This window comes from Bacteroidota bacterium, assembly GCA_038746285.1.
Classification (GTDB): Bacteria; Bacteroidota; Rhodothermia; order Rhodothermales; family JANQRZ01; genus JANQRZ01.
The window spans coordinates 1-53227 of record JBCDKT010000027.1; the positions used below are offsets into that span (position 1 = coordinate 1).

Here is a 53227-nt window from a genome sequence, read left to right on the forward strand (position 1 = left end):
CGGAGGCCGGCACGCACGTCAGTGTGGTGGGCGTCGGCGGGGCCGGGAAATCGACGCTCTCGCGCACGCTCGTCCGCCTCCACACGCCTGAGGGCGGCCACATCACGTTCGACGGCCACGACATCCGCCGCCTCGACCTGAAGGCCTACCGCCAGGACATCGGCATGGCGCTTTCCGCTGACGAGCTGTTCAAGGGCACGCTGGAGGACAACATCACGATGGGCCGCCCCTTCACCTATCCCGAGATGCAACAGGCCCTCTACATGGCTGATCTGGAGGACGATGTCCTGGGGCTGCGCGACGGCCTCAACGCGGCGGTCACCTCGGCGGGGCTAGAGTTCGCCCAGGGCTTCGTGCGCCGCATCATGATCGCCCGTGCCATCATCGGGGAGCCGCGCGTGCTCATCCTCGACGAGGCGTTCAACGGCATCGAGGAGCCGGTTAGGCTAAAGCTGATGGACCGCCTCTATGCCCACGACGCCTGGACGCTGATCACCGTCACCGACGACGACCCCGAGACGGTCGAGCGCGCCGACCATGTGATCGTGCTCGACCGCGGCTCGGTGGTTTGGTCCGGGGAGCCGCGCGCGCTCGCGCGCGAGCCCGACGCGTTCCTCTGCGAGCACTTCCCGCAGCTCGTCGCGTCCCTGCGCACCAGCCAGCCTGCTCCAGCCTGACCGCACCGCCCTGCACGCCGCGCCCCCATGTCTACACCTCCCACGTCCCCCTCGTCTGAGGACGCTAGCCGCCCGCTCTGGAGCTGGCGTGAGGCCCGCCCTCCGGCGGAGCGGCTAGCGGGGTCCACCTCCTCGCACGAGTCGCCCTACGGCCTGCACTCGAGCGCGTTGCAGGCTGCGGAGACGCCCAAGATGGCACTCCGGGTCATGCTCGGGTCGTTCGTGACCCTGGCGCTGCTGGCCGTCGCCCTGACGGTGACGCCGTGGCAGCAGACCGTGTCGGGATCGGGGGCGGTGACGGCGTTCTCGCCGGACGCCCGCCCGCAGCCGGTCGAGGCGCAGATCTCCGCGCGCATCCAACGGTGGTACGTGGACGAGGGCGACGCCGTCGCGACCGGGGACACCATCGCGGTGCTTGCAGACATCAGCACGTCGTTTATGGACAGCCGCTTCGTGGAGCGCATCGCCGCGTCGCGGACCAGCGAGCTGCGCGTGCTCCAGCTGGAGACGGAGCGCGCGCGCCAGACGCAGTCCCAGGCCGAGCAGCAGCTGCGCGCTGCGCGCGCGCGCTTGGAGAACGCCTCGCTGGAGACGGCCACCGCCCGCGAGCGTTTCCGGCGCGCCGAAGCGCTCTACGCCGACGGGCTCACCTCACTGCGCGCGTTCGAAAGCGAGCAGCTCACCCTCCAGAAAACGCGTGCCGACTCCATCGCCGCCGCCGCCGAGCAGGAAGCCGCCCGGCAGGAGGTGCAGTCGGCCCGCCTCGACGTGGACGGCAAGACGAATGCGCTCGACGCCCGCCGCGCCGAGCTCGACCTGCGGCTCGACAACGCCCAGGAGCGGCGGTCGGCCGCCGTTGTCCGAGCGCCTATCGACGGCATCATTGCTCGTGTGAGTGAGGCTGGCCCCGGCCAGACGGTCTCCGAGGGCGACCAGCTCGCGCTCGTCGTACCCGAGACAGACGACCAGGCCGCCGAGTTGTTCGTGAGCGGCATGGACGCCGCCATCGTCGAGCCCGGGAGCCGCGTGCAGTTGCAGTTCGCGGGCTTCCCGGCGCTGCAGTACGCGGGCTTCCCCGGCGTCTCGATCGGCATCTTCACGGGTACGGTGCGCGTGGTCGACCCGGTAGACGACGGCCTGGGCCGCTACCGTCTCCTCGTGGTCCCTGACACGACGGGCGCGCATCCGCCGTGGCCGAGCCGGAGCTACCTCCGCCAGGGCTCCTCGGTCACGGGCTGGGTGATGCTGTCCGACGTCTCGCTCGGCTACGAGATCTGGCGCCGCATGAACGGCCTGCCGCCGGAGATTCCCGTCCGGACCTAGACTCTTGCATGTCCTCCTACCGCCCCCGATGATCCGACGCCTCTGCGCGGTGTGCCTCGCGCTCTGCCTGTTCGGTACGCCGTCGGGGCTGGCTCAGGACGAGACGCCCGCCGCGCGCTGCGAGCCCGGTCGCACCTGCCCGGTGCTCACGCTCGAGGCGTTCCTCGGCCAGGTGCTGCGGGCCAACCCGGCAGCACGGTCGCTGCGTCTGGAAACGGACCGGGCCCTCGCCGACCTGCTCGACGCGCGCGGCGGCTTCGACCCTACCCTCACCTCGGGCTACGAGTACAAGACCGAGGACGCCGACGACAAGCTGAACGTCCTGCGCAGCGGCGTCGCGCTCCCGTTGGACCTGCCGATGAGCCCGAGCCTGCTGGTCGACTACCGGCGCGGGCTGGGGTCGAGCATCGATCCGTCGGTGAGCACGTCGCCCGCCGGCGAGACGCGCTTCGGCCTCTCGTTCTCGCCGCTGCAGGGGTTCGGCACCAACAAGCGGCGAGCCGCGCTCGAAGCGGCTCGTCTCGGACCGCGCCTGGCCGAGGCGTTCGAGGCGCGCGGGCAGAACCGCCTGCTGCTGGACGCGGCCCAGGTCTTCTGGGCGTGGGCCGAGGCGCAGGAGGTCTTGCAGGTCAACCGAGAGTTGCTGGTGCTGGCCACCGAGCGTCGCGACTTCGTCGTGCGGCAGGCCCGCGCCGGGGAGACGGCTGCCGTGGACAGCGTGGAGGCCGAGCTCGCCGTGGCCAGCCGCGAGGGGAAAGTGGCCGAGGCGCGCCGCAAGGCCGAGCAGGCGAGCGTCAAGCTCGCCGTCTTCCTGTGGAACGAGGACGGCACGCCCGGGACGTCCCGCTACAGCGCACCCACCCTCCCGACGCTCCGCGCCGAGCCGGACTCGGCGCAGGCCGTGGCGACGGCACTGGCACAGCGCCCGGAACTGCGGGAGGTGGCGCTGGCGCAGCGGCAGGCGGAGGTGGAGCAGCGCCTCGCCCGCGAGCAGCTGCGCCCCGACCTCAAGCTGGAGGCGCAGGTCGTGTCCTACGACGACAACCCGCTCGGCGTGACCGACGTGAAGCTCGGCTTCCGCATCGACCAGCCGCTCCTCTTCCGTGCCGGGCGCAGCGAGGCGGCGCGGGCCGAGATCGAGATTCAGGCGCTGCGCTTCGAGCAGGACCTCGCCCGGCGCGCCATCCGCGCCGACGTGGACGCGGTGCTCGTCGCGCTGCGCCAGTCGTTGCGCCGCGTGTCGGCCGCCGAGCGCCGCGTCGAGCTAGCCCAGCGCCTGCAGGAGGCTGAGCAGCGGCGCTTCGAGCTCGGCGAGAGCACGCTCTTTCTGGTCAACCAGCGCGAGCAGGCGTTCGCCGAGGCCCGCGAGGAGCGCGTCGCGGCCCAGGTCGACGCGCTGCAGGCGGACGCTACCTTCCGGTGGGCCACCGGGACCATCGGCGATGGCCTGAGCGCTTCCGGCCGCTGATACTCTCGCTCGATGACGCTCCCGTCCGAGAACGCTTCCGTGCGCGCTGCCTGTGTCCGCGCAGCCTCACCATCCTCGCCGCTGCGCGCGGGCTACAATCTTAGCGAACCGGTACTACCAAAGACCCACAGCCTGATACTAGCTCTGATCGCGTAGGGGGTTGTATGGGTCCCCGCCTGCGCGGGGACGACCTCGCCTAGGTGAGACACTATCCTGAAGAACTGGTATGAGCAGCGGATCAAAAACGCCGAACACTACCACCTCGCTTTTTGTCGCCTGCAGCGCCTAGTTACACCACCACCCACACCGCGTGCGAACCTGACCCTGCAATTGGCCACACGACCTAGCCTGAACGGGCCAGGAAACGCTGACCTAACGGCTGGATCTGATTCGAGTGCGCGAGCGACTCTTCTAACGCAGCGAAGGCCTCCCCTACCTTCGCCCTCTGAGCCGCAGTACTGACCGCTCGACTGATGTAGCGGAAAAAGTAGGCACACCCTACCCGCTCCACCTCCTCGAAAACCTCCCCGAGTACACCGTCGATCTCGTCGGCCGTGTGGAGGTCGTGACCATGATTGGCCCGCCAGACCGGAACCGGATCTCCGGCCTGTGACAGGCTCGTGAGCCACTCGTCTCTCCGATCTAGTACGCCCGTTGCCAGCAGCAGACGCGTCGTTCCGGCAAACCAGGCGATCGTCCGCCCGTCCAGGTCACTGTATCGGAAGTCCTCGACCATGACTGATCCCCCGGGATTCAGCGCGGACCGGGCTCGATCAAGAGCGTGGCGCAAGGCGTGAATATGGTGGAGCGACCTCGTGAAGAGGATGGCGTCGAAGCCGGACACGTTGAGGTCGGGCCACTGGGCGTGGTGGGCGGTCACCCCGCGTTGCCGAGCCGATGCAACGGCGTCGTGGTCTTCATCGACGGCGACGACGTCATACCCTAAGTCGAGCAGGGCGCGGGCGAGTTGGCCTTGCCCGCACCCGACTTCGAGGAGGCGTTGCCCCTGCGGAGGGAGGTGATGGGTGACGTAGTCGAGAGTGTAAGCAGTGGTGAAAGCGTCTGGGCTCATGGTTCCTGGAGGCGTAGCAGCAGCTGTGTTGGAAGTCAAGCTACGGCAGCGAAGTCGTTCTGCCACCCCCGCTCGTCACGCACGACCGCGTTGCAGGTGACCAGCAGCTTCCGCATGCATGCCACCAAGGCGACCTTCTTCGGCTTCCCCCGCTCGACGAGCCGCTCGTAGAACGCCCGGATCGGAGGGTTCGAACGCACCGCCGCCAGCGCCCCCATGTAGAGCGCCGCGCGGACCGTTGCCCGACCGCCCCACACGGACCGTTGGCCTCGGAACGCGTTTCGTCACTTGCACCGCTGGTTAGCACGCGCAGCACGACGGATGCGACGACGACAATCAATCTTGAGTATCTGGAGGAGCTTTTTAGGCTCGCCGATAGCCTTTGCGAGCAGTTTGGTCATTTCTCCTGGCTATTTGTTGAACGTAGTTATTGGGGCGTTCATTTTGACGAATCTGTTCCTTGGCTCTTTCTTCAGCAGCATAACGAATCGCGAATACGCCACCGGTCCCGCGTTGCATACTCAGAAGTAACGGACCCAAGTCTTGTCGGTCCTGCGCTTGTACCGACCGAACGCACGAGTCGGGAAATACAGCGCAAATGCGAGAAGCGCGCTCAGCAACCAGATCTGCCAAACGTAGTCGATGTGATATAGGTCACCCGCGTTTGGGCCGATGGTCACGAGAACGATCTTGTAGCAGATCAGCAGCACGTAGAGGTGCAACGCGTAGATAAACATCGGTGCCTGGCCGAACGTCTGGAGGATCCGCGTCGCGGGGTTGTCCGTCGTGTCGAGCCACGCCATCAGCAGGAGGGCGACGCCGAGCGCCAGCAGGAGAAAGGCGAGCGAGGGCGGGTACTTGGTGTAGTTGAGCATCGACATCAGCGTGTCGAGGGGCGTGGCGCCAGCAGTCCACGGCTGGGGCTCCGCGTAGACGTTGAGGCCACGGAGCAGCGCCAGGATGGCCAGACAGGCGCCGCCGATCTGTACGAGGCGCTTCTTGCGGTCGGCAGACGTGACCGTCGAGCCGTAGAGGGGCCCGAGCGCGTAGCCGCACAGGATCACCCCGATCCACGGCAGCACCGGGTAGGAAGCCCAGATGGAGATCAGGTCACTCGAAAGCAGAGAGCCCCGGTCGTGCAGAATGGTCCACAGCGAATAGCCGAGGTCCCCCGGGGCGACGGTGATCGGGTCGAGCGCGTTGTGGCCGAAGACGATGACGAGGCCTAGGGTCGCGATCCCCCAATGCGGCAGGCGGACCAACAGCGACAGGGCGATCATGCTGATCCCGATGGCCCAGATGACCTGGAGGTAGATCGTCTCCGGCGGGAAGCCCCAGAACCACGACTGGTTAATTAGGACCACCTCAAGCACCAGCAGGAATACTCCGCGTGTGAACAGGAAATAGCTGGGCGAACGTGTCACGCCGGACCTAGGGTTCGCGTACAGCCACGCGCCCAACCCGGCGAGGAACACGAAGACCGGCGCACAGAGATGCGCTGATAGGCGCGTGAAGAACAGACTCGTGTTGACGATCTCCAGGTTGACCGGGTCGCCGATCTGGATGTGATAAAAGAAACGCTCACGAACGTGGTCGACCATCATCAGGACGATGACGAGACCCCGCATGACGTCGATAGATGTGATGCGTACGCGCCGCATGGCTGGCGCACGGCCCTGCGATTCCGCGATCTCAACTGCCACAGTTGCTGTAGTATTCATAGGACCTTTCACGTCGGGGCGCGTTTCTGGATTTTGTGATCGTCACCGATTCCACTTTTGAACATGCGCTTTCAGTAAATGAACTGGGGTGGAATTTAGCATGATGCACTTTTTTAGTCAGAGCGTGCTAACAGATTGCGGCTCACCCGCGAAGGGTAGCGACCGCTGGCGGTGGTTCGGAGCGCAGGGTACGCCAGAGGCCAGACAGCGTGAGGACGGTAGAGCCCTTCGTCGGCGTGCAGCCGTGGGTTATGCCGCGCTTGCGTTAGATGTATGTCCAGAGAGTCTACAAGCCTCGGTCATACGCTGCGAGCCCGTTCGTAATGATACCGTCCAACCAAGTCTCGAAGCGCCGCTGGAGGTTTGTGAGGTCACTAGTGTAGAGAATCTGGAAGGCGTCGTCGGTTAGAGGCTCAACCGAGGTAATGGTCGTCGTCCCATCGCCAGACTCTGCTCGTGTGTAGAAAGTAGCCGAGACATTGACCACTCCCGGAAACTCGCGCCCCACAGCATGAAAGGATACAAGGATCTCAGACCTGTTTGTGGCGTCGATCACGAGGCGCACCCATTTCGAGAATGACCGAAGGTCAGCAAAATAGCCTATCGATTTGGCTGACTCGATAACCGGGTATCGGTGCCAACTCTGACGAATAACATCTTCGTTGTCTTCGTCAGCGAAGAAGCGAAAGGTTTCGCCTGGAGGCGCATGAGGGCCTAACTCCTCGCCTAGATCCCGGGCGAGAGCCTTGAGTCTATTATAGGCTTGAGTGTGCAGATCTTGAGCGTACGATTTAGCTTTATCGTACTCCTCGCTCAGCGTTTTGGACTGCTGGATGAATTTGTTCTTGAGTGCATTAATTCGAGCGCCAACATGTCGTTCCTGGTCTCGAACCTCTTTGGCGGTACTAATAGCACTCTGGAATGCTTGACGCTGGGCCTTCGCAAATAGTGAAACGAGAGGCTCAAGATCACCTCGGTCTGCCGCCTCCAACGTCCGGATGTAGACTGCACGTTGGTCGTTGGTGATGAGGAGCGGGAACCATCCCTCACGAAGAAACACGAGCGAAGCCAGCGCCCGCGCAACTCTGCCGTTTCCATCTTGGAATGGATGAATCTGAGTAAAACGATGATGGAGCCAAGCAGAAGAGACTTCGGGTGCTACTCCCTGAGCTTCGTGGGCTCGGTGTAGCTCAACGAGCCGGTCCATCTCTGATGCGACATGATCCGGTGGTGCATACTCGTGAACTGTTCCGTCTACACGGCGGGGGTTGTTGGGATGCTTCTTGTACTCGCCTTTCAGAAGGGGAACCTCAATGATGTTTCCATCTGGCGTGACGGCTTCAGTTGATGACTGATTGAAGGTCAGTGTTTGGTGAAGCTCCTTGATGTACGAAGTTGAAAGCTGGCGATCCTGCTTGACGAACGTGAACAGTCCCTCAACAGCGCTATGCTGATCGCGGATCAGTTCGACGACGTGTTGAGCTCCCTGATTGCTCGCATCATGAGGAATCAAGCTGGCATCAAGACCTTGCTCAACAAGAAGCTGAGTGATTCCGTGGTCGAAAGTGTACAGGCGCTCTATGAGTCCGGTCTCAATAGCCTGTCGCCGCAAGAGCCTTTTGTTGAACTCCTGAACTGATTCCGATGCAGCGAGTCCTTCACGTTGTTCTTCCCAAAGCGGGGCAAGCTGCCGCAGGCCATCATCTTCCAGGTCTGCCCTGTCAACAGGGAGATCGGTAATAGGTCGCCACACGTACGGGGAAGTAGTATCCATCGACTTTGAGAATGGTTTAACAGGGATCCGGAGTCAGTTTACGTCTCAATGGTCTGGGGCGCGGCATAACAGACGGCCGCTCAGCCGCACAGGGCAGCGACCGCGACGGTTGGACGAAGCGAAAGTAGCGCCGACGCCGGAACGAGCCGAGGACGCTGGAGCCCTGGGTCGGCCTGCAGCCGCGGGTTATATGGCCGTGGCTAGGATTGGTACATACGACGTTCAACTTTTGCCCCAATGTCTCTGAATGCCTTGTACGGCTCGCGTTTCAGGCCACGAGTCCTGAACCACCCATCTAAGAACTCGAAGTACGATGCGACCCCCAAGTCCTGATACGCTACGATGTACTCGTAGGCTATGATATCGAGGTCTTTGAGTTTGAGCACTCCCATCTCGACTTGGCGCGCGAGTGAGTCGAAGCGGCCGAGCAACTTGTCTAAGTGCTGCTCTTCCTCGGAACCGTGGAAGCTGTCACCGTACTCGAACTGCCCGTATTCGAGTTGATAGTAGATGCCTCTGAGTTCTGGGTCGTCGAATATGTCCTTGGCGAACTCGCTCACGCGCTCGACCCGTTGCTGACGCGAGGCGCGGGCAATTTGGATTGCCGTAAGCAGCAGGCCGATTCCAGCGAAAACGGCGGCGGCTACCGAGGCCCACTCAACGTAGTCGTTCTCCATCGTGGGAAGGCCATATAACCAGTACTTCAGGAGCGTGAGGCTGCATAATACGCGCCGACAGGGGATTCGGAGCGCGCACGCCGCACGAAGCGCACAATCCCGCTCCTTATGCGGCACCGCGCTGCATAAAAGTACGAGGGGTTACGAAAAGGCGGCAGCGCGGTCTAAAGGAACAGACCTCCCCTCTCTTCCATCCTTCCGCCATCTATGCCGACTACCGCGCCCCGCCTCCTCGGCCGTGTCCGCCAAGCCATCCGGGTGCGCCACCTCAGCTACCGCACCGAAGAGTCGTACGTCGGCTGGATCAAGCGCTACGTTCGCTTCCATCGCGACGAGACGGGGCGCCCCCGACACCCAAGCGAGTTGGGCTCGGCCCACGTCGCAGCGTTCCTCAACCACCTCGCCAACGAGCGCGACGTGGCGGCGAGCACGCAAACCCAGGCCCTCTCTGCGCTCCTCTTCCTCTACGACGCTGTGCTCGACCAGCCGCTCGGACAGATGAACGATCTCGTCCGGGCGCGCAAACCTCGCCGCCTGCCCGTCGTCCTAACCCCGTCCGAGGTCGAGGCCGTGCTGGGCCGGCTCAGCGGGACAAGCCACCTTGTCGCCAGCTTGCTCTACGGGGCCGGGCTTCGGCTCAGCGGATGCCTCCGCCTCCGCGTCAAAGACCTAGACTTCGAGCGGCATACGATTACCGTCCGCGAGGGAAAAGGCAACCGGGACCGAGTCACACTGCTCCCGGCGACGCTCGGCAGCACGCTTCAGCGGCAAGTGGCGTTCGCTCGTGCCCGTCACGAGGACGACCTCGCCGAGGGGTTCGGTGAGGCTAAGCTTCCGCATGCCCTCGCCCGCAAATACCCGAGTGCGGCGCGCGAGATCGGGTGGCAGTTCGTCTTCCCCTCTGCCCGGCGTTCGGCGGACCCCCGGACGGGCCGAATCCACCGGCATCACCTCTCGCCATCGACCGTGCAGCGAGCCGTTCGCCGCGCCGCACAGCAGGCGGGCCTCGCAAAGCCGGTCACGCCCCACGTCTTTCGCCACTCCTTCGCCACCCACCTCCTCGAAAACGGCTACGACATCCGCACGGTGCAGGAACTGCTCGGCCACAAAAAGGTGCAGACGACGCAAATCTACACACACGTTCTGAACCGCCCTGGCCTCGGCGTGCTCAGCCCGCTCGACCGACTGCCCGGTTGAAAAAGCAGGGGCGGCCCCAGCGCGTGGAGCCGCCCCCGTCGGTGGTGGGAACCAGGCCGCGTCTACGCGTCGGCTGGCACCGCCTGCACCTCGAGGATGATGTCCACGTTGTCGCTGACTACGTTGACGCCCTCCACGACGGGACCCCACTCGAGGCCGTAGTCCTTCCGGTTGATCTCGGTCGAGGCGGTGAACGCGACACGGGGCTTGCCCTGCGGACCCGTCACCGGGCCGGCCATCTCAGCCTCGAACGCGACGGGCAGCGTGACCCCCCGAATCGTGAGGTTGCCGAGCAGCTCGAACTCGTTGCCGTCGACGTTCTGGACGCCGGTGCTCTCGAACGCCATCGTCGGGTGGGCGTCGGCGTGGAAGAAGTCCTCCGAGCGGAGGTGCCCGTCGCGGCGCTCGTTGCCGGTGTCGACGGACGCGATCTGGACGGTTGCGCTCGTCTGGAGCGAGGCGACGTCGGCCGGGTCGAGGTTGAGGTCCACGTCGAAGTCGTGGAAGGTGCCGGTGACGGTCGTGATGCCGAGGTGCTTGACCTTGAACTGGACCTGGCTGTGGGTCTTGTCGACGTCGTAGGGCGCGGACTGGATGTAGGTGAAGGCCGTCAGGGTCCCGGCGAACAGGACCAGCACGGCGAGGAGGCGGAGCGGGCGAACGGACATGACAGGAGGGGTCTTGTGACGTAGGGACGCCGGAGGTGCCCGGCGCGTGACGCCCCATAGTACGCCAGCGGCTTTGCTTGTTCCAACAAGTAAATAACAAAAGCGTCACGCACACTCGCTTTAGCTCCCGGGCCGGCTCAGACGTTGAACCGGAACAGCAGCACGTCGCCGTCGGCGACGACGTACTCCTTGCCCTCGCTGCGCATCGCCCCGGCTTCGCGCGCGGCGGCCTCGCTCCCGAGCCGGTCGTAGTCGGCGAACTTGATGGTCTCGGCGCGGATGAAGCCGCGCTCGAAGTCGGTGTGGATGACGCCGGCGGCCTGCGGGGCCTTCGTGCCCTTGGTGATCGTCCACGCCCGCGCCTCCTTCGGCCCGGCGGTGAAGTAGGTGGCGAGGCCGAGGAGGTCGTAGGCCTCGCGGATCAGCCGGTGCAGGCCCGGCTCCGCCTGCCCGGCCTCGGCGAGAAACTCGGCCCGGTCGTCGGCGTCCAGCTCGGCGAGCTGGGCCTCGAACTCGGCCGAGACGAGCACGACGCCGGCCCCCTCGCGCGCAGCGATCTCGCGGACCTGCTCGGCGTAGGCGTTGCCGCTGGCGAGGTCGCCCTCGCTGACGTTGGCGACGTAGAGCACCGGCTTGGCCGTGAGCAGGAAGACGTCGCGCAGGAGCCGCGCCTCCTCGCCGCTCGCCACCGGGAAGGTGCGAGCCGGGTGGCCGTCGCCGATGTGGGCCTGGAGGCGCTCGTAGAACGCAAGCTCGGTCTTGGCCGCCTTGTCGCCTGTCTTCGATCCCTTCTGCGCCCGCTCGGCGCGCCGCTCGGCCGTGTCGAGGTCTTTGAGCAGAAGCTCGGTCTCGATCACCTCGATGTCGCGCGCGGGGTCGACCGAGCCCTCGACGTGGACCACGTTCTCGTCCTCGAAGCAGCGGACGACGTGCGCGACGGCGTCGACTTCGCGGATGTGGGCCAGGAACTGGTTGCCAAGCCCTTCGCCCTTCGACGCGCCCGCGACGAGGCCCGCGATGTCGACGAACTCGATCGTCGCCGGGACGGTCTGGGCCGACTGCGCGAGGTCCGAGAGCCGGTCGAGCCGCGGGTCCGGCACGCCGACCACGCCGACGTTCGGCTCGATCGTGCAGAAGGGGTAGTTCGCGGCCTCCGCGCCCGCCTCGCTGAGCGCGTTGAACAGGGTGGACTTGCCCACGTTGGGGAGGCCGACGATGCCGACGCGAAGAGCCATGTCGAGGGTCGAGTTACGAGAGGCGAATGGCGAGTGATCGTTCGACAATCGTCGCTCGCCACTCGTCGTTGGCGGGAGTCTACGGCACGGCGCTCGTCCGTGTCCCGGCGCGGACTATCTTCAAGCATTCCTCAGACGCCGTCTGGGTGTGGGAGTGAGGGTGGATGGATGTGCGAGAGCAGGCCTGCGACCGAACCTAGACCGCGCCCGTGCGCCCACCCCTCCAACTCCTCCACCACTCCGTGCTCGCTCGCGTCTCCGTCCTCACCGCCCTCCTCCTCGCGCTGTGGCTTCCGGCGCAGGCGCAGTTCGCCACGCCGACGCTGCCGTTCGTGCAGGTCGGGGCGGCGGGCGTGCCGGGCGTCGGCGTGCAGGTCGGGTTCGGGACGCCTGCGTTTACGGTCCTCACGCGCGAGGGGGCGCTCTACACCGAGTACCGCTTCAACTCCGAGGCCAACGACGGGCGCGACGGGTTCCTCGTCGGGCTCGGCATCGGGGGGAGCCTCCGCGTGCTCCGGGCGCTCACCGTGCTGGCCGACCTCCGCACGGGCCCGTTCGACCTCGACCTCGGGCTGCGCCTCGGGCCGAGCTTTTTCTTCTCGGAGGGGGAGTCGGCCCGAAACAAGGCCCGCTCGTTCAACCTCTTCGCGGAGCCGTTCGTGCGCGGCTCGGCGCGGCTCGGCCGGCGGGTGGTCTACGCCGAGGCCGGGACGCAGCGCGCGCACCTCCGGTTCGGTCTCCTCCTCGGCCTTTAGCCTGAGTACTCGACCGAGACGAAGGTGCGCTCGGGGAGTTGGACGGCGGTGAGCGTGCCGTACTCCAGGTGCGTGTGGTAGACGCAGCCGGTGTCGATGCAGAGGAGGTCGGGCTGGTCGACGGGCTCGGGCTGCGGCGTGTGGCCGCAGACGACGGGCTTCTCCCACTCGCGCTGCGGCATCGAGAGGTGCTCGCGCGTCCAGAGGAACGTCTCGGCGGTCTCGTACTGGAGGTTGTAGGCGACGGGGTAGTACGGCTTCAGCCCGGCATGGACGAAGCAGAAGTCCGGCGTGTCGAGGTAGAGCCGGGTGCGGCGCAGGAAGGCGTGGTGCGCCTCGGGGATCCGCCCCTCGGCGGCGTAGCTCTCCAGGGTCTCGATCCCGCCGTTGACGCGCCACAGCTCCATCTCGCCGCGCTCGATGTAGTCGAGCATCATCTGGTCGTGGTTGCCGCGGATGAAGACGCAGCGCGGCCCGGTCCGGTCCTCGCTCGCGGCCTCCATCTCGACGAGCCGGTCGATGACGCCTTTCGAGTCCGGCCCCCGGTCGGTGTAGTCGCCGACGAAGACCACGCGGTCCTCGGGCGTCAGCGCGAGCTTCGCCAGGAGGGCGTCGAGCGAGCGGGCGCAGCCGTGGACGTCACCGATGGCGAAGAGGCGCATGCGAGGGGGTCGGGAGAAGCCGGGCTGCAGGCAGCGAAGGGTTAGGAGCGCACGGTCGGCAGCGAAGCTTCGAGCAGGCCGCGCCCGGTCTTGCGGAGGCGCCCCTCGGCCCGGAGGGTGCGCAGCACGGCGTCGAGGATGCCGTTGAGGAAGGTCCCGCTCTGCGGCGTGCTGAAGCGCTTGGCGACCTCGATAGCTTCGTTGATCGAGACCTTCGGCGGGATGTCCTCGAAGTGGAGCATCTCGGTGATCGCGATCTGCAGCATGAGCCGGTCCACGAGCGCGATGCGGCCCAGCTCCCAGTTCCGCGCGTGCGCCTCGATGAGCGCGTTGGCCTCCTCCGCGCGGTCGAGCGTGGCGAGGAAGAGGCGCTCGGCGAAGCGCAGGGCCGACCCCTCGAACTTCGGGGCCAGGAGGTGGTGGACGATGTGCTCGACCTCGTCGCCGCTCAGTTCGCGGGCGTAGAGGGCTTGCATGACACGGGCTCGGACGTCGCGGCGGCTGCTCATGGGGACGGGAAAGAACGGGCGGGGAGTAGCGGGTTCATGCTACGACCGGTCCCCCGGGCAGTGCCGACGGCAGATCGGATTCGCGCAAGCTCCACACGGTGGTTATGCCTCGCCGAGCCCCGTGTCTAACGTGTCGGGTGTCGAAAGCAAGACCGCCAAAATTACCCGAGTCGCTCGCGCCACCCGTCCTCCGTCCCACCGTCCTCCGTCCCACCGTCCTCCGTCCCCATGCCCTCACCGCCGAGCCATCCCATCCGCTGGCGCTCGCGCCCCGCGCTCGGGATAGCGGTGTGCTTCGCCGCCGGGATCGCCGCTGCGGACCTCGCGCCGGGCGTCGGGCTCTGGACTTGGGCAGGGATTGCAGTAGGAGCAGCGCTCGTGACCGTCGCGGCCGTCGGGTGGGCGCGGCGGCGGCTCGTCTCGCTCGGCGCGCTCGCGGCGACGCTCGGGCTGGGCGTTGCTCTCACGGCCCTCGGGGGGGCGTGGCTGAGCGCGTGGCAGGACCTCCCGGCCGACCACCTCGCCCACCTCGCGGCGCGCGCCACGTTCCCGGTCGAACTGGCAGGCCGCGTCGCCGACCACCCGGTCGAGACCGAGCGCGGGGTCCGGTTCACGCTCGCGGCCGACTCGGCGGCTCCGGCCGAGGCCTTCGTGCCGGTCCGGGGCCGGGTGCAGGTCGCGCTCTGGCAGCCCCGCGACGCCTACGCGCCGCGCATCGACTTCTCCGGTTTGCAGGCCGGGGACCGGGTGCGGGTCGCCGGGACGCTCCGGCCGCTCGCGCCGCGCCGCAACCCGGCCGACTTCGACTACGGGACCTACCTCGCTCGGCGCGGTATCCACGCAACAATCACGGGCTACGACAGCACGGCGCTCACCGTCATCGGGACGGAGGCGGGCGTGCGCGACCGCGTGGCGAACAGTGTCCGCGCCCACGCCCGCGCCGCGCTCCAAGCGCACGTCCGGGCGGAGGAGCCGCGCGCTGTCCTCTCGGCGCTCCTCCTCGCCGACCGCAGCCGGATCGACCGCGCCACGCGCGCCGCCTTCGCCGCGACCGGGCTGATGCACCTGCTCGCGATCTCGGGGCTGCACGTCCTCCTCGTCGGCCTGTCGCTCCACGGCCTCCTCAAGCCGGTGCTCCACCGCCTCGGGTGGCGGTGGCGGACCGTCGAGGTCGTGCGGGCGGCGGTGACGCTCGCGGTGCTCGGGCTGTACGTCGTCGCTACGGGTGCCCCGCCCTCGGCCGTGCGGGCGCTCGTGATGGCGGCGCTCCTGATCGTCGGCGCGGCGACGGAGCGCCCGCCGAACACGCTCAACGCCCTCGGCGTGGCGGCGCTCGTTCTGCTCCTCGCCCGCCCGACGTTCCTGTTCGATGTCGGCTTCCAGCTTTCGTTCGCGGCTGTCGGGGCGATTGTGGCGCTCGTCCCGGTCTTCGAGCGCGGCGTGCCGGCATGGTGGACCGCCGGGCGCGCCAGGCGGTGGGTGACGGGGATGACGCTCGTCTCGCTCGCGGCCACGCTCGGGACGATGCCGGTCCTCCTGTTCCATTTCGGGCGCGTCCCCCTTGCCGGCCTCGTGCTCAACCTCGCCGCGATCCCCGCCACGACGGTCACGCTCGCGGGCGGCCTCTTCGCGGTCGCCTTCGCGGGCTGGGCCGCGCCGCTGGCCGACCTCGCCGGGGCCTCGGCCGAAGCCGCCGCGCACGCCCTGCTCTGGATCAGCCGCACCGGGGCCGAGTGGCTGCCCTGGTCCGACGTTGGCGGTTACGTCCAGAGCGGGTGGACTCTGGGTGCGATCACGCTCGGCCTGTTCGCGCTCGCCTTCTGGCCGCGCCCTCGCGTCCGCTGGCGGCTCGTCGCAGCCGCCGGGCTGTGCGCCGCTGTCGGAGCGTGGCAGCCGGTCTGGACCGGCGCCGCCCGGCCCGACCTGGAGGTCGTGTTCTTCGATGTCGGCCAGGGCGACGCCGCTCTCCTGAGCCTGCCCAACGGGCGGCACGTCCTCGTCGACGCCGGCGTGCGCGACCCCTACACCGACCAGGGCGAACGGACGCTCCTCCCGCACCTCCGCCGCTACGGCGTCGACCGGCTCGACGCGGTCGTGGTGACGCACCCGCACGCGGACCACCTCGGCGGGCTGCCGGCGCTCCTGCGGTCGGTCGAGGTCGGGCAGGTGGTCCACAACGGGCAGCCGTACGCCTCGCGCCTCTACGCCGAGACGTTCTGGCTGATGGATTCGCTCGGGGTGCGCAGCCGCGCGGTCGTCGGGGGCGACTCGCTCGCACTCGACCCGGCGGTGCATCTGCAAGTCCTCGCCCCGGACCTCGCGCCGCAGCCGGGGGCCGGGGCCAACAACGGCTCGGTCGTGCTGAAGGTGACCTACGGCGAGACGGCCCTCCTGCTCACCGGCGACGTCGAGCACGAGGCGGAGTCCTCGCTCGTGGCCCACTACGGCGACCTCTTGCGGAGCGACGTGGTCAAAGTCGGCCACCACGGGAGCCGGACGAGCAGCACGCCGGCCCTCGTCGGGCGCGTGGTCGGAGACGACCCGCCGCTGGCCGTCGTGTCGGTGGCGGAGCGCAACGTCCACCGGCTGCCGAACCCCGAGGTGCTGGAGCGCTGGCAGGCCGTCGGGGCGACGGTCCTCCAGACCTGGGCCGAGGGCGCGGTCTGGCTCCGCTCCGACGGGCAGCGCGTCGAGCGCGTGGCGTGGCGGTGAGACAAGCGCTGGAGAATGGCCTACGTGTCCGGGCCGATGGGCAGCGTGCGCCATCGGACACGGCCTTCGGTCACGCTGAGGATAGCACCCGCTCGCAGAACGTCGCGGTACGTGCTCAGAACCTCCTGCAGGTAGCGGTTCACGTTCGCAGGCCGCATGTCCCGCAGACGGAAGATGACGACGCTCGGCAGTTGTGCGCCGCTGGCAGCCATCAGGTCGCTAAAATCGAGGTCGTGGGCGAGTAGAATGCGCTCCTCCGCTCGCGCTTTCCACAGGATGTCAGGATCAGCCATCCGGTCCAGCCCCTGATGCTGCAAATGGGTAGCATCGTGACCCAACTCGCTCAGAAGCGAAGTGGTCGCCGGGGAGATGCCCATGTCGGCCAGGAACCTCACGCCGACAGCGGGCCGAGCGGCTGCACGTTCTCCTCGGTCAGCCACGCGGCGTACCGGAGCGCCTGCCGAACGTCTTCCGGCTCGACGTAAGGATAGGCTTCCTCGATCTCGTCCACTGTCATACCGTTCGCCACGAGGTTGACGAGAAGCGACACGCTCACGCGCAGGCCGCGAATGCAGGCCCGTCCGCCGAGCACGGCGGGGTCGAAGGTGATGCGGTCGAAGGCGTTCATGGGAAAGAAAAAGCAGGGAGTGATCGTAGACCCGCTGGAGGTTGACCCTGGAGTCTGCGAGTTGGCCGCAGTGACCACCCTGTCACAGCCACATGCGTCGGCAAAATACGGTCCGCTCCGACGGGCAGCGCGTCGAGCGCGTCGCTTGGCGGTGACGGGCAGCCGCCGCTCAGCCGCCTGAGGCGTCGGCTAGAGTCTCCTCGGCGATGTCGGGAGAGGCGTAGACGCGCACGTAGTCCACCTCCATCCGCACGGGGAAGATGCGGTCGTCGATCGGGCCGCCCGCCCGGCCCCACGCCCCGCCGATGGCGAGGTTCAGGATCAGGTTGTAGGGGTGGTCGTAGGGCCACGCGCGCCAGCCCGTCCCCTGGTTGACGTAGGTGAAGTAGCGCGTCCCGTCGAAGAACAGGTCGATCCGCTCGGGGGTCCACTCGACCGCGTAGACGTGGAAGTCTGCCTCGGCGTCGCCGGTCTCGATGCTGCCTTTGCGCTGCTCCCAGTTGATCCAGTAGTAGGCCTTGTTGTGGACCGTGCCGTGGACGTTGTTCATGTCGTAGCCCACATGCTCCAGGATGTCGATCTCGCCGGAGTTGGGCCAGGCGTCGCAGGTGGCGCTGCCCTGCCACTCGTCCGGCTCGGCGCAGGTCGTCGCGTAGCGGTATGGGTCGCTCGGGAGCATCCAGGCAGCGGCCCAGGTGCCCTGCCCGGCCGGCACCCTGGCGCTGACCTCGACGCGGCCGTAGAGGATGTCGCCCTTGCCTGCGGTGTGGACGCGGCCCGAGGTGTACTCGGCGTTGCCGTAGGTCTCCTTGTGGGCCTCGATGACGAGGCGGCCGTCTTCCACGCGGACGTTCTTCAGCCGGTCGGTGTAGGCCTGGTCCTCGTCGTTGACCTTCCGGGCGGGCCAGACGTTGTGGGACCACTTCGACGAGTCGGGTGCCCCCTCACCGTCGAAGGTGTCTTCCCAGACGAGGGTCCAGGTACGCGCGTCCTCGACCTTCCGGCGGACCACGAGGGCGCTCAGCACCGGCTCCCCGGCCGAGGCCTCGAAGGTCACGTCGAGCCGCCCGCCGGTGACCTCCACGTTGGGGACGGTCCGGGTAAGAGCCGAGACGTGCTTCTCGTCGCGCGCCCCGCGCACGTCGAGGTCGGGAATCACCGGACGGCCCTCGGCGAACACGGTGAACACGCGGCTCCCGACCGGCTCGTCGAAGGGTTCGGCGAAGTGGAAGGTGAGGTCGTACCGGCCGTCGGGCAGCGGCGTCTGGATCGCAACGTCGCCGGACCGGTAGGTGCGGTAGAGCGGGCTGTCCTGGCTGCCGAGGACCGTGTCCATCTGTGCGACGGTGCCGCCGGTAATGCCCTCGTCGGCCCGGTACGCCACGCCGTCGACCCCGACGTACGCCTCGCCTCCGGCGTTGACCGCCCACGCGACGACGTCGGCGTAGCGCAGTTCGGAGGCTGTGCCCGCTGCCGCGTCGTCGCCCCGCGCGGCTCCCGGTTCGTTCTGGGCGCAGCCCGCGAGCAGGCTCAGGGCGAGCAGCGAGAGGCCCGGCAGAAAGAGGAGGTAGGCGAGGTTCATCGGATCCGGGGAACGGGCGAGCAAAAGACTGGTGGGCCTGCTGGGATTTGAACCCAGAGTCTGCCGATTATGAGTCGGATGCATTAACCATTATGCTACAGGCCCGCACGGCGGCAAAATACGATCTGCTCCGACACGGCAGCCGTCGGCGGGGCACTAATCGGCGACCGAGGCCGTAGACCATACGACCCGGCACGGCGCTGGCGTTACCTCACCGCCACCGGCTCCGGCGTAGGCTCCACACGACCCCTGGCTCGATGCACCTCCGACGCGCGCTTTTCCTCTCCGTCCTCACGCTCGCCGCGTCCAGCGGCTACGGGCAGATCCGCACGATCGCCCACGCCGACACGACCGTCGGCAACCACTTCGGCGCGGCGGTCGCCCTCGACGCCGAGCGCGGCCGGGCCGTCATCGGCGCGACGGGCGAGGCGCGGTGCGGGGCGAACGCGGGCGCGGCCTACGTCTTCGAGCGCGACGCCGCCGGTGCCCTCGCCGAAGCGGCCCGGCTGGAGCCCGCGGACTGCGCCTCGGGCGATCTCTTCGGCCGGGCCGTCGCCCTCAGCGGCGACCGGGCGCTCGTCGCCGCCGGCGGCGAGTTCGTCGACCCCGGCCGTCCGAACCGGGCGTACCTCTTCGAGCGCGACGCCTCGGGCGCGTGGCAGCAGGCAGCGACTCTCACCGCCGAGCCGGGCCACAACGAGGGCGTCTTCGCCGCCGCCATCGATCTGGAAGGCGACCGGGCGCTCGTCACGACGGCTGGCGATCCGGCGCAGCGAGCCTACGGTGGCGCAGCTTACGTTTTCGAGCGCAACGCCTCGGGCGCGTGGCAGCAGACGGCGCGGCTCGTCGGGAGCGCGGGCACGCGGGCCGGCATCTTCGGCAGCCACGCCCGCCTCGACGGCGACCGGGCGCTCGTGACGGCCTCGCCCTACGACAACGAAGGCACGGGCTCGGTCTACATCTTCGAGCGCGACGGCACGGCCTCCGGGCGGGGGGCTTGGCGCGAGACAGCGCGCATCGGCAGCGTCCGGGGCTTCACCGTCCGCGCCGACCTCGACGGCGACCGGCTCCTCGTCGGCCACAGCGCCGCCGGGCCAGACCGCTCCGGCAGGACCCTGTTCTACCACCGCACCAACGACGGTGCGTGGCGGCGCGTCTCGACGCTCGTCCCCAGCACGTCCTGCGAGGACTGCTCCTTCGGCGAGGCCGTCTCGCTCGACGGCGACCGGGCGCTTGTCGTCGGGTACGGCGAGCAGATCGGGCTGGGCTACAACGTGGACCGCGTGGTCTACAGCTTTGCCTACACGCCCGAGGCGGGGTGGGTGCAGCAGCAGGTGATGGACCTCGGCCGGTGGGCCTTCGGCGCGGCGCTCGACCAGGCCGGGCGCACCGCGATCATCGGCCAGGCCTCGGACGCGCAGCCCGGCGTGGCCTACCTCGTGGAGCTGCTCTGAGCGTAGGAGGAGTGGAAAGAAAAGCCTAGAAAATTACCGAGGCCATCGCGCCCTGTGCGAACGCACGTTCCGCCCTTTCCTCCCCCTCACTCCCATCCCGCGCCGCAGGCGCACCCTCCCCGCTCGCAGGTTATATTCCCGCGCCTGCTTTGTCTGTGTGAGGAAACCAGCCTGCGCTCCCGTGACCTACCGCTGGACCCTGCGTCCGATTGACAACGAAGCCTCGGTCGGGACCATCGCCCGCCAGCTCAACGACCTGCCGGACGCGCTCGCCCGTTCGCTCGTCCTGCGCGGGGTGGACTCGCTCGGCGCGGCGAAGGACTTCTTCCGGCCCTCGCTGGACGCCGTCCACGACCCGTTTCTGATGCGCGACATGGACGCCGCCGCCGACCGGCTCGCCGAGGCCGTGGCGCGCAAGGAGCGTGTGATGGTCTACGGCGACTACGACGTCGACGGCACCACCTCGGCGGCGATGATGACGCTCTTCCTACGCGGCCTCAGCGTCGAGGCGACGTACTTCGTCCCGAACCGGTTCGAGCACGGCTACGGGCTGTGCACGGCCGGGCTCGACGAGGCCGTCGAGCGCGGGGCCTCGCTCGTCGTCGCCATCGACTGCGGCATCACGGCCCACGACGAGGCGGCCTACGCCAAAGACGTGCTCGGCCTCGACCTCATTATCTGCGACCACCACACGGCGCTCGACACCGTCCCGGACGCCGTCGCCGTCCTCGACCCGAAGCGGCCGGACTGCCCCTACCCCTTCACCGGCCTCTCCGGCTGCGGCGTCGGCTACAAGCTGATCCAGGCGACGCTCGGCCGGCTGAACCTGGAGCCCGAGCGCGCCCACGCGTACCTCGACCTCCTCGCCGTCTCGATCGCGGCCGACATCGTGCCCATCGTTGGCGAGAACCGGCTGCTGATGCACGCCGGGCTGGCGCGCCTCGCGGCGGAGCCGAGGCTCGGCCTGCGCGCGCTCGCCGAGGCGACGGGCGTGGACCTCGCCGACTGCTCGACCTCGCGGATCGTCTTCTCCATGGGGCCGCGCATCAACGCAGCCGGCCGCCTCGGCGACGCGGGCCGCGCCGTGGACCTCCTCATGGCCGACGACCCGGCCCTCGCCCGCCGCCTCGCCGGCGACCTCGACCTCCTCAACCGGCAGCGCCAGGAACTCGACCGCCACACCCTCGCCGAGGCCCTTGCCGAGGCCGAGGCGCACGTCGAGGCCCACGACCCGTTCGCGCTCGTGCTCCACCAGCCGCACTGGCACAGCGGCGTCATCGGGATCGTTGCCAGCCGCATCGTCGAGCGCTTCCACCGCCCGACGCTCATGCTCACCGGCGACAGCGGCGTCGCCCGCGGCTCGGCCCGCTCCATCGATGGCGTCTCGATCTACGACGCCCTCGCCGCGTGCAGCGACCTCCTGATCGGCTTCGGCGGCCACCACGCGGCCGCCGGCGTCTCGCTCGACGTGGAGAACCTCCCCGCCTTCCGCGAGGCGCTCAGCGAGGCCGTCGGCGCGCGCATCACGCCGGAGCAGCGCGAGCCCGAGATCCAGCTCGACGCCCCGCTCGACCTCTGCCAGATCACCGGCGGCGTTGGCGGGCGCTTCTGGCAGGTCCTCCGGCAGTTCGGCCCGTTCGGGCCGGAGAACCAGCGCCCGGTGTTCTGGGGCCGCGACCTCCGCCCGGTCGGCGAGGCGAAGGCGGTGGGCAAGGACAAGACCCACCTCAAGCTCCGCGTCGCCCAGCGGCAGAACGGCGGCGCGGCCTACTCCGTCATCGGCTTCGGCCTCGCCGACCGACTGGACGCGGTGAAGGAGAGCGCACGCACAGGTGCGCCGCTGGAGCTCGCGTTCAGCGTCGAGGAAAACACCTGGAACGGCCACACCGAGCTGCAGCTCAAGGCGAAGGACGTGCGCGTGGAGCGCTGAGGTAGGGAGGATGGGAATGTGGGGGTATGGGCGCTGTAGTGTGGGCGAACATGCTCAATTCAGCGATGAGAGGAGACGCGATGGTCACACATTTCAGAGAACTCAGAGTCTATCGGCGAGGGATGGACGTAGCCATGCAACTCTTCGAGCTGTCGAAAGGGTGGCCGAAGGAAGAGCGCTACGCCCTGACTGATCAGGCGCGGAGATCGTCACGGGCCGTCTGCGCGAACGTGGCCGAGGCGTGGGGAAAGCGGCGGTATCCACGGCATTTCGTCAGCAAGTTGACGGATGCTGACGCGGAGGCCAGGGAGACGCAGGCGTGGATCGAGATCGCGGTGCGGTGTGGATATATCGAGCGGGATGCGTTCTACGAGCTAGATGATGCCTGCGAGGTTGTCATCGGTAGCCTCGTAAAGATGATGCAACAACCCGACCCCTGGTGCGGTCCCTCTGCTCTCACCCGCGAACCCGAGAGGCCGTACTACATCTGCGACCCCGGCCAATAAGCCTTCTTCTCCCACCCCTCCAGCCTCCCATCCTCACTTTCATTCCCGTCGAAGAGGCGAAGCGCATCGTGACCGGAGCCGTCTCGCAGCCCCTCGGCACCGAGCGCGTCCCGCTCGCCGAGGCCCTCGGGCGTACTCTGGCCGAGCCGGTCGTCAGCCGCGACGCCATTCCGCCGTTCGACAACTCGGCGATGGACGGGTTCGCGGTCCGCACCGGAGACTTCGCCGGCGGCACGGCCACGCTGGACATCACCGGCGACGTGGCGGCCGGGAGCGTGCCGAGCGAGGCTGTGCGGCCGGGCACCTGCGTCCGCATCATGACCGGTGCGCCCATCCCTGACGGTGCCGACGCCGTCGCCCCGGTCGAGTGGACGGAGGTCAATGGCAGACATGTCCACGCCTGCCGGGCACCGACGCCGGGACAGTACATACGCCCTGCCGGACAAGACGTGCAGCCCGGCGACGAGATGGTGCCAGCCGGCACCGTCGTCACGCCGCCGGTCGTCGGGATGGCGGCGACGCTCGGATACCCGACGCTCGCCCTCCGCGTCCCGCCGCGCGTGGCGGTCGTGGCGACGGGCGACGAACTCGTGGAGGCCGGAGTCGAGCCGAAGCCGGGTCAGATCCGCGACGCAAACGGCCCGGCCCTCGCCGCTCAGGTCGCGCATGCCGGAGGCACCGTGCGCGGACCCTTTCATGCCCGCGACGACGAGGCCGACGCACGGGCCGTGCTGGAAACCGCGCTCGACGCCGATGTGCTCGTCGTCTCCGGCGGCGTCTCGATGGGGGACCGCGACGTCGTCAGAGAGGTGCTGGACGGGCTCGGGGTGGCGTGGCGCTTCTGGAAGGTCCGGCAGCGGCCGGGCAAGCCGCTCGCTTTCGGCACGCGGGGCGGCACGCTCGTCTTCGGGCTGCCCGGCAACCCGGTGTCCTCGGCGGTGTGCTTCGAGCAGTACGTCCGGCCGGCGCTCGCCGCGCTCCTCGGCCGGCGCGCCGTGCATCGCCCGCGCCTCCCCGCCGTCCTTGCAGAGGACATCGTGAAGGGCGCCGGGCTGCACCACGTCGTCCGGGGCACCACCGAGACGCGCGGCGACGGATCGCTCCGGGTGCGGCCTACCGGCGCGCAAGCGTCGAACCTCTACTCGTCCGTGCTCCGCGCTGACTGCCTGATCCACCTGCCCGAGAACATGGAGCATCCAGCCGCGGGCACGCTGGTCGAAGTCGAGTGGTTGCGGTGGTAAATTTCCTGCGCGTCAGGTGGCCCGCCTGCGCCAGAGGCGAGGTGCCAGACCCTCTCGAACAGTGGATGGGAAGTCTTCCTGGTTCGAGCGGTCTGGCTGAACATAAAGTGGACACATTTTAGCCTTGCCAGGGGAGCCGCCCGCAGCGAGCTTAGGTCGAATCGAGGTGCTGGGGGCCCTTCGGCACATTGTCCCTCTTGTTTCTTACCTTCAGTGGTACCTTTGTCGGGCTGTCGATTCCGAGGGGCTACCCTCCGCAGATGCCAGGTCGGCACCGAACGCTCCGGTGCCCGTGACCACACCACTCCCATCCATCAGCAATCCGGACCTATGTCTGAACCCACCTTCTCGCACGATGAGCTCCGAAGCGACCGGCGCTCCTTCCTCAAGATGGCCGGCATCGGCGGGGCCGTCCTCGTAGCCGCCGGCTGCGACTCTGCGGACACGCCCGACCCCATCGACCCCGGCACCTTCGCCGGGCTCATGGGCACCGTCACGACCGAAGACGGCGTCCCGCTCGCCGACGTGGTGGTCACGGTCGATGAGACCTCGCGCACGGCGACGACCGACGCGAACGGGAACTACGCCATCGAGAACCTGCCGACGGGCACCTACACGGTGCGTGCCAACGGGGACAACTTCGCCGAAGGAGAAGCCGAGAACGTGGTGATCGCCGACGGCAGCGCCGGCACCGCCGACCTCTCGCTGAGCCCAGGCGGAAACATCGTCTTCGACTTCGCCGACGACTTCGGACCGCTCAACTACGCCTACGCGCTCGAGCAGCTCGAGGCCGCGTTCTACGAAACCGTCGTGGCCGCCCCCGATTTCGCGACCATCTTCAGCGCCGAGGAGCAGGCCATCATGCTGGACCTCGCGGCGCACGAGGGCATCCACCGCGACCTCTTCTTCGCCGCCATCAGCGGGATCGGGGGGACTCCGGCCAACCGCGACCTCATCCCCATGCTCGTCCCAAACTTCGACCGCCCAGAGCTCGGCACGGCGCAGGTCGACTTCAGCAGCCGGGAGAGTGTACTCGCCACCGCGCAGGTCTTTGAGGATCTCGGCGTGGGAGCGTACAACGGAGCAGGCCGCTCCTTCAGCGACACACCGGGCGGCGCGGCGTTCCTCACGCTCGCCGGCAAGATCGTCTCGGTCGAGGCGCGTCACGCGTCGGTGGTCGCGCAGTTGCTCAGCGACGATGGCAGCATTCCGCTCGCCGCCGACGATGTCATCGATGCCAGCGGTCTCGACCAGGCGCTCGCCCCCATCGACGTCCTCGCGGCGGCCGCACCGTACCTCGTCTACCCGGACGAAGGCGGCGTCGTGACCGGGCTCCAAGCCATCAACGCCTAGCCGGCCTCCCACCTCCCCTCCCTGCGCTCTCTTAGCACCACACGACGCTATGACTCACGACTTCCTGAAAACCCTCGACGCGTTCGACAACGCGACCTCCTCCCGGCGCGACGCCATCCGCAAGGCGGGCCGCCTCGGGGCCAACGCCGCGCTCGCCGCGCTCCCGCTCTTCGCCTCGTCAAAGTCTGCGGTGGCGAGGAGCTCCGGCCCCGACGGGGATGCCGAAATCCTCAACTATGCCCTCACGCTCGGGTATCTCAAGCGCTTCTTTTACGAAGCAGCCCTCAAAAACAGCGCGCTCGGTATTCCGGACAGTGACCGGCCTCTTTTCGAGGAGATCAGCGCCAATGAGAATGCTCAGGTAGAGTTTCTCTCTGAGGTGATCACAGACCTAGAACGCACACCGGTCGTGTTCGAGGCTAACGATTTCGACTTCACCGCCGGCGGCACGTACGACCTGGACGACTACGACACGTTCCTGACGCTGTCGCAGTCGTTCGAAGACTTGGGGCAGCGAGCCTACAAGGGGCAAGCCGCGCGCATCGAGACAGCGGCTATCCTGACGGCAGCGCTCCAGATCCACTCCGTCATGGCTCGCCAAGCAGCAGCAGTACGTCGCCTTCGGGGCAACCAGGGGTGGATACCGAACAACCAACCCGGTGCTGCAGTGCCAGCTATCTATGCCGGCGAAGAGAACGTTATCCAGGGCAACGTCGATCTCTCTACGAGCCTTCCCGGCGTCGGCACGCTGTACACGGTCGAGCAGATCACCGAGGCGTTCGACGAGCCCCTCTCGATGGAGGACGTGACCAACGAGGATGGAACGGGTATCGCCGATCCGTTCTTCGCGTAGGATTGCCGAGCATCGCACCTGGGCAAAGCGCCCGGCTTCCACTGCGGAAGCCGGGCGCTTTTGCGTGCTCTAGGCCGGAGGGACACCTACATCCCGGTCAGTTCGGAGGTCATCGTGCCGCCGCCCATCTGCGCAGGCAGCGTCGACATAGACTTGACCAGCATCCCCGTCTCCTGGTCGAGGAAGAGCGTCGAATCCTCGTTCGAGTCCGCCTTGTCCACCTCGACGACCCACGCCTGGTACGTCCCAGCAGGGACCGTGACCTCCTCCGTGCCGGTGACCGCGAGGGTATAGGTCGAGACGCCCTGCTGGCCGGGAACCGGGTTGTAGGCGGCGAACGAGGCGGCGTAGCCCTCCGCGAGCGGGAGCGTACTCAGGCCCACTTCGAGCACATGGCCGCCCGCGACGATCGGCAGGTCGAGTGCCGCCGTGAACGGCATCGACTGGCCGCCCTGCGACATCTGGCCCTGGACCTCGTCCTCGTCGTAGGTGATCTCGATCACGCCTGGCCCCTGCTGCATCTTCCGGAAGAGCGGGGTGAGGTCGGCCTGCGCGACGACGAACGAGTCCAACACCGTCACGCTACCCATCATCGGCGGGAGCGTGGCGCGGTCCACGATGGCGAGGGCCGGCTTCCCGTCGTGCTCAACAGCCGCCACAGTCCGGGTCGGGTCTTCGAGGGTGATCTCCTGGCCCTGCACGCTCATCGCGATGTCGTAGCGCATCGTGGTGACCTCGACAGCGTTGCCGTCGAACGGCAGGTCGGTCATGTCACTCGACCCCACCGGGTCGGTCACGACGACCGTGGCGGGGTCTACCATGATCGCGCCTAGCCGGTCGCTGATGTCGTCAGGCATGTCGTCCTGATGGCGGCCGCCGACGTGCTCGGCGAGGAAGCCCTCGATCTTCGCCATCATGGCCGTGCGGTTCTCGCGGCCGCGGAAGCCGTGGCCCTCGTCCGGCGCGACCATGTACTCGACCGGGAAGCCGCGGTCGCGGAGGGCGACGACGATCTGGTCGCTCTCGCGCTGCTTCACGCGCGGGTCGTTGGCCCCCTGGACGACCAGCAGCGGCGAGGTGATCCGCTCGGCGCTGTTCAGCGGCGACTGCGCCTCCAGCATGGCGCGCTCCGCGGGGTCGTTCATGTCCCCGACGCGCTCGGCGAACATCTTGCGGCCGGCCTCCCAGTAGGGCGGGATCGACTCCAGAAGCGTGATGATGTTGCTCGGGCCGACGATCGAGACGCCGGCAGCGTAGAGGTCGGGCGTGAAGGCGACGCCGGCGAGCGTGGCGAAGCCGCCGTAGGAGCCGCCCATGATGGCGACGCGCTCGGGGTCGGCGATGCCCTCGTCGACGAGGTGCTGCACGCCGTCGGTGAGGTCGTGCTGCATCGCGCCGGTGCCCCACTCCTTGTTGCCCGCGTTCAGGAACGCCTTGCCGTAGCCCGTGGAGCCGCGGAAGTTGGGCTGGAGGACCGCGTAGCCGCGGTTGGCGAGGAACTGCGCGAAGGAGTCGTAGCCGTAGGAGTCGCGCGCCCACGGCCCGCCGTGCGGCAGCAGGACGACGGGCAGGTTCGTCGGCGCGACGCCCTGAGGCAGCGTGAGGTAGGCCGGGATCTGCATCCCGTCGCGGGCCTCGTAGCGGACGACCTGCATCGGGGCCATGTGCTCGACCGGCAGTTCGGGCCGCGACGTGTAGAGCTTCTCAACAGTCCGCGCCTCGCGGTCGAAGAGGTAGCGCGAGCCGGGGTCCACGTCGCGCGTGAGCGTGACCACCATGTAGCGCTCGCTGCGGTCGGCGGAGCCGGGATAGATCTCGCCGTCAGGCAGCGTCTCGCGGAGGAAGGCGAGGTCGGCCTCGACGACGTCGGTCTGCGGGTAGAGCCGGACGCGGTCGCCGTTGTAGTAGGTCATCAGCAGCTCATCGGTGACGTCCGAGAACTGCGCGCCCGCCATGTCAGCCTGGCCCTCGGGGTCGCGCTCGACGAGCGTCTCCTCCTGCGTCTCCAGGTCGAACAGGACGAGCTCGGTGAGGTCGCGGTCGCCCTGGTTGGTGATCATGTAGACCTTGTCGCCGTCCGGGTGGAAGCGGAGCGGGCGGCAGGACTCGGCCACGGTGCAGGCGTAGATCGTCTCGCCAATCGTGCCGTCGGCGGCGACGGGCCGGACCTCGCTCGTGCCCGTGGCCGGGTCCGAGCGAATGGCGAGGCGAACGTCGCCGTCGAGGTCCGTGGCCCAGCCTGCGATCTGCTCGGTGTTCTCGATCAGCAGCGTCCGCTCGCCCGTCTCGATGTCAACGCGGTAGACGTCGTGCCACGCCGGGTCGCGGTCGTTGAGGCCGACCAGCATCGAGGTGGGGTCGCTCTCGGGCACGTCGAGAATGAGCGCGCGGACGCCGTCAAGGTCCGTGAGGTTGCGCGCGGGCGGGACGCCGGTCTTCGCCTCCGGCGCAGCGCTGAGGTCTACGGCGTAGACGTGGAAATCCTCGTCGCCGCCCTTGTCCTGGACATAGAGGAGGCGCTGGCTGTCCTGGCTAAAGAAGAAGCCGGCGACCGGGCGGTCGTCGGCCGTCAGCGGCCGGGCCGCGTCGAACGGCTCGTCGAGGCCTTTGACCCAGACGTTCATCACCTCGCCGCCGTCGGCGGTCTCGTAGGGCTTCCGGAAGGCGATCATCGAGCCGTCCGGCGAGAGTGTGCCACCGGCGATCTCGGGGTCGCCGAAGAACACGTCGCGGTCGATGAGGGGCGGAAGCTGGGCGGTGGCCGGGAGGACGGGGAGGAGGAAGGCGGCGAGGAGCGCCGCACGGAGCACCGTGTGCATGGCAGGACGGGGGTTGGCGGTCAGAAACGAAGCAAGATAGGCCGTGCCTTACGGCTGCTTGCCCGCTCCGGTTGCGTCGGACGAGTTCAGGACCGTGTGCGAAGGAGGGAGCTGTAACTTGCACCGGTCCCGGTAAGCCTCAACGCTCAATGTCTGGAGATCCGCGAACCATCATCGTCGCCGGGCCGAACGGGGCCGGGAAGACGACCTTTGCGTTGGAGTACCTGCGCGCCGACCCGCTGCCGTTCCTCAGCGCCGACGCTGTCGCCGCAGACCTCGCGCCTGACGATCCTGCCCGGGCGCGCGTCGAAGCGGGGAAAGTCTTCCTGCGTCGTCTTGGCACCTACATCGAGGCGGAGGAGTCGTTCGCGGTCGAGACCACGCTGGCCGGGCTAGGGTTCGAGCGTCTGCTGGACCGGATGCAGCCTCGCTATGACACAACGCTCGTCTTCCTCTTCCTCGACAGGCCGGAGACCTGCCTAGCGCGCGTCCGCGAGCGCGTCGCGAAAGGCGGGCACCACGTCCCCGAGGCCGATGTCGTCCGCCGCTACTACCGCAGCAAGCGCAACTTCTGGAACGTCTACCGATTCAAAGCAAATCGATGGCAACTCTACTTCAACGCTACGGAAGGAGTCGAGGGCGTTGCCACCGGTGACAGCAACGGCTACAGCGTCAGCAACGACACCCTGTTTCAACTCTTTCTGAGCGACCTGGACGACTATGCAGGCTCCTGATCTCGACAAAGCCACACTCGAACAGTTTGTCGAGTTTGAGCGCATCGGCAACCGGGCGGTGCGGCGGGCGCAGGAGGAAAGCCGCCGCCTCGGGGTGCCCAACGTTTACTCCATCGGCGGCGTCCTCCACTACGAACGCCCCGACGGCTCCCTCACGACGGAGGACCTGACAGCCGAGCCGCACACACCGAACTCGACCGACAGGCCCTCCTGATTTTGCGGCGTGCCGGGCTACGCTTTCTGCAGCTCGCTCTCGGACTTCAGCACGCGGTCGCCGTCGTCCTGCTCGATGAGGTAGGCTGGGTTGTCCTCGTCGGCGTCGCGCGTGACCTCGTTGCCTTTGATGGTCCGCGTGACGTGCTCGGTGAAGGATTCCTGGACGGTACCGGTGGCCGTGCCGTCGCCCCAGTTCCACTGGACGTTGTCGCCCTGGTTGTATGTCGGCATCGAAGAGAGGTGCTCGGTGAGAGATGTGTGCGAGATGAGGAGTAGCCCGTACCGGGCGACCCCGGGGTGCGGTTCCGGTTTCGCGGTGCGGAGCGGTTAGGCAATCTCGCAACCGCGCCGCCCGTTCGTGCGTCTGACTGTCCGCTCCTCAAGAGACTGTCGAGGATTCACGCTCGCGGGCTACGCACGGCTGCAAACCGCCCCGTCGTCGTTGCGCTCGTCACCCGGTGCCCTGCATCGGGCTCCTCTCGCGCCTCGACGGGTTCGGTTTTCGCTCGCGCTCGCCTTCACCTTCGAAATCTCAACAGTCTCTAAGACCCCGCACCTGCATGTCCCGACGCATCCTCTGGGCCGACGACGAGATCGACCTCCTCCGCCCGCACATCCTCTTCCTCGAAGCCAAAGGGTTCGACGTGACGAGTGTCACGAACGGGGCCGACGCCGTCGACAAGATGCGCGGCGCGCGCTTCGACGTGGTCTTCCTCGACGAGCAGATGCCGGGCATGGGCGGGATCGAGACGCTCGGCGAGCTGAAGGGGATGGCTCCCGAGACGCCGGTCGTGATGATCACGAAGAGCGAGGAAGAGCACCTGATGGAGGACGCGATTGGGCGGCAGATCGCGGACTACCTCATCAAGCCGGTCAACCCGAAGCAGATCCTGCTCACCTGCAAGCGCCTCCTCGAAGGCTCGCGCCTCCGCGATGAGACCGTCTCGCAGAACTATCTCCAGTCGTTCGGCCAGATCGCGGCCGACATAAGCAGGGGGCTGGACCACGAGGGCTGGGCCGAGGTCTACGCCGACCTCGTCCGCTACGGCCTCGAACTCGACGCCGACGACGGCGCGCGCCAGATCCTGGACGACCAGGCCCGCGACGCCAACCGCGCCTTCGGGCGCTTCGTCGAGCGCCACTACCCGGCCTGGATCGAGGAGGCGCAGGCGGGCGAGACCGCCGACCGGCCCGCGCTCAGCCACGAGGTCCTGCCCCGCTGGGTGCTCCCCCACCTCGACGGCGGAGGCTCGGGGACGAGCCGGCCGGTCCTCTTCTTCCTGATCGACTGCATGCGCTTCGACCAGTGGCTGGAGTTCGAGCGCCTGCTCTACCCGCTGTTCGACATCGAGAAGGACTGGCACTACGGGCTGCTCCCGACCGCGACGCCGTACGCGCGCAACGCCATCTTCAGCGGCCTCCTGCCGATCGACATCGCCGCGCGCTACCCGCAGTTCTGGCAGCACGACAACGGCGACGAGCACTCGCTCAACCAGTTCGAGTCCGAGCTCCTCGGCGAGCTCCTCAGGCGCAAGCACAAGCGCGACACCCGCTACCGCTACGAGAAGATCATCTCGACCGACGACGGCGTCGCCCTCGCTGACCGCGTCTCGGACCTCGCCCAGCACGACCTCGCAGCCGTCGTCGTCAACTTCGTCGACATCCTCGCCCACAGCCGGTCGGACTCGAACGTGCTCAAGGAGATCGCCCCGGACGAGCGAGCGTACCGGGCGCTCACGCGGACCTGGTTCGAGCACTCGTGGCTCTTCCGCGCCTTCGAAGATCTCGCCCGGCAGGACGTGACCGTTGTCATCTCGACCGACCACGGCGCGATCCGCAGCCTCCACGCCACGAAGGTCATCGGCGACCGCGAGACCTCGACCAGCCTCCGCTACAAGCACGGGCGCAACCTCAAGTGCGACGAGCGCCACGCCATCTTTGTCAAGGAGCCCGAGACCTACGGCCTGCCGCGCACGGGGCTGAACGAGAACTACATCTTTGCGAAGGAGGATTACTACTTCGTCTACCCGACGAACTACCACCGCTACCTCAACCGCTACAACGACACGTTCCAGCACGGCGGCGTCTCGCTCGAAGAGGTGGTCCTCCCGGTCGTGACGATGCGGCCTCGGTGAGCGTGGGGAGTGCTTCGCACGCGGGTTGTCCAGGCGTGGGGGGAATGGAGAGAACGGAAGGAGGGATGACGACAGGGGGTACGGACTATGCCTGACTTCGCCGACTTGCTGCCTGCCGAGACGGCCTCGCCGGAAGAGACCGTCGCCCTCGGCCGCCGCTTGGCCGAGCGCCTCCGGCCGGGCGACGTGCTTGCGCTCGCGGGCGACCTCGGCGCAGGCAAGACGCACCTCGCCAAGGGCCTCTGCTCAGGGCTGGGCGTGCCGCTCGAAAGCGTCACGTCGCCGACGTTCACGATCGCCAACGAGTATGCGGGGACCGTGCGTGGTGACGCCGTGCCGGTCTACCACCTCGACGCCTACCGGATCGAGCGCCCGGAGGAGTTCTTCGAGCTGGGCTACGAGACCTACTTCTTCGGCGACGGCGTCTGCCTCGTCGAGTGGCCCGAGCGCGTGGCGGGCCTCATTCCCGAGGACGCCGTCGTGCTCCGGCTGACGCACCGCGCGGGCGACCGGCGGCGGGTGGAGCGAGTGACGAACGACGAGTGACGAACGACGAGTGACGAACGACGAGTGACGAACGACGAGTGACGAACGACGAGTTCTCAGCTCCAGAACCCATTCGTAGCTCGTCATTCGTACTTCGTAACTGACATGACCTACGCTGACGCCGAAGCAACGCTCCTAGCTCTGCCGCGCTTCGCGGACCAGGGGGTGCTGGCCTACGAGCCGGGGCTGGAGCGGATCGAGGCGCTGCTGGGCGCGATGGGGCGTCCTCACGAGCGCTTCCGCAGCGTCCACGTCGCGGGTACCAACGGCAAGGGCTCGACGGCGTCGATGGTCGCGGCCATCGGGACGGCGGCCGGGCTGCGCGTGGGGCTCCACACCTCGCCGCACCTGTCCGAACTCACGGAGCGGATGCGGCTCGGCGGCGTCCCCGCGCCGCACGAATGGGTCGCCGACGCCGTCACGCGCTTCCGCCCGACGTTCGACGCTGTTGCGCCGAGCTTTTTCGAGGCGACCGTCGCGCTCAGCTTTCTCTACTTCGCCGAGGAGGCGGTGGACCTCGCGGTCGTCGAGGTCGGCCTCGGAGGTCGGCTCGACGCGACGAACGTCCTCCGGCCCGAGGCGGCACTCGTCACCCACATCGGGCTCGACCACACCGACCTGCTCGGGGACACGCGCGAAGCCATCGCCCGCGAGAAGGCCGGCATCGCCAAGCCGGGCACGCCGCTTCTCAGCGCCGCCGAAGGCGAGAGCGTGGTCGCGGCGCTGCGCGAGACGACGGAGGCGCGGGGCGGGCAGTTCGTGAACGTCCGCGACGAGGTGACAGTGGACATCGCGGACGACGCTGCCGACGGGCTCGTGCTCAACATCGGGACGCCGGTGCGGACGTACGCCGGGCTGCGCACCGGGCTGGCCGGGCAGCATCAGGCGTGGAACGCCGCGCTCGCCGTGCGGGCCGCGGAGACGGCTCTTCCAGAAGTAACACATAACCTAGACCATGTGCAAAATGGCCTCGCGGATGTCAGGAAACTTAGTGGCCTCGGCGGCCGTTGTGAAACCTACCAATCGTCCCCTCTCATCCTAGCCGACGTAGCGCACAACGCGGACGGGCTCGCGGCTGCACTCGCGGTCACACGAGCCAAACTTTCCTCAGCGGGGGTGCTCCACGTACTTTTCGGTGCGATGCAAGACAAGAGCCTCGACGCGCTGGCCGAGGTGCTCGCCCGCTACGAGACCGTCGTGCTGCCCGTCGGGTTGTCCGTGCCTCGCGCCGCGTCTGCGGACACGCTGGCAGCGATCTTCCGCGCGCGCGGCCTGCGCGTCGTAGACACGGCAGGCGTGCCGGAGGGCATCGACTGGTTCCGCCGCCGCGCGGGGACTGCCGACGGACTGCTTATCACTGGATCCCATCTCACCGTAGCACGCGCTCACGTTCTGACCCGCGGCTCCTCAGCGACGTGACATAACCACGCGACGCACCGCAGCACGGGCGACGCACCATCTCCCGTCTCTCCTCTTCCAGGCATCCGCTCGCGGAGGCCAGCCCCTTCCTTATGACTATCGCCTCTCTCCAGGACAAAAAGCTCGCTGAGCTGCAGCGCATCGCACGGGACCTCCGCGTTCAGGAGTACTCGCACCTGCGCCGCGAGGACCTGATCTACCAGATTCTGGAGGCCCACGCCCGGCGCCATGCGGAGCGCCCGGAGCCCAGGCCGAGCGTCACGGAGTCCGTCGAGCCTCTGGTGCGGAAGGAAGCGCCCGCCCGCCCGGCCGAGCGCGAGCAGCGCCCCCGGCGGACCGAGCGGCGCGGCCGGCACGCTCGCCCCCGGCAGCCGCTCTCCGACGACTACCCGGACTACATGCGGTCGTTCGACCCGTCGATGACGTCGCTCATCGGGATGATCCGCAAGGTGGGCGTGCTCGAGATCCTGCCGGACGGCTACGGCTTCCTCCGCTCGGCGGAGTTCAACTACCTCCCCTCGGCCGACGACATCTACGTCTCGCCGAGCCAGATCAAGCGCTTCAACCTCCAGAAGGGCGACACCGTCGACGGCGAGATCCGGCCGCCGAAGGAGGGGCAGCGCTTCTTCGCGCTCATCCGCGTCAACTCGATCAACGGCAGCACGCCCGAGGGCATGGGCGAGCGCGTCGACTTCGACCACCTGACGCCGCTCTTCGCCCAGGAGGCGCTGAGCCTGGAGACCGAGCCCGACGAGGCGTCGACGCGGGTGATGGACCTCTTCTGCCCCATCGGCAAGGGGCAGCGCGGGCTGATCGTGGCGCAGCCCAAGACGGGCAAGACGATGCTGCTCCAGAAGATCGCCAACGCCGTCACGACCAACTACCCCGACGTCCACCTCCTCATCCTGCTCGTCGACGAGCGGCCCGAGGAGGTCACCGACTTCGAGCGCAACGTCGAGGGCGAGGTCATCGCCTCGACCTTCGACGAGGAGCCGGCGCGGCACGTCGAGGTGGCCGAGGTCGTGCTCGCCAAAGCCAAGCGCTACGTCGAGGGCGGGCAGGACGTGGTCGTGCTCCTCGACTCGATCACGCGCCTCGCGCGGGCGCACAACGCCATCTTCGCCGGGCAGAGCCGGACCATGTCGGGCGGCCTCGAAGCCGGCGCGCTGCGCGGGCCGAAGCGCTTCTTCGGCAGCGCCCGCGCCGTCGAGGAGGGCGGCTCGCTGACGATCATCGGCACGGCGCTCGTCAACACCGGCTCCAAGATGGACGACGTGATCTTCGAGGAGTTCAAGGGCACCGGCAACATGGAGATGGTGCTCAGCCGCGACCTCGCCAACCGCCGCATCTACCCAGCGATCGACCTGCTGGCGAGCGGGACGCGCCGCGAGGAACTGCTCGTCCCCGAGGAGCGGCTCCAGCGCATCCACATCCTCCGCCGCTTCCTGGCCGACATGGACCCCGTCGAGGCCATGCCCTTCCTCCTCGACCGGATGCGCGGCACCGAGAGCAACACGGCCTTCCTGGAAGGGATGAACAGTTAGGAGCGGAGGACGGGAAGAGCGGAAGCGGGAAAGACGAGCGCGACGCTAAATCCTAGACGCTTCCGCTCGTCCGCTCTTCCGTGCCTACCCAACCTCCGCCACTTCGGCGGCGACGGCGGCCTGCGCTTCCTCGGCGTCCGGCGTGCCCGGCTCGGGGAGAAAGCGCCACACGAGCGCGGCCATGAGCAGGATCACGACGGCCGAGAGCAAGGTCGTCGAGCGGTAGCCCATCCCGGCGTAGGTCGCGCCCGCTAGGCTCGCGCCGAGGCCGGTCCCGATCTGCCCGATGGCGATCGTCAGCGAGAGGAGCGTGCCGCGCAGCTTGTCCGGCACGAGCGCCGTCAGGAGCGCCTGCAGCGGCGACATCCGCATCGAGAAGAGCCCCATGATGGCGACGTAGAACGGGTAGGCCACCCACCGGTCCTCCACGGCGTAGGTCAGCGCCGCGATCACCACCGACAGGCCGAGGCACGACGCCAGGATCAGCGGCTTCCGCCCGATCCGGTCCGAGAGCGTCCCGGCCCACGGACCGACGAGCACGCTCACCGTGCCCCCGACGAGGAAGAGCGTCGCGATGAAGTCGATGGGCACGCTGCCGACGGCGAACGGCTTGCCGAAGAGCGTGACGTCGAGCGAGAAGTTTGCCGTGAGCCACTGCGGGAGGTAGACCACGAGCAGGCTCAGGCTGAGGTACATCAGGAAGTAGGTCGCTGCCGCGGCCCGGACCGAGGCCGCGCCGAGAAGGTCGCGGTAGCGCCGGAGCGTGCCCAGGACCGTCACCTTGCCCGCGTCCAGCTCCACGTCCGGCTGCGGCACCACCTGCCAGATCAGCACGAACGCCACCGCCATCAGCGCGGCGAAGGCGAGAAACGGGAGCCGGAAGCCGGCCGCCGCCGCCAGCACGCGCCCCAGCGGAATCCCGATCACGAGCCCGAAGGCGACCCCGCTCATCACCCAGCCCGTCGCCCAGCCGCGCCGCTCGTACGGGAAGTAGTCGCCGACGTAGGACACGGCCGCGCCGCTGAGCATCCCCCCGGCGGCCCCGGCGAGGGCCCGGACGAGGAGCATGCCGGTGTAGCTCTGCACGAGGCCGTGCAGCGCCAGCATCGCCGCCAGCGCCCCCGACCCGAGCAGCAGCACCCGCCGCCGCCCGACCCGGTCCGAGATCGGCCCCATCACGACCGCCGCGACGGCGAGCGTGAACGAGTAGACCGTCACGAGCGTCCCGCGCAGCGACTCCGGGATCGAGAGGGCGTCCCCGATGATGGGGAGGATCGGGGTGATGATGATGGTCTGGCTCGCGGCCGTGAAGACCATCAGCCAGAGCGAGAAGAGGATGCCGTAGGTGCGGGGCGTAGCGCGGGCCACGTAGAAACCTGTTGGAACGAAGACCCGGATAAGCCGGGGTCGGGGAAAAGTTGCAGGGCTCAGGGATGGAGGAGCGGAAGAGCTCAGGATGCGCCGCCGAGTCAACCCTCCCCGCTTCCGCTCTTTCCCGCTTCCGCCCCTTCACGCCGTCTCCGCGGCCGGGTAACACTACGGTAACACGCCCCTAACAGCGGGGTAATGTGAGCGCTCTAAGTTGCGAGTTCTGAGTGGAAGTGGGGCTTCCACTCGCCTCCCATAGACAGCTCTCCTCCCACAACCTGGAGCGAACCCCATGCTTACTCCCATGCTTGTCGTGCGCCGTGCGCACATTCTCCTGTCAGCCGCCGTCGCGCTGACGCTCCTCCTCGCCACGCCGGCCGTGTTCGGTCAGACCGGTACAATTGCCGGGGTCGTCGTAGACCAGGACCTCGGCGAGACGCTCATCGGCGTCAACGTGCTCGTCGAGGAACTCGGCACCGGGGCCGCTACCGGCCTCGACGGTGATTACCGGATCGCCGGCGTCCCGGCCGGGACCTACACCCTCGTCGTCTCCTACCTCGGCTACAACACGCAGCGCGTCACGGGCGTCGCCGTGACCGAGGGCACTACGACCGTCGACGTCGCGCTCACCGAAGAGACACTCGAACTCGAAGGTGAGGTCGTGGTCGAGGCGCGGGCGCTGCGCAACAACGAGGCGACGCTGCTCCGGGACCGCCAGAAGGCGGCCGGGCTGAGCGACGCCGTCTCCGCCGAGACCATCTCCCGCAGCGGCTCCTCGAACGCCGCCGACGCGATGGAGAAGGTGACGGGCGCGAGCGTTCAGGACGGGCGCTACATCTACGTCCGCGGCCTCGGCGACCGCTACATGAACACCCAACTCAACGGGGCCACGCTCCCGAGCTCGGACCCGGACCGCAACGCCGTCCCACTCGACCTCTTCCCCGGCGGGCTGCTCGACAACATTGTCACCTCGAAGACCTTCACGCCCGACAAGCCCGGCGACTTCACCGGCGGCTCGGTCAACATTGCCACGAAGTCGTTCCCCGACCAGCTTACGCTCGGGTTCTCCTCGTCGATGTCGGTCAACACGAACGCCGCGCCGGGCAGCGACATCCTGGCCGTGCCCGACGGCCTCGGCGTGCTCGGCACCTCGGACAACGACCTCCCGGCGGCGCTCGAAAACGGCGACGTGCCGACGATCGGCGAGACGTTCGGCAACGCGGCTGAGGCGCAGGAGCTGGACCGCCTCTCCCGGTCCTTCAACGCGTCGATGGCCCCGGCCGTCAGCGCCGCCCCCGTCGCGCAGAGCTACAGCTTCTCGCTCGGCAACCGAACCGAACTGGCCGGCCGTCCACTGGGCTTCATCGCCTCGGCCAACTGGAGCCGCAGCACCTCGGCCTACGACGACGGGCGCTTCGGGCAGTTCTCGCTGCCCGGCAGCGGCGACGGCGTGACCGAACTCACCTCGGACCTCCGCCTGACCGATCAGGCCGGCAGCGAGGAGGTCCTCTGGGGCGGGCTGGCGAACCTCTCGTACCGCCCGGCGCAGCGCCACGAACTCGGGCTGAACGTGCTCTACAACCGCAGCGCGTCGCAGAGCGCCCGCCTCCGCACCGGGGCCTTCCCGCGCGACCTCTCGGCGGACCAGGTCTTCGAGACGCGTGCCCTCGAAACGATTGAGCGGACGCTGGCCTCCGCGCAGCTTCGCGGCGAGCACGCCTTCTCGGACCGCGGCGTGCAGGCCGAGTGGAACGCCTCGCTCGCCCGCTCGGCGCAGGACGAGCCGGACCTCCGCTTCTTCTCCAACCACTTCACGCCGGGCGCGGCCGACACGTCGTTCACGATCGCCGCCAACCTCTACCCCGAGCCGACGCGCTACTTCCGCGACCTCGAAGAGAACAGCGCAACCGCCAACCTCGACGTGACCGTACCTGTCCGGCTCTTCGGCCGCGCGGTCCGGGTCAAGACCGGCGGCTCGTTCCTGGCGAAGGGCCGCACGTTCCGTGAGCGCCGCTACGAATACCAGCGCAACGTCAACCAGCTCGTCTATTCCGGCGACGAGGACGCCTTCTTCGGCGACCAGAACGTCGGCATCATCGGGCAGGACGACGACGGCCGGCCGGTCTTCGGGAACTACCTCGTGGACCTCTCGACGCCGCGCAACAACTACGACGGCCGCCAGACGGTCGCGGCCGGGTACGGGATGGTCGACGCCGCGGTCACGGACCGGCTCCGCCTCATCGCCGGCGCGCGCGTTGAGACGACCGACATTGAGGTCGAGAACCTCGCGGCCCAGCGAGACCGGGGCACGATCAGCGAGGTCGACGTGCTGCCGTCGCTGAGCAGCGTCTACGCGCTCTCGGACCGGATGAACGTCCGTGCCGCCTACGGCCGAACGCTCGCCCGTCCGACGTTCCGCGAGTTCGCGCCCTACACCACCTACGACTTCGTCGAGAACCTGATCTACGTCGGCAACACGGACCTCGAGCGCTCGCTCGTCGACAACGTCGACCTGCGCTGGGAGTGGTTCTTCCAGCCCGGCCAGATCGTCGCCGTGAGCGGGTTCTTCAAGCAGTTCGACGGCCCCATCGAGCGCGTCATCCGGTCGGCCGCGACCAACCTCGAGGTCGAGTTCAACAACCTCGAATCGGCGCAGGTCTACGGGCTGGAGATGGAAGCCCGGACGGGGCTGGGCTTCGCCGGCCGCGCCCTCCGTCACTTCCAGGCCGGGGCCAACCTCACGCTCGTCCAGTCGGTCGTCGACATCGACGCCGCAGAGCTGGCCCAGATCCGCGCCAGCAACCCCGAGGCCGACGACACGCGCTCGCTCCAGGGCCAGTCGCCCTACGTGGTCAACCTCGACTTCGGGTACGAGAACCTCGAGCGCGGCACGGCCATCAGCCTCTTCTTCAACGTCTTCGGCGAGCGGCTCTACGCCGTCGCTCGGGGCGGGGCCCCGAACTACTTCGAGCAGCCGCGCAGCGTGCTCGACGTGGTCGCCTCGCAGGAGGTGGGGCGCGGCTTCACCGTCAAGCTCTCGGCCAAGAACCTCCTCGACGCGCGCTACGAGATCGTGCAGACGTTCCGGGGCCGCGACTTCGTCAACCGGGGCTACAGCCAGGGCCGGGCGTTCTCGCTCGGCGTGAGCTACAGCCTCTAACCGCGTCCGGTGTGCCGGCCCCAGGTGGGTGCGGCGGATGCCTCCCATCGACCCTTCATCATGACCCACACCATGACCACACGCCTGAAACGCCTCACGGCCCTCACCGCCCTCGCGCTCCTCGCCTTCACCGGCGTCGGCTGCGACAGCGACGGCGACGAGGACCCGCCCGAGGAGACCTTCACGCTCTACGAAGCCTTCTCTGGCCCCGCGGGCGACGGCGTCCGCATCACCGACCGCGGTGAGGGCACGGGCTCCCGCACGCTCTCGGCCGACACCACGTACTACCTCAGCGGGTTCGTCTTCGTCAACAGCGGCCAGACGCTCACGGTTGAGGCAGGCACAGTCGTGCGCGGCTTGCCGGGCGCGGGCGAGGACGCCTCGGCACTCATCGTCGCCCAGGGCGGGCGGATCGAGGCCAGCGGCACGGCCACCAACCCGATCATCTTCACGAGTGCCGGTGACGACGTGACCAACCCGAACGACATCCCGGCTGGCACGAGCGGCCTCTGGGGCGGCGTCATCCTCCTCGGCAACGCACCGACGAACACGACGCCCGCTGTCGTGTCGATCGAGGGTATTCCGACGACCGAAGCGCGCGGCAGCTACGGCGGCAGCAGCGCAGCCGACAACTCCGGCACGCTTCGCTACGCATCGATCCGCTACGGCGGCACCGACATCGGCGCGGGCAACGAGATCAACGGCCTCACCCTCGGCGGCGTCGGCTCGGGTACGACGGTCGAGTTCGTCGAGGTCTTCGGCAATGCCGACGACGGCGTCGAGTTCTTCGGCGGCACGGTCAACACGAAGTACCTCGCCGTCGCCTTCGTCGGCGACGACTCGTTCGACACCGATCAGGGTTACGTCGGCGACAACCAGTTCTGGTTTGCCGTCCAGTCGGCGACGACCGGCAACCGTGCCGGCGAGCACGACGGCGGCGATGCCGACCTCGGCGGCGAGGACGCCACGCCGTTCTCGACGGTCCGGGTCTCGAACGCGACCTACATCGGCTCCGGCGCGGCCTCGGGCAACGACGACAACGACCGCGTCCTCGAAGTCCGGGACAACGCAGCGGTGGAGTTCCACAACTCGATCTTCACCGACTTCGCCGACGGCGGCATCCGCATCGAGGACCTCGCCGACGCCGCGGCCCAGGACAGCCGCGCCCGCTTCGACGCGGGCGACTTCGCTTTCCAGAACAACTACTGGTTCGGCTTCGGGGCTGGCGGTGACCTGGAGAGCCTCATCGACCTCACCAAGATCGAAGACAGCGACGACGACGTGGACCCGGCCTTCCGCGCGACGCTCGCCGGTGCCCTCGTCGCTGGCGGCAACGTCCTCGTCGATCCTCAGCTTGCTGGCATCAGCCGCTCGGCCGACGGCGGCCTCAACCCGACGCTCGCCGCCGGGAGCCCCGCCCTCACCGGGGCCGAGATCCCGACGGGCGACTTCGAGAGCGTGCCCTACGTCGGAGCCTTCGGGGCGACCAACTGGCTCAAGGGCTGGACGGCGCTCGACGCCCTCGGCTATCTCGCTGACTAGGTAGGACCGTTAAGCACGACTGCGGCACCTGTGCTGTACCGCCCGGTATGGCCAGCCCGGACGCCGGTTTCCTCGTGGGAGGGGAGCCGGCGTCCTTCGTTTAGGGCGGCTGTTTCGTAATGTGCCGTTATTGTCACGGTAATCTAGCCGTCACAGTGGCGCCCTACCATAGCCCCAGACGAACCTCAGCCCGACCTCTCTGGGGCAGCGCCTATGACGACGCGGTATTTCCGCACCATCTGGATCTCCGACCTCCACCTCGGCACGCGCGGCTGCCAGGCCGACGCCGTGCTCGACTTCCTCCGCCACACCGACTCCGAGCGGCTCTACCTCGTCGGCGACCTCGTCGACGGCTGGGCGCTCCGGCGCGGCTGGCACTGGCCGCAGGCCCACAACGACGTGGTGCAGAAGCTCCTGCGCAAGGCGCGCAAGGGCACCCAGGTCGTCTACGTCCCCGGCAACCACGACGACTTCGCGCACCACTTCACCGGCCTCACCTTCGGCGAGATCGAGATCACGCGCGACGCCTTCCACGACACCGCCGACGGCCGCATCCTCCTAGTCCTTCACGGCGACCAGTTCGACGGGGCCGTGCGGCTGGCCCCGTGGCTCTCGCACGTCGGCGCGCGGGCCTACGAAGCGACCCTCGCGCTCAACACGGGCATCAACCGCGCGCGCCGGGCCTTCGGCCGGCCGTACTGGTCGCTGGCGGGCTACCTGAAGGGCAAGACCAAGAAAGCGGTGCAGTACGTCGCCGGCTTCGAGGAAGCGGTCGCCCGGCGCGCGCGCGAGCGCGACGTGGACGGCATCGTCTGCGGGCACATCCACAAGGCCGAGCTGCGGCCCATCGGCGGCATCCTCTACGCCAACTGCGGCGACTGGGTGGAGAGCTGCACGGCGCTCGTCGAGCACGACGACGGCCGCCTCGAGCTCGTCCGCTGGCCGGCGTTGCCCGAGGCTGAGGGCCTCACCGGCGACGGCCTCGCCACGGGCCTTCCGGTCCTCGACACCCCCCGCCCGAGCTGAGACTTCCGACTCCATGCGCGCACTCTTCGTAGTCCAGGGCGAAGGCCGAGGCCACATGACGCAGGCGCTCGCGCTCAGCGAAGGGCTGGAGGCGCGCGGCCACGCCGTCTGCGCCGCGCTCGTGGGACGCGGCAACGGACGCTCGATACCGGCCTTCTTCAGCGAAGGAATCGAGGCCCCGGTCCACACCTTCGTCAGCCCAGGGTTCGCGTACGAAAACGGAGCTGTCCGGCTCGGGCGGACGCTACGCGAGGGGGCGCGGAAGAGCTGGCTCTACGCGCACCACCTCCAGACGCTCGACCGCCAGATCACGGCCTACCAGCCCGACGTGGTGGTGGGCTTCTATGAGGGCATGGTGGGGCTGCACCGCCTCGCGTTCTCATCCTCGGTGCCGACGGTCTGCATCGGGCACCAGTACATGTTCGGGCACCCGGCCTACCGGTTCGCGCCGGGACAGCGCCTCGGGCGAGCCGCGCTGCGGGCCTACACGCGGCTGACGAGCGTCGGCGCGGCACGGCGGCTGGCGCTCTCGTTCTATCCGGCCGAGGACCTGCCGGAGCGGCACCTCCGCGTCGTGCCGCCGCTGCTCCGCCGGGCCGTGCTGGACCTGGACGGGGACACCGACGACGGGTCGCTGCTGGTCTACCTCCTCAACCGGGACCGGGCCGAGGGGCTGGAGGCGTGGCACCGCCGCCACCGCGAGGTGCAGGTCCACTGCTTCTGGAGCGGCGAGGCCCGGCAGCCCCACCCAAACCTGCGGTTCCACCCGCTCTGCGGCACGCGCTTCCTGGAGCGGATGGCGCGGGCGCGGGGCGTGGTCTGCACCGCCGGGTTCGAGTCGGTCAGCGAGGCGCTCTGGCTCGGCAAGCCGGTCTGCATGGTCCCTACGCCGGGACACCTGGAGCAGCGCACGAACGCGCTCGACGCGCAGCGCCTCGGAGCCGGCATCTGGCAGCCGGACTTCGACCTCGACGCGTTCCTCCGGTACCTAGAGCGGCACCCGGCCTCGGCACAGGCCGAGACGACGCAGGCTTTCCGGTCCTGGGTGCGCTCGGGCGAGGCGGCGGTGGTGCGGGAGATCGAATCGGCGGTCCGGGAGCGAACCGTGGCGCAGCCCGTCTGGTCGCCCGTGGCGGTCGGGTCCCGTGCGCGGGCTGCCACCTAGCTGTGCGTCTATCCGGGTCCAACGAGTATCCGGGTCCAACGAGCCGCGCATCGGGCCGGGCGGCCCCAGGCAATATCACCCGGGCTTCACAGCCGAGGCGGCATCCTGCCCTATTTTGGGTGTCCACTTAAGCACGCGGAGGCCCCCAATGCCTGTACGTTACGCCCTGTTTGTTCTGCTTGCGCTGCTGCTCGCCGCCCCCGGCGTGACGGCGCAGGACGCCACGACGTTCGACATCACGGTCGTGGACAAGGATATCCACCCGGACCCCGAAGCCTTCCCTGAGGTCTACGCCGTCGACGGCGTAGAAGGCGCGGAACTGACGCTCACCCGAGGCGAGACCTACATCTTCCAGATGAACGATGTCCCGGTCTTCCACCCGTTCTACATCTCGACGAGCGAGATCGGGGCCGGCGCGGGCCAGTATAACGACGGCGTGACCGGCAACGAAGCCACCGGCAACGACCAAGTCGTTTTCGTCGTCCCGATGGACGCGCCGGACCTGCTCTACTACGAGTGCACGTTCCACCCTCGCATGGGCTGGCGGATGAACATCATCAACCCGATCTCCGACACCGAGGACGAGTTGCAGCCGGTCGCGTTCTCGCTCCGCTCGGCCTACCCGAACCCCTTCGATGGGACGACGCGGATCGAACTCGCGCTGGAGCGGGCGCAGGACGTGACGGTCGCCGTCTACGACGTGGCCGGCCGCCGCGTGGCGACGCTGCACGACGGCGTCCTCCCGGCGAGTCTCTCGCACACGCTCGTCTTCGACGCGGCCTCGGGCCTCGCTGCCGGAACCTATATCGTCCGGGCGACGGCCGGCAACGCGGTCGTCGAGCGGCCGATCACGCTCGTGCGCTGACGCGCCGAACCGGATCAGCATTCAACACGCGGGGGCGGCCACACGGTCGCCCCCGCGTGCGTTTTCTCCGGCGCAGTTCCTCCCTGCCTTCGGCGGAGGCCGCGGTATCTTTCCGGCCCCTCGCCTACCCACCGCCGCCATGCCCGATACCGCTGTCCGTGAACCCGCTGTCACCCTGGACCTAGCCCGCGAGCACGGGCTGACCGACGAAGAGTACGGTTGGATCGTCGACCGCCTCGGACGGACCCCGACGTTCGTCGAGCTCGGCATCTACTCGGTGATGTGGAGCGAGCACTGCTCGTACAAAAACTCCATCGCCCTGCTCAAAAAACTCCCGCGCGAGGGCGAGCAGCTTCTGGTCGAGGCGGGGGAGGAGAACGCCGGGCTGGTCGACATCGGCGATGGACTCGCGGTGGCGTTCAAGATCGAGAGCCACAACCACCCGTCGGCCGTCGAGCCGTACCAGGGCGCGGCGACGGGCGTCGGCGGCATCCAGCGCGACATCTTCACGATGGGGGCTCGCCCGATTGCGAGCCTCAACTCGCTCCGCTTCGGATCCCTCGAGAATCCCCGCGTGCGCTACCTCTTCGACGGCGTCGTCCGCGGCATCGGCGACTACGGCAACTCGTTCGGCGTCCCGACCGTCGCGGGCGAGGTCTACTTCGACCCGGCCTACGAGGGCAACCCGCTCGTCAACGCGATGTCGGTCGGCGTCGTCAAGGTTGGCGAGACGGCGAGCGCGATTGCAACCGGCGTCGGCAACCCGGTCTACATCGTAGGCAGCGCGACGGGCCGCGACGGGATCCACGGCGCGACCTTCGCCTCGGAGGAGATCTCCGAAGCCAGCGAGGCCAAGCGCCCGAGCGTCCAGGTCGGCGACCCCTTTACGGAGAAGCTCCTCCTCGAAGCCTCACTCGAGGCCATCGCCACCGGCGCGGTCGTCGGCATCCAGGACATGGGCGCGGCCGGGATCACCTGCTCGTCGTCCGAGATGAGCGCGAAGGGCGCGGCCGGGATGGTGCTCTGGCTCGACCGCGTGCCGGCGCGCGAGTCGGGCATGACGCCCTACGAACTGATGCTCTCCGAGAGCCAGGAGCGGATGCTGATCGTCGCCGAGCGCGGGCGCGAATCCGAGATCGAGGCCGTCTTCGAGAAGTGGGACCTCCACGCCGTCAATATCGGCGAGGTCACGGACGATGGACGCGTCCGGGTCCACTGGCACGGCGACCTCGTGGCCGACGTGCCGGCCGAGCACCTCGTCCTCGGCGGCGGCGCGCCGGTCTACCACCGCGAGACGAAGCGCCCGGCCTATCTCGACACCGCCCAGGCCTTCGACCCAGCGAGCGTCCCCGACGTGACGGCGATCGACGCAGGCGCCGTCCTCAAGCAGCTCCTCGGCTCGCCGAACATCGCCTCGAAGCGGTGGGTCTTCGAGCAGTACGACACGACCGTCCGCACGAACACCGTCCAGGGGCCGGGCCTCAGCGACGCAGCCGTCGTCCGCATAAAAGGCACCGACAAAGGGCTCGCCGTCAAGACCGACTGCAACGGGCGCTACGTCTACCTCAACCCACGCCGGGGCGGGCAGATCGCCGTCGCCGAGGCGGCGCGCAACGTGGTCTGCGCCGGTGGGCAGCCGCTTGCCGTCACCAACTGCCTCAACTTCGGCAACCCCTACAAGCCCGAGGTCTACTGGCAGTTCACCGAGGCCGTCGGTGGGATGGGCGACGCCTGCCGCGCGCTCGCAACGCCCGTCACGGGCGGCAACGTCTCGTTCTACAACGAGAATCCCGACGGGGCCGTCTTCCCGACCCCGACGATCGGCATGCTCGGCCTTGTGGAGAACGTCGAGACCGATACGACGCAGCTCAGCTTCCGCGACGAGGGGGACGTGATTTTTCTCCTCACGCCCGACGCGTGGCAGCACCGCGCCGAGATCGGCGGGACCGAGTACCTCGCCGCCGTTCTCGGCCAGACGACCGGCGACGCGCCGCACCTAGACCTGGACGAAGAGGCGGCCGTGCAGGCAGCGATGCTGAGCCTGATCCGTAGCGGCCTCGTGCGGAGCGCGCACGACGTCTCCGACGGCGGCCTCGCCGTCTGTCTCGCCGAGTGCTCGTTCGGCGGGCACGGTGCGGAGATCGACCTGGACGCTCCGGCCGGCCTCCGGCTCGACGCCGTCCTCTTCGGCGAGGCGCAGAGCCGGATCGTCTTCACCGCCCGCGGCGACGACGGCGAAATGGTGCAAGACACGCTCGTCGGGACCGGCGCGCGCGCTGTCCCCATCGGCCGCGTCGCCGGCGACCGGCTGCAGATCCGCGTCGGCGGCGAGGCTGTGATCGGCGAGGCGGTGGCGGACCTCGCCGCGCCGTACGACGCCGCGATCCCCGATGTAATGGAAGCGTGACCGTCGGTTGAGGTTCAGTGGAGGAACCGCGAACGGACGGGGGAAAAGGAGGCGTGGGGAAACAGCCCTCTCGCCTCTCCGTTCAACGCGAGCTTCACCTCAAACCCGACTCTGAATCCTTTCAGCAAAGAGGCACCACCCATGGCCGACAACGCCAAGTACGTCACCCTCACCGACGCCAACTTCCAGGACGAGGTTCTCAACAGCGACCAGCCCGTGCTCGTCGATTTCTGGGCAGCATGGTGTGGTCCGTGCCGTGCGATCGCACCGACGATCGAAGAGCTTGCCACCGAGTACGAGGGCAAGGCGAAGATCGCGAAGATGGACGTGGACAACAACCAGCAGATCCCGATGCAGTTCGGCATCCGTTCCATCCCGACCCTGCTCTTCTTCAAGGATGGCCGCATCGCGGACCAGGCCATCGGCGTGGTCCAGAAGCGCGAACTGGCCGCCAAGCTCGACGCGCTCGCCAGCCAGACAGCCTGAGCGCTACGTCGCACCAACAGACCGTAGGGGCGACCGGCCGGTCGCCCCTACGTGTATCACCATCGCATACAGAACCGAATGAACACCCATCCGACCCCTGACCTGTCCGCCTTCGATGGTATCGATTTCGACGGGGCGGAGCGCCGCAACGTGGTCATCGTCGGGACCGGGCCGGCGGGGCTGACGGCGGCGCTCTACGCGGCGCGCGCCAACCTCGAACCGCTCGTCTACGAGGGCGCGCAGCCGGGCGGCCAGCTCGTCACCACGACCGACGTGGAGAACTTCCCGGGCTACGCCGACGGCGTCCTCGGGCCGGAGATGATGGAGGACTTCCGCAAGCAGGCCCAGCGCTTCGGGACCGACCTCCGTCACGGCTCGGTCACGGCCGTCGACTTCGCCGAGCGCCCGTTCCGGCTCGTCGTAGACCACGAGACGCCCGTCCTCGCGGACACGGTCATCATCTCGACGGGTGCGAGTGCGAAGTACCTCGGGCTGGAGAACGAGCGGCGGCTCCTCGGGCGCGGGGTCTCGGCCTGCGCAACCTGCGACGGGGCCTTCTTCCGCGACGAGCACCTCGCGATCGTCGGCGGCGGCGACACGGCGATGGAGGAGGCGCTTTTCCTCACCCGCTTCGCTGAGAAAGTCTACGTGCTCCACCGGCGCGACACCCTCCGTGCCTCGCAGATCATGCAGGACCGGGCCTTCGCCAGCGACAAGATCGAGTTCCTCTGGAACACGGTCGTCGAGGACGTGATCGGCGAGCACGCCGTCGAGGGGCTACGAATCAAGAACGTCGAGACCGGCGAGACCGGCACGCTCGACGTGACGGGCTTCTTCGTCGCCATCGGCCACAAGCCCAACACGGAGCTGTTCGAGGGCTGGCTCGACATGGACGAGACCGGCTACATCCAGACCCTCCCGGACTCGACCCACACGAACGTCGAGGGCGTCTTCGCCTGCGGCGACGCGCAGGACCACGTCTACCGCCAGGCCGTCACCGCCGCCGGGACCGGCTGCATGGCCGCCATCGACGCCGAGCGCTGGCTCGCCGAGCGCGGGGCCATCGACGGGGTCCGCACCCAGACCGAGTACCACGCCGCCCCCGCCGAGGACAGCGGCGACGGCGCGGTCGTGCAGGAGGAACTGTGAGCGCCGCCAGCCGCCTGCTGTGCGCGTGCCTGCTCATGGCGCTCGCCGCGCCGGTCCAGGCGCAGACGCTGGCGGAGAACATCGAGGATGCCCGCACCGCTGCCCGCGCCGAGGTCGCGCTCGCCCAGGACGAGGCCCTGCGCCAGTTCACCTTTCGGACTTCGGCGGAGGACGGCGTGCTGACCGTCTTCGGGGTCGTCGCGACGCCCGCGCAGCGGGACCGCGTGGCCGAGGTAGTCCGCGCCGTCGAGGGCGTGGCGGAGGTCGTCAGCAACGTCCAGTCGACGGGGGCGGCGGGCCGGGTGTCCCAGCCGGACACGGCCGCCGACGCGGCTCCGAAGGCGGCACCCACCCCTGAACCGGCCCCGGCAGCCGAAGCGGTCTACCACACCGTGCGGAGCGGCGACACGCTCGGCGCGATTGCGCGGCGCTACGGCGTTACCGTGCGCCAGGTGCAACAACTCAACGGGCTGCGTGGAACGCGGATTCGGGCGGGGCAGCGGCTCCAGGTGAAGTAAACGTACCGACTCGGCGCGCTAAAGGGCCGCGCCGTCCAGCGGAACAGGGTTTGGAGTGTGAGGAGGCTTTGGCCGTATCCCAGCCTCGCCTTGCTGTGCCACGAAGGCCCTTCCTCCCATCGCGTGCGCACCTCCTCGTCGGCGACGAGCGGCACGACGTGCTGGAATGCTCGGTGGCAGGTGTCAGCTTGGCCGAGTCAGCGTGCCACAGCCTGGTGCTCGGGGCGATGCAGCGCGGAGAGGATCACCCGGCTACCCTCGTCCTGAGTAGCCCGGAGAATGAGGAGGCGTACGAGGTGACCATCCGGCTGGCAGCGCGCGGTCCTGCCCACGTCGAGTTCGCGCTCGTGACGCTCCCGGCTCCGGCGCGCCACCTGCTCGGCGCGCAAGGCCCCATCAGAGCGCCCGACCGAGAGGCACCCTACAGAGGGTCGCGCGAGAAGCCGGACGCGCCTCCGCACCGACGCCTCATGCTCAGCCTGAGCGCCGCCGTGGCAGAGATCACGAGGCGGCGGCGCTCGCAGAACGCGCCGCCGGAGGCCCCGTCAGTCGCGCCCTCTGAGGTGACCGCGTCCGACGACGCCGCTGTCCCCCTCAGCGTGATCTTGGTCGCGATAGCCGGTCTGATCGCCCTCGCCACTCTGCTCGGTACGCTTCTGTTCGGCTAAAGCGCCGACGCTGCCCCCGAGGCACGCCGTTTGATACGCCTGCGCCGTATGTCTGTCTGGACCAGCCCTGCTAGGCCTGCGAACCTGTCTCTCTGCCATGTCTGATGCTCCGTCTTCCCAGGTCGTAACTCGCCTGCTCAACCGCGTCCACGACGGCGACCGGCAGGCGCTAGGCGAACTGCTGCCGCTGATCTACGACGAGCTGCACGCGCTCGCCCACCGGCAGCGGCGGCGGCGCGGCGGCGGCGAAACGCTCAACACGACCGCCCTCGTCCACGAGGCATACCTCAAAATAGCCCGCTCGGAGGGGGCTCGCTGGGAGGACCGGACGCACTTCTTCCGGGTGGCCGCCACCGCCATGCGGCAGGTCCTCGTCGACTACGCGCTGCGCCAGAAGGCGGCCAAGCGCGGCGGCGGCGAGCGGCCGGTGCAGCTCGACGAAGCCTTCTTCCTGCCCGAGGAGAAGGCCGAGGAGGTGATCGCGCTCGACGAAGCCCTCCGCCGCCTCGCCGACTTCGACGAGCGGCAGGCGCACCTCGTCGAACTACGCTACTTCGTGGGGTTCACGATCCCCGAGACCGCTGAGGCGCTCGGCATCTCGCCGGCCACCGTCAAGCGCGAGTGGACCGCCGCACGGGCCTGGCTCCACCGCGAGATAGGCGAGATGCTGTAGCGCAGAAGCCCCCGACCTCTCGCGAAGCCGGGGGCTGAGGAGTGTGTGTGTTCTGCTGTGCTACGGGCGCGTGAGTGTCACAGACTCACCGGTGAAGCCAGAGCCGTTCAGGTTGCCGGTAATGACCGATCCATCGTCGGACGCAATCCCCGTGAGCGTGAAGGGGTCGAAGCCGGGAGACGAAAGATTTATGGTGACGCTCGGCGGAGCGAAGGTGCCAGAAGCCGTGAGCGGAAGGGAGCTTCCTGCCCCTGATAGTGAGCCAGTGCCCGTGATGACTCCCGCGACTTCCGCAAGATTCAAGGTGAGCGTTGAGCCTTCGACGTTGCCAGAATAGGTTCCTGTCAGCGTAACGCCGAAGCCCGGCGGTACGATCTGGATCACGAAGTTGATGCCTACGTTCTCACCGGCGGTGACCTGCTGGCGCTGCGGCGTCGCTTCGTCAGGGTCCAGCGGACCGCCGCCGAGGTAGCCGTAGAAGTCGCCGCTGCTAATGCCCTGGCTGTTGTCGTTGTCCTTGAACGCAGCGAGGAAGTAGGAATCCGGGTTGATGTTCGTGAACTCGTAGCTTCCGTCAGCGGAGGCCGTGACTTCGAAGGTAGGCGCGTTGTTGCGGAACTCGTCGAGCGTCTCGTAGAGCGCGACGAGGGTGTTGTCCACGTCGCCTGCTGCGCCGGCAGGCAGGCTGATCGTCCCGGAGATCGTGCCCGTCGTGGGCTCGGGGTCAGAGGAGTCGCAGCCGGCTGCGGCGAGCATGAAGAGCGCTAAGGCGAGCGCCGCAGGGCGGCGGAGCACAGCGGGGACATCGGTGCGGAGAGTCATGGCTGTTCGGGTGTTAGGGAGTTGAGCGTGTTGGTTTGGCAGCGGGAGCACGTCCCGTCTGCCAGGTAAAACGGGAAATCGGCAGTAAGCGGCTCATCGGAAAGCGAGAGCGCCGAAAATAGGCCAAAAGGGGATTAATTGAGCGAGACTCGGGCAAATTCAGCCTGAGCGGACGGTCCACGAACGGGCCGAGTACGGACCGACGAGCAATGCAGCGGCCCGGTCTCGTCGCGCAAGACCGGGCCGCTTTTCTTCAGAACAGCGTGCGGAACGATCAGCGCACGAGCGTGACGCGCTGCATCGCCGCTTGGCCTGCGCCCGTCGCCCGCACGAGGTACACCCCGCTCGGCAGACCCGACGCGTCCCACGCCACGCGGTGCGTCGCCGCCTCGACCTCCTCGTTGAGGAGCACCGCCACCCGGCGGCCGAGGGCGTCATACACGGCCACCGCCACGCGCCCCGCCTCCGGCACATCGAGCGCCAGCGTGGTCTGCGACCGGAACGGGTTCGGGTAGGCCGCCGCGAGGCCGAACGCCTCCGGCACCGCCGACGAAGCAGCCTCCGGCGTCGTAGGCGCTTGCTCAGCCCCGGCCGCGCCCATCAGCACCGCGCCGTCGGCACCGAGCCAGGGCGTCGCCCCCGAGAGCGACCACGCGCCCTCGCCCTGAGCCACGCGCGCCCCCGAGGCCGTCACGACGACCGTGAAGTCGACCTGCCCGACGACGGTGTTCGGGAATTGCCCGATCTTGAGCGAGTACGTGTAGCTCCCCACCGGGGCGAAGCCGGGGATGCCCTGGGTGAAGCCGAGCACGGGGCTCGACGCGTTGGCCGGGAGCGTCCCGGAGAGGATCACGCCCTGCGCCAGGGTCGTCGCCCCGAGCGAGGCGGTGAAGAAGACGTCGCCGGTGATGGGGGCGGCGGTGTTGTTGGTGACGACGTAGGAGAAGTCAATGGCCCCGGGCTTGGCGACGACGACGGGGTCGCCGGTGGGGTCGGTGTTGACCGCGACGAGGTCGAAGTTGGGCACCGTCAGCACCTCGACCTCGACATCGTTGGCGTTGTAGCTCACGTCGAACGTGTACCCGAAGGCGGGCACGACGGTGTCGAAGGTGCCCGTGACCCCGTCGGCCGCTGTGAGCACGGTGAATGTGTCGCCGACGCCGGGGGCGTCGCCGACGGCGACCGAGAGGTCGAGCGTGCCGGCGAGTGTGGCTGCCCCGTCCGCAGCGAGTTGGTCGTAGTCCGTGCCGGGCACCGAGCCACCAACCTCGATGAAAAGGGTCGAGCCGGAGGAGGGTGCCCAGTCGTCTTGCCAGGTGAGGAGGCCGGGCGAGGTGCCAGGGCCTGTGTCGCCGTCCTGCGTGAACGCGCTGCCCCGGATGTCGAAGGTGTCATTGCCCTGGATAAGCGCGCCGGCGGCGTGGTCGAACGCCGTGTTGACATCGAGCCGGCCGGTGTCCACGCTGACGATGCCTGCGTTGTCGAACGACTCACCGGCGAGGCCGGCGCGCCGCAGGGTCACGCTCGCCGCTTCGGCGTCCACCGTGAGGGTCCCGGTGTTGGTCCAGGTGGCGGCGTCGCTGAGGGTGAACTCTTCCTGCTCCCAGCGCACCGTGCCCGCGTTGACGAACGCGGTCGCCGCGCCGCTGACGCCGCGTGTGTTGAAGTTGACGCCGTTGAGCACGACCAGGCCCTCGTTGGTGAGCGTGCCGGCGGTCAGGAAGCCCTCCTGCCACTGCACGCCCGCGCCCGCGAGGTCCCACACGGCCCCGGCCTCGGCCTCGATCGCGGCGTCGACAAGGACCTCGCCCTCGGGCGCGCCGGTGGTGGTGCCGGCGAAGGTGTGGGCGCCGAGGTCGAAGCTGAGGGTCGCACCGGCGTCGGCGGTGAGCGTGGCGTCGTCGTGCCGGGCGTCGGTGCGGAGGAAGAGCGTGTTGGTCTCGGCCCGGATCGTGCCGCTGTTGTCGA

45 protein-coding genes, 1 tRNA gene and 1 pseudogene are annotated in these 53227 nt (G+C 68.4%); 29 read left to right on the forward strand and 18 right to left on the reverse strand.

Going from position 1 to position 53227, the window contains the following annotated elements; translation table 11 throughout:
* From AAGI91_10085 to AAGI91_10095, 3 genes are all read left to right on the forward strand, one after another.
* A partial coding sequence (locus AAGI91_10085; GenBank protein ID MEM1042967.1) for an ATP-binding cassette domain-containing protein occupies positions 1–677 on the forward strand: 677 nt, incomplete at its 5' end.
* A 192-nt stretch (positions 678–869) separates the two neighbouring features.
* The gene (locus tag AAGI91_10090; GenBank protein ID MEM1042968.1) at positions 870–2000 is read left to right on the forward strand and encodes an HlyD family efflux transporter periplasmic adaptor subunit; all 1131 of its coding nucleotides are present in this window, start codon (positions 870–872) and stop codon (positions 1998–2000) included.
* A 28-nt stretch (positions 2001–2028) separates the two neighbouring features.
* Positions 2029–3468 (forward strand): TolC family protein, encoded by a 1440-nt coding sequence (locus AAGI91_10095; protein MEM1042969.1) that lies wholly within the window; start codon positions 2029–2031, stop codon positions 3466–3468.
* 343 nt (positions 3469–3811) lie between these two features.
* Here AAGI91_10095 and AAGI91_10100 read toward each other — a convergent pair whose 3' ends face one another.
* The 5 genes and pseudogenes from AAGI91_10100 to AAGI91_10120 form a co-directional block, all read right to left on the reverse strand.
* The gene (locus AAGI91_10100) at positions 3812–4540 is read right to left on the reverse strand and encodes a methyltransferase domain-containing protein (GenBank protein ID MEM1042970.1); all 729 of its coding nucleotides are present in this window, start codon (positions 4538–4540) and stop codon (positions 3812–3814) included.
* A gap of 35 nt (positions 4541–4575) precedes the next feature.
* Positions 4576–4812: pseudogene (locus AAGI91_10105) on the reverse strand (transposase).
* A 249-nt stretch (positions 4813–5061) separates the two neighbouring features.
* Positions 5062–6243 carry a heparan-alpha-glucosaminide N-acetyltransferase domain-containing protein gene (locus AAGI91_10110; GenBank protein ID MEM1042971.1) on the reverse strand — a complete coding sequence of 394 codons (1182 nt, stop codon included), beginning with the start codon at positions 6241–6243 and terminating at the stop codon, positions 5062–5064.
* A gap of 304 nt (positions 6244–6547) precedes the next feature.
* Positions 6548–8035, reverse strand: a complete 1488-nt coding sequence (locus tag AAGI91_10115; GenBank protein ID MEM1042972.1) for a Fic family protein — start codon at positions 8033–8035, stop codon at positions 6548–6550.
* Positions 8036–8235: 200 nt separating this feature from the next.
* Positions 8236–8712, reverse strand: coding sequence for a hypothetical protein (locus AAGI91_10120; GenBank protein MEM1042973.1), 477 nt, complete (start codon positions 8710–8712; stop codon positions 8236–8238).
* Positions 8713–8919: 207 nt separating this feature from the next.
* Here AAGI91_10120 and AAGI91_10125 point away from each other — a divergent pair, with 207 nt between their 5' ends.
* Positions 8920–9909 (forward strand): integron integrase, encoded by a 990-nt coding sequence (locus AAGI91_10125; GenBank protein ID MEM1042974.1) that lies wholly within the window; start codon positions 8920–8922, stop codon positions 9907–9909.
* Positions 9910–9971: 62 nt separating this feature from the next.
* Here AAGI91_10125 and AAGI91_10130 read toward each other — a convergent pair whose 3' ends face one another.
* The gene (locus tag AAGI91_10130) at positions 9972–10577 is read right to left on the reverse strand and encodes a YceI family protein (protein ID MEM1042975.1); all 606 of its coding nucleotides are present in this window, start codon (positions 10575–10577) and stop codon (positions 9972–9974) included.
* A 137-nt stretch (positions 10578–10714) separates the two neighbouring features.
* Positions 10715–11812: a redox-regulated ATPase YchF gene (gene ychF, locus AAGI91_10135; protein ID MEM1042976.1), complete on the reverse strand. Its 1098-nt coding sequence runs from the start codon at positions 11810–11812 to the stop codon at positions 10715–10717.
* A gap of 209 nt (positions 11813–12021) precedes the next feature.
* Here ychF and AAGI91_10140 point away from each other — a divergent pair, with 209 nt between their 5' ends.
* On the forward strand, positions 12022–12567 hold the full coding sequence (locus tag AAGI91_10140) for a hypothetical protein (protein MEM1042977.1): 546 nt from the start codon (positions 12022–12024) through the stop codon (positions 12565–12567).
* On the opposite strand, the gene AAGI91_10145 is transcribed toward AAGI91_10140, so the two are convergent.
* On the reverse strand, positions 12564–13229 hold the full coding sequence (locus AAGI91_10145; protein MEM1042978.1) for a metallophosphoesterase family protein: 666 nt from the start codon (positions 13227–13229) through the stop codon (positions 12564–12566). The genes AAGI91_10140 and AAGI91_10145 overlap by 4 nt on opposite strands.
* A gap of 41 nt (positions 13230–13270) precedes the next feature.
* Positions 13271–13738, reverse strand: coding sequence for a transcription antitermination factor NusB (gene nusB / locus AAGI91_10150; GenBank protein ID MEM1042979.1), 468 nt, complete (start codon positions 13736–13738; stop codon positions 13271–13273).
* A gap of 228 nt (positions 13739–13966) precedes the next feature.
* On the opposite strand from nusB, the gene AAGI91_10155 reads away from it, so the two are divergent.
* The gene (locus tag AAGI91_10155) at positions 13967–16450 is read left to right on the forward strand and encodes a DNA internalization-related competence protein ComEC/Rec2 (GenBank protein MEM1042980.1); all 2484 of its coding nucleotides are present in this window, start codon (positions 13967–13969) and stop codon (positions 16448–16450) included.
* A 20-nt stretch (positions 16451–16470) separates the two neighbouring features.
* Here the strand turns inward: AAGI91_10155 and AAGI91_10160 are convergent, their stop codons facing one another.
* The 4 genes from AAGI91_10160 to AAGI91_10175 all read right to left on the reverse strand — a co-directional run bounded on the left by AAGI91_10160 (position 16471) and on the right by AAGI91_10175 (position 18765).
* Entirely contained in the window at positions 16471–16845 is a 375-nt protein-coding gene (locus tag AAGI91_10160) for a DUF5615 family PIN-like protein (protein ID MEM1042981.1), read from the reverse strand.
* Positions 16842–17078, reverse strand: a complete 237-nt coding sequence (locus tag AAGI91_10165; GenBank protein ID MEM1042982.1) for a DUF433 domain-containing protein — start codon at positions 17076–17078, stop codon at positions 16842–16844. Before AAGI91_10165 ends, AAGI91_10160 begins: the two co-directional genes overlap by 4 nt.
* Before the next feature lie 169 nt (positions 17079–17247).
* Positions 17248–18660, reverse strand: coding sequence for a family 16 glycosylhydrolase (locus AAGI91_10170; GenBank protein ID MEM1042983.1), 1413 nt, complete (start codon positions 18658–18660; stop codon positions 17248–17250).
* Between the two features lie 29 nt (positions 18661–18689).
* Positions 18690–18765: transfer RNA gene (locus AAGI91_10175), tRNA-Ile, on the reverse strand.
* A gap of 152 nt (positions 18766–18917) precedes the next feature.
* Here AAGI91_10175 and AAGI91_10180 point away from each other — a divergent pair.
* The 6 genes from AAGI91_10180 to AAGI91_10205 all read left to right on the forward strand — a co-directional run bounded on the left by AAGI91_10180 (position 18918) and on the right by AAGI91_10205 (position 25997).
* Complete coding sequence (locus tag AAGI91_10180; protein ID MEM1042984.1) at positions 18918–20114, forward strand: hypothetical protein; 1197 nt, start codon at positions 18918–18920, stop codon at positions 20112–20114.
* A 181-nt stretch (positions 20115–20295) separates the two neighbouring features.
* A complete protein-coding gene (recJ, locus tag AAGI91_10185) occupies positions 20296–22044 on the forward strand; it encodes a single-stranded-DNA-specific exonuclease RecJ (protein MEM1042985.1) in 1749 nt (582 codons plus the stop codon).
* Between the two features lie 80 nt (positions 22045–22124).
* On the forward strand, positions 22125–22550 hold the full coding sequence (locus AAGI91_10190; protein MEM1042986.1) for a four helix bundle protein: 426 nt from the start codon (positions 22125–22127) through the stop codon (positions 22548–22550).
* A 41-nt stretch (positions 22551–22591) separates the two neighbouring features.
* Positions 22592–23791, forward strand: coding sequence for a gephyrin-like molybdotransferase Glp (gene glp, locus AAGI91_10195; protein ID MEM1042987.1), 1200 nt, complete (start codon positions 22592–22594; stop codon positions 23789–23791).
* A 330-nt stretch (positions 23792–24121) separates the two neighbouring features.
* On the forward strand, positions 24122–25144 hold the full coding sequence (locus tag AAGI91_10200; GenBank protein MEM1042988.1) for a ferritin-like domain-containing protein: 1023 nt from the start codon (positions 24122–24124) through the stop codon (positions 25142–25144).
* Positions 25145–25193: 49 nt separating this feature from the next.
* Entirely contained in the window at positions 25194–25997 is an 804-nt protein-coding gene (locus tag AAGI91_10205; protein ID MEM1042989.1) for a ferritin-like domain-containing protein, read from the forward strand.
* Between the two features lie 86 nt (positions 25998–26083).
* Here AAGI91_10205 and AAGI91_10210 read toward each other — a convergent pair whose 3' ends face one another.
* Positions 26084–28816, reverse strand: coding sequence for a S9 family peptidase (locus AAGI91_10210; protein MEM1042990.1), 2733 nt, complete (start codon positions 28814–28816; stop codon positions 26084–26086).
* Between the two features lie 149 nt (positions 28817–28965).
* On the opposite strand from AAGI91_10210, the gene AAGI91_10215 reads away from it, so the two are divergent.
* Both AAGI91_10215 and AAGI91_10220 read left to right on the forward strand, forming a co-directional pair.
* Entirely contained in the window at positions 28966–29550 is a 585-nt protein-coding gene (locus tag AAGI91_10215; GenBank protein ID MEM1042991.1) for an AAA family ATPase, read from the forward strand.
* The gene (locus AAGI91_10220; protein ID MEM1042992.1) at positions 29537–29764 is read left to right on the forward strand and encodes a hypothetical protein; all 228 of its coding nucleotides are present in this window, start codon (positions 29537–29539) and stop codon (positions 29762–29764) included. Before AAGI91_10215 ends, AAGI91_10220 begins: the two co-directional genes overlap by 14 nt.
* A gap of 17 nt (positions 29765–29781) precedes the next feature.
* Here the strand turns inward: AAGI91_10220 and AAGI91_10225 are convergent, their stop codons facing one another.
* Entirely contained in the window at positions 29782–29997 is a 216-nt protein-coding gene (locus AAGI91_10225) for a DUF2945 domain-containing protein (GenBank protein MEM1042993.1), read from the reverse strand.
* Between the two features lie 329 nt (positions 29998–30326).
* On the opposite strand from AAGI91_10225, the gene AAGI91_10230 reads away from it, so the two are divergent.
* The 4 genes from AAGI91_10230 (at position 30327) to rho (ending at position 35410) form a co-directional block, all read left to right on the forward strand.
* Positions 30327–31901 carry a response regulator gene (locus AAGI91_10230; protein ID MEM1042994.1) on the forward strand — a complete coding sequence of 525 codons (1575 nt, stop codon included), beginning with the start codon at positions 30327–30329 and terminating at the stop codon, positions 31899–31901.
* Positions 31902–31988: 87 nt separating this feature from the next.
* A complete protein-coding gene (tsaE, locus tag AAGI91_10235; protein ID MEM1042995.1) occupies positions 31989–32447 on the forward strand; it encodes a tRNA (adenosine(37)-N6)-threonylcarbamoyltransferase complex ATPase subunit type 1 TsaE in 459 nt (152 codons plus the stop codon).
* Between the two features lie 105 nt (positions 32448–32552).
* Positions 32553–33866 (forward strand): Mur ligase family protein, encoded by a 1314-nt coding sequence (locus AAGI91_10240; protein MEM1042996.1) that lies wholly within the window; start codon positions 32553–32555, stop codon positions 33864–33866.
* Between the two features lie 92 nt (positions 33867–33958).
* A complete protein-coding gene (gene rho / locus AAGI91_10245; GenBank protein MEM1042997.1) occupies positions 33959–35410 on the forward strand; it encodes a transcription termination factor Rho in 1452 nt (483 codons plus the stop codon).
* An 84-nt stretch (positions 35411–35494) separates the two neighbouring features.
* On the opposite strand, the gene AAGI91_10250 is transcribed toward rho, so the two are convergent.
* Positions 35495–36778, reverse strand: a complete 1284-nt coding sequence (locus AAGI91_10250; protein MEM1042998.1) for an MFS transporter — start codon at positions 36776–36778, stop codon at positions 35495–35497.
* Positions 36779–37070: 292 nt separating this feature from the next.
* On the opposite strand from AAGI91_10250, the gene AAGI91_10255 reads away from it, so the two are divergent.
* From AAGI91_10255 to AAGI91_10305, 11 genes are all read left to right on the forward strand, one after another.
* Complete coding sequence (locus AAGI91_10255) at positions 37071–39938, forward strand: TonB-dependent receptor (GenBank protein MEM1042999.1); 2868 nt, start codon at positions 37071–37073, stop codon at positions 39936–39938.
* A 60-nt stretch (positions 39939–39998) separates the two neighbouring features.
* Positions 39999–41480, forward strand: coding sequence for a T9SS C-terminal target domain-containing protein (locus AAGI91_10260; protein MEM1043000.1), 1482 nt, complete (start codon positions 39999–40001; stop codon positions 41478–41480).
* 213 nt (positions 41481–41693) lie between these two features.
* A complete protein-coding gene (locus AAGI91_10265; GenBank protein MEM1043001.1) occupies positions 41694–42506 on the forward strand; it encodes a UDP-2,3-diacylglucosamine diphosphatase in 813 nt (270 codons plus the stop codon).
* Between the two features lie 13 nt (positions 42507–42519).
* Complete coding sequence (locus AAGI91_10270; protein ID MEM1043002.1) at positions 42520–43671, forward strand: glycosyltransferase family protein; 1152 nt, start codon at positions 42520–42522, stop codon at positions 43669–43671.
* 148 nt (positions 43672–43819) lie between these two features.
* Positions 43820–44536 carry a T9SS type A sorting domain-containing protein gene (locus AAGI91_10275; protein ID MEM1043003.1) on the forward strand — a complete coding sequence of 239 codons (717 nt, stop codon included), beginning with the start codon at positions 43820–43822 and terminating at the stop codon, positions 44534–44536.
* 139 nt (positions 44537–44675) lie between these two features.
* Positions 44676–46943 carry a phosphoribosylformylglycinamidine synthase subunit PurL gene (purL, locus tag AAGI91_10280; protein ID MEM1043004.1) on the forward strand — a complete coding sequence of 756 codons (2268 nt, stop codon included), beginning with the start codon at positions 44676–44678 and terminating at the stop codon, positions 46941–46943.
* A 141-nt stretch (positions 46944–47084) separates the two neighbouring features.
* Positions 47085–47429 carry a thioredoxin gene (trxA, locus tag AAGI91_10285; protein ID MEM1043005.1) on the forward strand — a complete coding sequence of 115 codons (345 nt, stop codon included), beginning with the start codon at positions 47085–47087 and terminating at the stop codon, positions 47427–47429.
* Positions 47430–47507: 78 nt separating this feature from the next.
* Complete coding sequence (gene trxB / locus AAGI91_10290) at positions 47508–48578, forward strand: thioredoxin-disulfide reductase (protein ID MEM1043006.1); 1071 nt, start codon at positions 47508–47510, stop codon at positions 48576–48578.
* The gene (locus AAGI91_10295) at positions 48575–49096 is read left to right on the forward strand and encodes a LysM peptidoglycan-binding domain-containing protein (GenBank protein MEM1043007.1); all 522 of its coding nucleotides are present in this window, start codon (positions 48575–48577) and stop codon (positions 49094–49096) included. The genes trxB and AAGI91_10295 overlap by 4 nt, the downstream gene beginning before the upstream one ends.
* Before the next feature lie 95 nt (positions 49097–49191).
* A complete protein-coding gene (locus AAGI91_10300) occupies positions 49192–49764 on the forward strand; it encodes a hypothetical protein (protein MEM1043008.1) in 573 nt (190 codons plus the stop codon).
* A 97-nt stretch (positions 49765–49861) separates the two neighbouring features.
* Positions 49862–50437 (forward strand): ECF-type sigma factor, encoded by a 576-nt coding sequence (locus tag AAGI91_10305; protein MEM1043009.1) that lies wholly within the window; start codon positions 49862–49864, stop codon positions 50435–50437.
* 60 nt (positions 50438–50497) lie between these two features.
* Here AAGI91_10305 and AAGI91_10310 read toward each other — a convergent pair whose 3' ends face one another.
* A complete protein-coding gene (locus AAGI91_10310; GenBank protein MEM1043010.1) occupies positions 50498–51259 on the reverse strand; it encodes a hypothetical protein in 762 nt (253 codons plus the stop codon).
* A gap of 274 nt (positions 51260–51533) precedes the next feature.
* On the reverse strand, positions 51534–53227 hold a 1694-nt coding region (locus AAGI91_10315), incomplete at its 5' end, for a T9SS type A sorting domain-containing protein (GenBank protein MEM1043011.1).

Coding starts and splice junctions, on each gene's coding strand:
- AAGI91_10170 (MEM1042983.1), bottom strand. CDS start 18,660: ATGAACCTCGCCTACCTCCTCTTTCTGCCGGGCCTCTCGCTGCTCGCC.
- AAGI91_10305 (MEM1043009.1), top strand. CDS start 49,862: ATGTCTGATGCTCCGTCTTCCCAGGTCGTAACTCGCCTGCTCAACCGC.
- purL (MEM1043004.1), top strand. CDS start 44,676: ATGCCCGATACCGCTGTCCGTGAACCCGCTGTCACCCTGGACCTAGCC.
- ychF (MEM1042976.1), bottom strand. CDS start 11,812: ATGGCTCTTCGCGTCGGCATCGTCGGCCTCCCCAACGTGGGCAAGTCC.
- AAGI91_10120 (MEM1042973.1), bottom strand. CDS start 8,712: ATGGAGAACGACTACGTTGAGTGGGCCTCGGTAGCCGCCGCCGTTTTC.
- AAGI91_10090 (MEM1042968.1), top strand. CDS start 870: ATGGCACTCCGGGTCATGCTCGGGTCGTTCGTGACCCTGGCGCTGCTG.
- tsaE (MEM1042995.1), top strand. CDS start 31,989: ATGCCTGACTTCGCCGACTTGCTGCCTGCCGAGACGGCCTCGCCGGAA.
- AAGI91_10215 (MEM1042991.1), top strand. CDS start 28,966: ATGTCTGGAGATCCGCGAACCATCATCGTCGCCGGGCCGAACGGGGCC.
- AAGI91_10100 (MEM1042970.1), bottom strand. CDS start 4,540: ATGAGCCCAGACGCTTTCACCACTGCTTACACTCTCGACTACGTCACC.
- AAGI91_10260 (MEM1043000.1), top strand. CDS start 39,999: ATGACCCACACCATGACCACACGCCTGAAACGCCTCACGGCCCTCACC.
- AAGI91_10270 (MEM1043002.1), top strand. CDS start 42,520: ATGCGCGCACTCTTCGTAGTCCAGGGCGAAGGCCGAGGCCACATGACG.
- AAGI91_10190 (MEM1042986.1), top strand. CDS start 22,125: ATGGTCACACATTTCAGAGAACTCAGAGTCTATCGGCGAGGGATGGAC.
- rho (MEM1042997.1), top strand. CDS start 33,959: ATGACTATCGCCTCTCTCCAGGACAAAAAGCTCGCTGAGCTGCAGCGC.
- AAGI91_10210 (MEM1042990.1), bottom strand. CDS start 28,816: ATGCACACGGTGCTCCGTGCGGCGCTCCTCGCCGCCTTCCTCCTCCCC.
- AAGI91_10240 (MEM1042996.1), top strand. CDS start 32,553: ATGACCTACGCTGACGCCGAAGCAACGCTCCTAGCTCTGCCGCGCTTC.
- AAGI91_10200 (MEM1042988.1), top strand. CDS start 24,122: ATGTCTGAACCCACCTTCTCGCACGATGAGCTCCGAAGCGACCGGCGC.
- AAGI91_10275 (MEM1043003.1), top strand. CDS start 43,820: ATGCCTGTACGTTACGCCCTGTTTGTTCTGCTTGCGCTGCTGCTCGCC.
- AAGI91_10265 (MEM1043001.1), top strand. CDS start 41,694: ATGACGACGCGGTATTTCCGCACCATCTGGATCTCCGACCTCCACCTC.
- AAGI91_10230 (MEM1042994.1), top strand. CDS start 30,327: ATGTCCCGACGCATCCTCTGGGCCGACGACGAGATCGACCTCCTCCGC.
- AAGI91_10155 (MEM1042980.1), top strand. CDS start 13,967: ATGCCCTCACCGCCGAGCCATCCCATCCGCTGGCGCTCGCGCCCCGCG.
- AAGI91_10145 (MEM1042978.1), bottom strand. CDS start 13,229: ATGCGCCTCTTCGCCATCGGTGACGTCCACGGCTGCGCCCGCTCGCTC.
- AAGI91_10115 (MEM1042972.1), bottom strand. CDS start 8,035: ATGGATACTACTTCCCCGTACGTGTGGCGACCTATTACCGATCTCCCT.
- nusB (MEM1042979.1), bottom strand. CDS start 13,738: ATGAGCAGCCGCCGCGACGTCCGAGCCCGTGTCATGCAAGCCCTCTAC.
- trxA (MEM1043005.1), top strand. CDS start 47,085: ATGGCCGACAACGCCAAGTACGTCACCCTCACCGACGCCAACTTCCAG.
- AAGI91_10205 (MEM1042989.1), top strand. CDS start 25,194: ATGACTCACGACTTCCTGAAAACCCTCGACGCGTTCGACAACGCGACC.
- AAGI91_10255 (MEM1042999.1), top strand. CDS start 37,071: ATGCTTACTCCCATGCTTGTCGTGCGCCGTGCGCACATTCTCCTGTCA.
- AAGI91_10125 (MEM1042974.1), top strand. CDS start 8,920: ATGCCGACTACCGCGCCCCGCCTCCTCGGCCGTGTCCGCCAAGCCATC.
- AAGI91_10165 (MEM1042982.1), bottom strand. CDS start 17,078: ATGAACGCCTTCGACCGCATCACCTTCGACCCCGCCGTGCTCGGCGGA.
- AAGI91_10180 (MEM1042984.1), top strand. CDS start 18,918: ATGCACCTCCGACGCGCGCTTTTCCTCTCCGTCCTCACGCTCGCCGCG.
- AAGI91_10095 (MEM1042969.1), top strand. CDS start 2,029: ATGATCCGACGCCTCTGCGCGGTGTGCCTCGCGCTCTGCCTGTTCGGT.
- trxB (MEM1043006.1), top strand. CDS start 47,508: ATGAACACCCATCCGACCCCTGACCTGTCCGCCTTCGATGGTATCGAT.
- AAGI91_10225 (MEM1042993.1), bottom strand. CDS start 29,997: ATGCCGACATACAACCAGGGCGACAACGTCCAGTGGAACTGGGGCGAC.
- AAGI91_10220 (MEM1042992.1), top strand. CDS start 29,537: ATGCAGGCTCCTGATCTCGACAAAGCCACACTCGAACAGTTTGTCGAG.
- AAGI91_10310 (MEM1043010.1), bottom strand. CDS start 51,259: ATGACTCTCCGCACCGATGTCCCCGCTGTGCTCCGCCGCCCTGCGGCG.
- AAGI91_10130 (MEM1042975.1), bottom strand. CDS start 10,577: ATGTCCGTTCGCCCGCTCCGCCTCCTCGCCGTGCTGGTCCTGTTCGCC.